This is a genomic window from Candidatus Liberibacter brunswickensis, assembly GCF_036858155.1.
Lineage (GTDB): Bacteria > Pseudomonadota > Alphaproteobacteria > Rhizobiales > Rhizobiaceae > Liberibacter > Liberibacter brunswickensis.
In genome coordinates, this window is sequence record NZ_JAAEJX010000009.1 from 1 (window position 1) to 57,671 (window position 57,671).

The following is a 57,671-nucleotide window of genomic DNA, read 5'->3' on the forward strand; positions in this document are numbered from 1 at the left end:
AACAGATAACATAATTTAAGTCAACTAAAATTACTCATAAAAAATTACTCAGTCACTATACATAACATAACCTAAAATATTTGACTCTTACAAAGAAAAATTATATCCCCTTACAAATTTAACTTGATACAACAATAGGAATTGATAAAAATTTAAAATAATATTTTAAACGGTATAAAAAACTTTCTTCTCAAGGTTATAAATGATGAGAATTCTTTCTAAAGCTTACATTCCTGAATTACCAAATTACTATTCTGGAAAAGTTCGAGAAAATTATTTCTTAAACGATGGAACTCGTATTACTATAGCAACAGACAGATTGAGCGCATTTGATAAAAATGTAGCATGTATTCCGTATAAGGGTGAAATATTAAACAAAATAACGCGATATTGGTTTCAACAAACATCAGATATATGTAGTAATCATATATTAGATTATCCAGATCCCAATGTTTTAGTTGGTCAACAATTGCAAATGTTTCCAATAGAATTAGTAGTACGTGGATATTTAGCAGGAAATACCAATACCTCTATCCTTACATTTTATAAAAATGGAAAACGAAATATATATGGACATTTGCTACCTGATAACATGTACGATAATCAGAAATTACCATATCCGATAATAACACCTACAACAAAATCATCAAAATTAGATTCAGATTGCGATAAACCAATCTCTTACAATGAAATTGTTAAAACAGGGATACTCACTAAAAACCAATGGGAAATAATTTCTTCTTATGCACTATCTCTATTTGAAAAAGGATGCAAGATTGCATTAAAAAGAGGATTGCTTCTCGTAGACAGTAAATATGAATTCGGAATAGACAAACAAGGGAATATAGTTCTAGCAGACGAGATTCATACGCCAGATTCTAGTCGTTACTGGGAAGTAGATAAATATGAGAAAGCCCTTAAAGAAGGATTATCTCCTATTGGATTAGATAAAGATTGCATTCGCAATTGGATATTAATGCACTGCAATCCTTATAAAGATAACATCCCTATTATTCCCGAAAATATTATACTTAAAACATCACAAACTTATATTTCATCATATGAAAAAATAACTGGATTAAAATTTGTTACTGAAAATTTAGAACTTGATATCCTAGAAAGAATTCGCAACAACCTGAACAAATACATAATAAGATAGCCATTAGTCATCGTAAAAGATTAATACACATCTAATATGATTTTAAAAACAATAATAAAAATCAAGATTTGACATAAATATTGATTTTCTTATGCATTAAATTATTGTAAAGAAAGAATCTTCAATGTATAAGGAGGAGATAAATGATGTTGTTATTTCTATTGATATCTTCATGTAATTCTTGTATTTCTATAAAATAAAAAATAATTTAAGTTTTAAGAATGAGTATTAGTTATTAATATATGATCGTTTTTTGTTAGCATTTTCCCTGGTAGCTCAGCGGTAGAGCATTCGACTGTTAATCGACAGGTCGCCGGTTCGAATCCGGCCCGGGGAGCCATGTATTTACAATTATGCTTTTTGAAGATTACTTGGCTGTTATATTTAAAAAACATCCCGCCACTTGCATTATAATTGAAATTTTTCCTTGAAAACCTAGAAAATAATATCTTCTCCATCATCTATTTTAAAAAAATTTATCCTTTTTGGGAGTAATAATTTTTTGCTGTGCTATTTTTTATATTGAAAATTGTAGTTTATTAAGAATTATAATTGCTATTCTATGTAATAAGATAACCTTATTGTAGCAAAAATTATTAAATAGGAGTTTTGAAAGATGATTGTTCTGTAATCTGTAATATTTGAATTATTTACCATAGAAATACTTAGATCTGCACTAGAAGAATACACATTTACTTTTATTTATAGTATAAAATTTTAAATTGCCCATCTTTTTTGTGTCGTAAAAGAAATTGTCAGCCATCTTTCTTCTCCAAATCCACCAATAACATTACCTATCTCATTTCTTATGATATCAAGAGATTCTATACTCTTAATAGGATAATTTTTGGGAACGATCAAATATACCTCTATAATGCGAGAACGACCTATCTTGGTAACATATGTATAAAAATCAAGAAAACCATGCCTAACCACAATCGGATAAAGAGCCTCCCTTATCTGAATATCAAGTTCAGGAGGAGTCATTTGAAAAATTTCAAATGTTGCAGACTTCATTGTATAAATTGATGTCGGCAGAATAAACAAACAAATGTACATTAAAACCATCGGATCAACATAAGGAAGAGTCCAACTGTATGAACTATTTCTTAAAAATATACCAAATAAAAAAGCAATCACAACAGAAAGTAAAATAAATCCCCCAACAATCCAAGACCTTGCATCTAATTCAACAAAATCAGATTTTATTTCCCGATTGCGCTTTTTTTCATATATACCCATAGTCAAACAAATACATGCGGTTATAAGAGAATAAATTACAGCATGTTCAAAATCAATACTATGGCCACCCGATATAACAGTTAAAAGGGACATCAGAAATTCGTAAAGAGTTGCGAATATCAAAATAACAGAATTAAAAGCCAAAACCATTGGCTCAAAATGCCAAAAACCAAACTGGAAATATCTCTTTCTTTCTCCGTAATCTTCTTCCAAAACATCTCTAGAAATTAACTTGACCACAATTAAAGAAAGAGTTGTCATGCCTGCATCTAAATATGAATAAAATCCCTCAAAAACAATAGAGGAAGATCCTGTCATCATACCAACAACTACATTTGTTGAGGCCATAAGCACCGTAACAAAGATAGATAATTTTAACAGGGATTCTTCTGAATTTGATCTTGATTTATAGTTCTTCATCTAGTAATTTTACAATGTATCTTGATAACAATCTACATAAAATTATCTTGGTTAAAAAAAATATACTTCTTAATGTGAATTAAACCTTACGAAATATTATTTAATGATATCCGAAATTTTGTATTCTTAGTAAAGTGGAGTGAAATGTATGGACTTTAAACTACCAAATTTGCCTTATAGTTGTGATGCACTTTCTCCATATATGTCACAAGTAACCCTTGAATACCACCATGGTGTACATCACAAGAATTATGCTGAAAATGCATTAAAACTAGCATCTGATGCCGAAATGCTTGACTTATCATTAGAAGAGATAATAATAAAGTCGCATGGATCCAATGCGGTTCTTTTCAACAATGCTTCCCAATATTATAATCACAATCTTTTTTGGCCATGTATGAAGAAAAATGGAGGAAAAGAAAAGATACCCCAAGTACTAACTGATGCTATCAATAAATGTTTTGGAAGTTACGAGAAGTTTAAGTCAGATTTTATCATAGCAGCATCTACGCAGTTTGGATCTGGATGGGGATGGCTATCTGTAAAAAACGGGAAGCTAGAAATATCAAAAACACAAAACGCCGAAAATCCCCTAATAAATGGAGCAATACCAATTCTTGGTATAGACGTATGGGAACATGCGTACTATCTAGACTTCCAGTATAAAAGAGGAGTTTACATAGAGTCCTTTATCTCAAACCTTGTGAATTGGGAATATGTTCATGAACGCTATGAAGCGGCTATAATCGCACAAAAATCATCTTAATAGTAGAACATTGATATCTTTTGCATAAAAGATGCTGTAAATAATTATAATATGAAATAATAGTGATATTGTAGTTCTGTTTATAACATGTAATTTTATACATAATTTATTATAAAAACAGTATGCTATCTTATTATTTCTTCATAAATATTACAGTAATTTGTTACGTTAAATAAATATCATTCTTATTTAATTATTATACAAAACATAATGCAGATATATATGCGAAAGGTTTTATTATACCTTATTGTTATTGTGCATATCGTCTATAATTCTTTGCTTCAGGACAGAAGATGCCCTAAATGTAATCACACGACGAGAATCAATTAAAACCTCTTCATTAGTCTGCAAATTGCGACCAACACGTGGACCTTTTTGTTTCACATTGAAAGTAGCAAAAGAAGAAATTTTTATTGTTTCTCCACGAACTGCAGAATCAGCAATTTCGTCAAACACTGTCTTAACGAAATTTGTAGAATCTTTTCTAGAAAGAGCAAATTTTTTTGAAATATAACTTGCTAAATCTGACCGGGTTATAGTTTTTTTCACGATACACCATCCACTTATTTAAATATCTACGCAAAAAATAATTTCAAGATGAAAAAATTTTTAATTTACCATCGTAATAATATAGCGCCTGAAGTAAATCCTCCTCCCATGGCTTCCAATAAAAGGCAATCGCCTTTTTTAACACGACCTTCCTTAACTGCTACATCCAAAGCAAGAGGAATAGAAGCGGCAGAAGTATTCCCATGTATATCAACGGTAACAATTACTTTTTCTAAAGGAATATTCATCTTCTCTGCTATACTATCAATAATACGCCGATTAGCCTGATGCGGAATAAACCAATCAATATTTTCAACTGTCAAATGAGATAAATCTAAAACTTTTTCTATTAATTCCACTGCTTTTGAAATAGCATACTTAAAAACAGCTCTTCCATCCATACGCACATGCCCTACTGTTCTAGAAGTAGAAGGACCACCATCCATATACAACTTATCAATGTATGAACCATCGGAGCATAAATAAGTCAAGAATACCCCTGAATCACTCTTATCAGACTTTTCAAATTCTACCGCCTCAAGAATTAAGGCTCCAGCACCATCACCAAACAAAACACAAGTAGAACGATCAGACCAATCAACAATACGAGAAAAAGTATCTGCCCCTATTATCATAACACGCCGCACCATTCCTGATCTTATATAAGAATCAGCAGTAGTCACAGCGTAAATAAATCCAGAACAAACAGCCTGAATATCAAAAGCAAAACCACGCTTCATACCCAAACGGTTCTGTATATTTACAGCGGTTGAAGGAAAAGTCTGATCTGGAGTCGATGTAGCCACAATTATGAGATCAATATCATCTACACTCATTTTTGCATTGCACAACGCATCACGTGCAGCAGCTTCCCCAAGAGAAGACGTTGTCTCACCATCTACAGCGATATGCCGCTGATTAATACCGACACGCCTTTTAATCCAGCCATCAGAGGTGTCAACTATAACCTCTAATTCACAATTATTAAGCACTCTTTTCGGGAGGGATGAACCAATTCCTCTTACAACAGAACGAACCACGTTTATTACTTTCTACTATCCGATACAACATTCTTTTCATATGAATCTAACAAACTATCTCGAACTATCTGCATATCATTCTTTACCATACTTATAAAACCATTACGAGACATATTCCGAGCAATACCTAAAACATTAATTATTGATCTAGCATCGCTGCTTCCATGTCCTTTTACAACAAGTCCATCAACTCCCAACAGGACTCCACCATTAAAGTTACGTGGATCAAAACCTTCTTTTAGCTCTCGTAAAGATTTTTTAATAAAAAAACAACCAATCCTAGACAATAGGGTACTCTTTAATGATTTTTGCAAAACTGCAGCTACATGAGAAACCGTCCCTTCTGCGGATTTAATCGCAATATTTCCAGAAAATCCTTCAGTTACAACTACATCTACCAAACCTTTAGCGATATCACTCGCCTCAATGAAACCCTTATATTCAAAATAATTACGACACTCTCCACGCAATAAACGAGATGAATCCTGCAGGACACCGTGCCCTTTTGTCTCCTCAGTTCCGACATTAAGCAATCCTATAGAAGGACGACTTATTCCTAATGCAGAATGAGCAAAAAAACTACCCAAAATTGAAAGCTGTACCATATGCGATACAGTAACAGATCCAACGGCAGCACCAACATCTAATATGACACACTTACCCTTATTAATAGTTGGCCAAAATGCTGCAAGCGATGGACGATCTACGCCACTAATCTTACTCAAACATAATCTGGCCATAGCAATTAAAGCACCAGTATTTCCAGCACTTACGACAGAAGCAGCCTTTTTTTTCTTTACTGCTTCTATAGCACACCACATACTGGATACATTTCTACCTCTACGCAATGCATCAGCTGGCCTCTCATGCATAGAAATCGATACATCACAATGATAAAAACAACTACGCTCTTTGAGATTTTTATAAGAATTTAATACTGGCAAACAAACTTTAGCATCCCCGTACATTAAAAAGCACAACTTAGGATTGGATTCAAGAAATTTGGACGCTCCTAGAATAAGATCTTTTGCTCCCAAATCACTTCCCATAAGATCAAAAGAAATTGTATCAACGCTATTATCTTGCGACGCGTCTATTTGATTCATTTATTACCCTCACAGACATTAAAATATTCCTAAAAATATACGATATTTGTTATTTTAACATTATTTGGCTTTATTTTTCACCACTATTTTCCTAAAAGATAAAAATATTTTAGTATTTATAATGATTGCCATCATATACATCAGAAAATATTACACCTTCCTTTTTAGGATATGGATTAATTGCCACTGCTGTAAAATCAGCTATTACTGCACCAATATCAATTATTCCATCGTCTGAAAAGGGTAGAATATCAAGTTCTCGAGCTTCCACCACGTTTTTTTTACCAGAAATATCACCATTAGGATAAAAGAACTTAGATGAAGAAGGAACAAAAATACAACTTACAGAATCTTCTACCTCAGATTGTACTGAATCCAATGTTATCACACAAGCTTGAATTATTTTCGCACACACTTTTCCTGACATACGAACCCCAACTTTCTTCCAAGCGGAAAGTTTAACATCAGCACTCCAATTTTCAACAGATATTACGCCCCACTGCTTTGCTAATTTTTCACAATCTAAAATATCAGCCTTTATCTTGAAATTAATCGGAGAAGAAAACACAGATCTGATGTCAACAGGATATGTATATAATTCATTTTTTTTTGTTTTTACTTTCATACGATTTCCATTGCATATTTCCATTGCATATTTCCATTGCATATTTCCATTGCATATTTCCAGTATATTTTCATTGCAGCGATCAACAAATCTTGTTATCATGCACTAATTTAAATTTAATTAGTTCTATAGTGTATCTTTGTTGTGGATATTTTTGTTATAAATACTAAAGAATCGTTTTAGCTAGCGCATAATATATAGGAGATACCTTTTTTAAATTAGTTAGTCTTGTGTTGTTTGTTTAAAGGAAGCGTTTTTTCGCATTTAGAGGAGAAATGTAATTTGTTCTTTGGGAATTCTTATTTGAAAAAAGTTTTTTTTTTCACTTCTTTAATGTTTGCAGTTTTCCATTCTTCTTACAAAGTAGCTAATGGACTTGATTTGGATTCTGCGTCTGTTTCTCTTGTATCTGTTAAATCCTCTCGCAAGCACGTTCTTCAATCTCTTGGGAGTCCTTCTTTTGCGATTATAGATAGTAATGGATTTCAGTCTTTTTATTATATTTCGCAAAACAAGAAAGTTCCTATCTTTGGATTTCTTTCTCCGAAGATTCTAGAGAGAACCATTCTGAAAATACATTTTAATAAAGAGGATTTGGTCTCTAGTCTCTCTATCAAAAAGCATCCAAATAAAAAATTTTTTCCTAACAAGAGACGTACACCCGCTCCAATTCAAAGAACAGATGGTTTTTTCAGTAGGTTGATTAATAGCGGGAGGAGAACGGCCTAATGAAAAATTATCCCGAAAAAGAAAATTTAAGTAATGAAAAATTGTTTCAATCGTCCTCTTGTTCATTTTCTGAAACGACCAAAGATGTACAAGTTATTAAACGCAATGGAAAAGTAGTATTATTTGATCCTTCAAAGATAAGCATAGCTATTATGAAAGCTTTCATAGCAGTTGAAGGAAAAGGGGCTTTACATTCAAAGCGTGTAGAGGATATTGTCAACAATCTAACAGATCAAACAATTACAAAACTATTGCGATATCATACCTCTTCTCTTGTAGTTCTTCACATTGAAGATATACAAGATCAAGTGGAATTATCTCTAATGCGTAGTGATCATTATAAAGTCGCAAAAGAATATATTCTATATCGTAAAAAAAGATCAAATAATCGTATCAAACAATCAAAAAGTGATTTGCCGATTGCTCCAAATTTAAAAATAAAAATGGATGACGGCACTGTTGTCTCTTTCAATTCTAAAAGAGTTGAAAAGGTTGTAGAAGAAGCTTGTTCAGGGTTAGAAGGTGTTTCACCAAAAGCAGTTCTAAGCGAGACTTATAAAAATATGTATGACGGTTTGAGCGAAAGTGATGTAGAAATATCCTTAATTTTTTCTTCTCGAGTGCTAATTGAAAAAGAACCAAACTATTCAAAAGTCAGCGCACATTTGCTTTTAGATAAACTTCGTCGTGAAGTCTTGACTACAATTTATAAAAAGCCTAAAAGTGCTACGCACCAAGAAATGCGCGATTTATACAGAGAGTATTTTCTTCTTTACGTTGAAGAAGGGATAAAAGCGAACTTATTAAATGATTCTCTCAAAAGCTTTGACCTTAAATATCTAGCAGATGCCTTGGAACCAGATCGTGATTTGGAATTTGAATATCTCGGATTACAAACACTTTATGATCGATATTTTCTTAATAATGATGGTAAACGCTTTGAAATGCCTCAAGCTTTCTTCATGCGTGTATCTATGGGGCTTGCTTTACAAGAGAGAGAAAAAGAAAAAAGAGCAATTGAATTTTACAGATTAATTTCTTCTTTTCATTTTATGTGTTCCACTCCCACTCTGTTTAATTCTGGAACACGTCGCCCACAACTTTCTTCTTGTTTTCTCACAACCGTTCCCGATAATTTAGATGGTATATTTGAATCATTGAAGGACAATGCTTTATTAGCTAAATATTCTGGAGGATTGGGTAATGATTGGACACCAGTTCGTGGTCTTGGATCTCATATTCATGGCACAAATGGGAAAAGTCAAGGAGTAATACCATTTCTCAAAGTCGCTAATGATACAGCTCTAGCTGTTAATCAAGGAGGAAAACGTAAAGGAGCCGTCTGTGCCTATTTGGAAACTTGGCATATTGATATAGAAGAGTTTTTAGACCTTAGAAAAAATACTGGTGATGATCGTAGACGTACCCATGATATGAATACTGCAAATTGGGTTCCAGATCTATTCATGAAAAGAGTTGAACAAAATGCAGAATGGACCTTGTTCTCTCCTGATGAAGTAAGCGATCTTCATGATTTATACGGAAAAGAATTTGAACAATCGTACGAACAGTATGAAGAAAAAGCAAAACAAGGAAAAATAAAAATATTCCGCAAGACATCAGCTGTCGGGTTATGGCGTAAAATGCTTACTATGCTTTATGAGACAGGTCATCCATGGATAACTTTTAAAGATCCTTGTAATATTCGTTCCCCTCAAAAGCACGTTGGTGTAGTCCATTCTTCTAATCTATGCACCGAAATTACTCTCAACACATCTCATGATGAAACTGCTGTCTGTAATCTAGGATCAATTAACCTTCTTGCACATTTCAAAGATACTAAACTAGATCATGATAAATTAATTAATACTATTCGCACAGCAGTGCGCATGCTTGATAATGTAATTGATACGAATTATCATACAATTGATAAAGCAAAAAGGTCTAATCACAGGCATCGTGCTATAGGTCTTGGCATTATGGGATTTCAGAGTGCTTTACATCACTTATCTATTCCTTATGCAAGCCTAGAAGCTATTGAATTTGCAGATGAAAGCATGGAATTTATTTCTTATCATGCTATAAATTCCTCTGTTGAACTAGCCGAAGAACGCGGAGTATATCCTAGTTTTGAAGGCTCACTATGGTCTAAAGGAATTCTTCCTATAGATTCTATAGAGATGCTATCCGAAGTTAGAGATGAATTAAAAATGGATAGAACATCACGGTTGCCGTGGAATGATTTAAGAGATCGTGTGAAATCTATAGGAATGAGAAATTCAAATTGTATGGCGATTGCTCCTACAGCAACAATTTCTAATATTTGCGGAGTATCTCAGTCTGTTGAGCCTTCCTATCAAAATCTTTTTGTTAAATCAAACATGTCTGGTGATTTTACTGTAGTAAATTCTTTTCTAGTTGCCGAATTAAAGAAAAGAGATCTATGGGATGAAACAATGATTTCAGATTTAAAATATTATGATGGAAGTATTGGAAAAATAGAGCGAATTCCTGATGATCTGAAGAACATTCATGCCACTGCTTTCGAAATTGATCCTTTATGGTTGATTAAAGCCGCATCGAAAAGACAAAAATGGATTGATCAAGCTCAATCATTAAATCTTTATCTTCCAAATCCAAGCGGAAAAAAACTTGATTTCATTTATCGGCAATCATGGCTAAGGGGTTTAAAAACCACTTACTATTTGAGATCTCTTGGTGCTACTCATGTTGAAAAGTCTACCATGAAAAAAGTAGATGGTAAATTAAATGCAGTTCCGGTAACAGTTACTAATTGCGAACAAGATACAGGGTGTGAAGTATGTCAATAATAAATCATTGGAGAATTTAATGAGTGATATCAATATGTTACACCCTGATAATATAAATAATCATTGTCATGAAGATCAGACAAATGACACTGTAGGTTTAGGCCCTATTCAAAAAGGCTCTATGCGTATTAATGTAGATGAAAAAAGAATGATTAATGCGCAATCTGATGTAAATCAACTATTACCTTTAAAATATAAATGGGCATGGGAAAAATATCTATCAGCATGCAATAATCATTGGATGCCAACAGAAGTATCCATGCAAGCAGATATTGCCCTTTGGAAGTCATCTGATGGATTAACGGATGATGCACGTCATATGATTAAACGAAATCTGGGTTTTTTTGCATCATCTGAAAGTCTTGTTGCTAATAATATTATACTAGCTATATATCGTCATCTTTCTAATCCAGAATGCCGACAGTACCTATTAAGACAAGCTTATGAAGAAGCGGTTCATACCCATACATTCCAATATATTGTAGAAAGTCTTGGACTGGATGAGGGAGAACTTTTTAATATGTATAGAGAAATCCCCTCTATTACAAATAAGGCAAGCTGGGCTTTACAATATACTAAAAATCTTACTTCTGCGTCATTTTCTACTGGAAATAATGAGAGCGATCAGGAATTTTTGCGTGATCTTATTGCTTTCTATGTAGTTTTTGAAGGGATGTGGTTTTATACTGGATTCGCACAAATATTATCATTAGGAAGATATAATAAAATGGTTGGTATTGCAGAGCAGTACCAATATATTATGCGTGATGAATCACTTCATCTTAACTTTGGTATTGATGTAATTAACCAGATAAAAATTGAAAATCCACATCTTTGGACTAAATCGTTTCAACAAGAAGTACGGCAAATGTTAAAAGAAGCTGCTATTCTTGAAGTTGATTATGGAAGAGATACCATGCCAAGAGGATTTCTTGGTATTAATGCTGATTTGTGCGAAAAATATATGTGTTTTATAACTAATCGTCGTTGTGCACAAATTGGATTAGAGCCTGTTTTTGAAAAAACTGAAAATCCTTTTCCATGGATGAGCGAAATTATAGATCTTAAAAAGGAAAAAAACTTTTTTGAGACACGTGTCAATGAATATCAGCATGGAAGCAGTTTAGACTGGAATTAATATTATTTTTCATAAAATTATTAGATAGGTATCATAATTAATAAGATATTAGTTAGTTATCGTTGCTGTTCAACTTATCTAATTTATATTGAAATATTAAGTATAAGAGATATTATTTATTGTTTTGAATGTTTATGTTACTACGCAACATTGAGATATGGTAAGTATAATAAGAATTATCTCATACAAAGTATCGAAATACATTTTATTAAGTGATTTCACAACATGAAAAAAAATGATCAATCTCCAAACGTACGAGGTGTAGAAAACTGGGAACAAGCAGCTCAATGGCTTAGAGAGCGACGTATTGAAGATGTAGAATGCATTACACCAGATCTGGCTGGTATCCCTCGTGGTAAGATGATGCCATCATCAAAATTCATTTCTAATATACCACTCACCGTCCCTTCTGCAATCTATAGACATACAATATCTGGGGAATCTATGAATTCTTCTTATTCATTGTTCCATGAAAAAGATGGAGATCTAAGATTATCTCCAGATCTTTCTACTTTAAGCGTTGTTCCATGGGAAATAGATCCAACAGCTCAAATAGTATGTGATGTTGTAGATTATGATTGTGAAGAGGTTACTTATACACCACGTAATGTATTAAAAAGAGTTTTAAATTTTTATTCTCAAAATGGATTAAAACCAATTATTGCACCAGAAATTGAATTTTACCTTATTGCTAAAAATGAAGATCCTGATTATCCGTTGCAGCCTCCAAAAGGTCGTTCTGGGCGCTCAATACTTGGGGGACAAAGCTATTCTATTATGGGAATAAATGAATTTGACGAAATTATTGATGATATATGGAAGTTTTCTGAAAAACAAGGACTTGAAATAGATACTCTGATACATGAGGAAGGACCTGCTCAATTCGAAATAAATATACGCCATGGTAATCCTTTAAAACTAGCAGATCAAGTTTTTTTATTCAAAAGAACTATCCGCGAGGCTGCTTTTAAGCATGATATTTATGCTACTTTTATGGCGAAACCAATGCAAAACTATCCTGGATCTGCCATGCATATTCATCAATCTGTATTAGATATCAATAGCAATAAAAATATATTCTCTAATCCTGATGGTTCTGAAACGGATTTGTTTAGATATTTTATAGGAGGTCTACAAAAATATATTCCTAATGCCTTAGTTATGTTAGCTCCTTATGGAAATTCTTATCGTAGGATGGTGCTTGATATGGGCTGTCCTGTCAATAACGCTTGGGGATATGATAATAGAACTACAGCATTTCGCATACCTTTTTCTGATGCGGATACTAAAAGAATAGAAAATCGTCTTCCATCATCAGATACTAATCCTTATCTAGTTATTGCTGCATCATTAGCATGTGGATTATTAGGTATTCTACAAAAAATAGATCCAACACCACCTACTATGAAATCCGCTAATCAAGAGGCAATTAACCTACCTCGTGGACTATTAGAAGCAGTAACACTTTTAGAAAATACATCTGATTTTAGAGATATTTTTGGATCAAAATTTATTGATATATATACAAATTTAAAAAGAAATGAATTTGAAACTTTTATGCAAGTAATTAGTCCTTGGGAAAGAGAATTTTTACTTCTTAATGTATAAATCATCATGTTATGTTATAAATTAAAAATTATGTCTAACATAATATGTAATCAGATATAAAAGTATCCATCTTTATGAGTAATATTTTCTAACATAACTTATAAGTAATATTTAAAATGCAAAATAAATCTACTCATATTAAAGATTTTGATTTTATTATATTCGGAGGTACAGGAGATCTAGCAAAACGCAAACTCTTTCCAGCTCTATATCACAACTATATTAAACAAAAAAATCAAATATCTAGTCGAATTATCGGTATCTGTAGAAATAAAATATCCGTAGAAGAATACCGTTCTTTTATTGGTAAAGAACTTAAAATATATCTTAAAAATAATGAATATAATTCATTAAAAGTTAAAAAATTTCTTTCTATTATTTTCTACGTTAATTTAGATTTAGAACAAAATTACGGATGGGATGTATTAACAGAAATATTAGAAAATGATAGGAATAAAATTAGAATTTTTTATCTATCAGTATCCTCTAGGTTTTTTGGAAAAATTTCTCAAAATATACAATCAAATGATCTAGTAACAGAACATACACATATAGTATTGGAAAAGCCTATTGGTAATAGTCTCAATTCTGCAAAAAAAATTAATGAAATAACCAGTAAAATATTTAAGGAAAATCAAATTTTTCGCATTGACCATTATCTTGGCAAAGAAGCAGTGCAAGGGCTATTGATATTTAGATTTGCTAATATATTTTACGAATCTATTTGGAATAATAAATATATTGATCATATTCAAATTACTAATGCAGAGACCATTGGTATAGAAAATCGAGTTGATTATTATGATCGAACAGGCGCACTACGTGATATGATCCAAAATCATCTTTTGCAGCTACTTTGTCTTGTTGCAATGGAAATGCCTATTTCTATGAAAGATAAGTCAATTAAAGATGAAAAAATAAAGTTATTACAATCACTTAAAATAATTAATCCTAAAAATGTACAAGAACTAACAGTACGAGGACAATATCAATCAGGGATTATCAATGGAACTCCTGTAAAAGGTTATCTTGAAACAGTTCCATTGGGTATATCGGATACTGAAACTTTCGTTGCAATAAAAGCAAGTATTGAAAACTCTAGATGGTATGGAACTCCCTTCTATCTTCGCACGGGGAAATATCTTGCTAAACATGCATCAGAAATTGTTATTTATTTTAAACCATCTCCTTTTAATATTTTTAATAATCAGATATCAAAAATAGAAGGGAATAAATTAGTTTTACGTTTACAAGATAGTGGGGAAATTGAACAATTTATTATTACTAAAGACCATGATACTAGTGGAATAAAATTAAAAAAAAATGTTCTACGAATATGTAGTAATTCTAAAAAAATACAACGTAATCAAGATGGATATGAAAGACTACTTATGGATATTATTAATTCTAATCAAACACTTTTCATGGGATATAGTGAAGTTGAAGAATCTTGGAAATGGATCGATTCTATACTACAAAGTTGGCAAACTATGAATCAAAAGGTTGATTATTATTCTGCAGGAACATGGGGACCTGAAAAATCAAATGTATTAATACAAAAAGATGGACGCAAGTGGCATGAAAATACTTAAGAAAATATTGTATGCCAAAATATAAATTACATGTTGTAGACAACAAAATACAACTAGCAGAAAAGTTAGCAAGTAAAGTGGCACAACAACTTTTGGCTGGGATAATGAAAAGAGGAACTGCAAGCCTTGCATTATCTGGTGGTTCAACACCGCTATTTTTTTTGGAATCACTATCCATTATAGATATTGATTGGCATAAAATAACAGTAACATTGGTTGATGAGCGTTTTGTATCACTTGAAAGTTCTTATTCAAATCAATTATTTTTATCAAAATTTTTTTTCAAGAACAAAGCTCAAAAAGCACATTTTATTTCTCTTTACTATCCACAAAAAAAAATAGAAGAATCAGCTATAATAGCAAATAAACAAATTTATCAATCAATCGATTTTCCATTTGATGTTGTTGTTTTAGGAATGGGCATAGATGGACATACAGCTTCTTTTTTTCCTAAAGGAGATACATTGTCTACAGCTCTTGATATTAATACACCTAGATCCGTAATTGCTATTCAAGATAGATCTGATAATAAAAAACGTCTAACAATGACTTTTTCTGCATTATATGACGCACGATTTCTAGCATTACATATTGAAGGAAAACAAAAAAAATCAGTTTTGGAAAAAGCTATTGCTGGACATGATATTATGGAAATGCCTATAAGATCTTTCTTATGGAATGCAAAATCAAATCTTGAAATATATTGGACTACTCAATCTTAACAATGATTATCATTCAATATTTTTTTATTTCTATTGATTTTGCGTCAAATTTTGGTGGTTTGATTCCAGAAAATCTATAAGCAGAAATAACTGTATTTGCCATAAGCATTGCTATAGTCATTGGACCTACTCCGCCTGGTACAGGAGTAATTGCTCCTGCAATTAATTTACATTCTTCTGCAACATCTCCAACTAATATATTTTTTCCTAGTTCAGAAGAATTTATTCTATTAATTCCCACATCTATAATCAAAGATCCTTCTTTAATCCAATCCGCCTGGACCATATGAGCTTGACCAACGGCAACGACAAGAATATCAGCAGATTTACAAATTCCTGGCAGGTTTTTAGTACGTGAATGAGCCATAGTAACTGTTGCATTTCTAGAAAGCAATAATTGTCCCATTGGTTTACCAAAAAGATTAGATCGACCTATTACTACAGCATGCTGGCCAGATAAATCACATCCCTTAAACTTATCAATTAGGAATATCGCGCCTGCTGGAGTACAAGATATCAGTCCTGTAGTCAAATCACCAGTCATCAATTTCCCTGCATTGACAACATTAAGGCCATCTACATCTTTCTCAGGAATAATACATTGAATAATAGACTTATTACACATATTATCAGGAAGTGGTAGTTGTACTAATATGCCGTGTATTGAATCATCATTATTTAATTCTTCAATAGTATTTTCCAAATCAACTTGAGAAACATCTCTAGAAAAATTATACTGCACTGAATGAAAACCACAGTTTTTTGCCATTCTTGATTTAGCTGATACATAAGAGCAACTAGCAGGATCATCCCCTACTAGAATAACAGCAATACCGACTTGTACACCTGTTTTCTTTTTTAAAGATATCACAGATTCAGAAATTTTTTCAATCAATTCAGCAGATATAAATTTTCCATCTATTAAAACACTCATATTGATCCATCTCCTTATGTTATCAACTAAAATAATGAATATTTTCCCTTTTAAAATAAGGAAATAATATACACGATTAAAATAAACTCCAACACAAGTTATTTGCATTAATTAATACTAAATTAACACTATAGATGAAATCTTTTTCATATAAAACGCATTAATATCATTCTATAATATAAAATCAGCATACAAATAGAGTAATAATATTTTAGAATGTAATAGTTTTAATATATAATTATTTTGATTTTTCTGTGTTTGGTTCAATTGAAGATCTTTTTTGTGTGATAAGATCTAATGCTTTACCGTCTAAATGAAAACAATTAAAACGTATATCTAAGATAGATAGATAATTCAATTTATCTATCAAAACATTTGATATTAATTTAAAACCTAATATCAAATTAAGATCTTCCTTTATTTTTAGACGAAGATTATCAAAACCAAAAGCTTTAACTTTTACCATATCATCCATTGTAGAATTTGAAAACAATGTATAAAGATAGTCAGTGGAAATTTCTTTTAAATAATGCTCATCTTTAGTCTCATTTATAATAAAAGATAGTTTGACGAAAAAATACGCCTGAAGCAAACCATGCGAAACTATAGGAATAGAAACTAATTCACCTTCAACAATATCATTTTTCTTTACAACAACAGATGTAACATTTTCTTTATTTATATCTACGGAACGTAAAAAAAACATATAAAATGATATCAATGTTACTATCGATATCCATATTCCAGAAAACAAAATTTTAAACATATATCAAAAAAATCTCGTATATCCAATAATTTATATCATGGAAATACCTTTTCAATAAACTATAGATATAACACAAATAAAATATGGATAAGTTTTAAACAAAAGAAAGTTAAATTTTTATAATAAACTAGTATTTATATATTGGTTTTGCATATATCTAAAGATCCGGAAAATTTATCATGATAAGTCCCATCAGCATCCATATCATGTAATTTTCTTTTAAATAAATCAGCAACTACACGAGCAGCATCTAAATAAGATTTTAAAAGAGAAGAATTTAATGCTAATTTTTCATGCAAAATACGTATCTTTTCCGAGTACTCATTTGATATATTTTTACAAGGCAGAATACAAGATGATAATTCATGCAAACAACGCCCCTTATAATCGTTAGAAGCACTAATATCAAATTGAATATTATTTTTTAAATTATTATTTTCATTATCTATTACTTCTATTACTCTGTTTAATACTTTTTGAATTCGATAATTACCCAAAGTAGACATAATATTATTTTCTCACTTTATCGTATGTAACCTATCTTACGGTTCTATAAGATTATAAAGAAAAACAATTTTATTTACTTTTCTCAGATAGATTAAGATTTATTTTTTGTTGTTTTACTATGAAATAGCTTATATTTTCTGCCAAAATATCTTGCCAAAAATCTCCATTAAACCCTCCTCCTAAAGATTTAGATGTTTCTTCTGGCAAAATAGACTTAATAAAATGTTGGAATAAAAAACCTTGTAACTTTTGCATTGTTTCTTGTGGACACTTAGATTTATCAGATTTTTCCTGTAAATCTTTTACTTGAAATAAAGATTTGAAAGAAGTATCCCCTTGAGGGATTTTTACAGAATTACTGTTTTCCATACTCTGCAATTGAGGTATACCATCACTAAAAGAAGAAACTTTCATTTAATATCAACCGCTATATTTTGATAAAAACTAAATTATAATACCTATTTATAAAGACATAAACTTGCGGGAAACTGCATCAAATAGTATGCGTTGCTCTATGTTTTCTTCATTATTTTTATCACTATATTTACGTTCTTCTAACATAGAGCTCATATTTTTAATCTTAGTTAATCTATCAACTTTTATATTTTCTATTGAAAGTATCTTTTCTTGAATTAACTGTAAACTAGCTATTTTTTTTTCATTTTTACTTAAAGAATGGTAGAAATTTGAATAATGTGAAGCAAGCAAAGGATTAGTTAATGCGATTGAATTTATTGAATCTATTAATTTTTCTCTTAAAATATTAATTTTTTTACGTTCAAATACAGTATAACAAACGTTTACTTCTGCAACGTTTTTAATACAACTCTGCAATTTAATAAGCTTATCTAATGTTTTAGAATCTAGAAATCTCATCAGATAATTCCAATACTACTGAATAAATCCATATAAAAAAGAATGCGAGAAATGATATATAATATCATCAATCAATAAATATAAAAACAAAGATCCTACACCAATCATATAAGGTGTAGAGATAAAATAAACAGGAATCTGAGGTACTAGTTTATTTAATAAACCAATAGAAATATTAAATACTATAAAAAAAAATAAAAAAGGACTAGACAACCTCAACATGATAATGAACGTAGTTTGAAATATGCTAACAAAAGAAGGAAAAATATCATTGATATCAAATCCTTCCCCAATAGAAACTGTCAAATAAGATTGCACAATAGCGTAAAAAATATGATGATGAAAATCCATTATAAATAACGCTAATAAACATATTGTTCCAATTAAAGAATTAAACGGCGTTTCTAAATTGGAATCAGATATACCCATACTTGGCTGTAAATTTAAACCGATTGTAGTGGATATAACACTTCCGACAAACTGCAAACCAAGTGTGTATATGTGCATACACAAGCCATACGTACAGCCTACAAATAATTCTACCATTACTAATTTCAAATAATATGACCTATCTTCAAACTTTTGAATATCAATTATATCCCAAATAAATGGAAGCAGTATTATAGAAAATGCAACAGCAAAATAAAACCTTACTTGCATCGGAATATATACCATTGAAATTCCTGGTAAAAACATAATACAACCACCGATACGGCAAATAATCAAAAATAGATACATGATGATAATTTCTCCCGAAATTATCATGGAATTATGCCTAAAATATTTATTTTTAATCCTTTGGATATTTCCATGTGAGAAAGAACCGCTATAGATGGAAATGTTCTCTCAAGTATCATGCGTATATAAAAACGAATTTCTGGTATAGTAACGATAGTAAATACTATGCCTTGATCTATGTATTGACGAATTGCATTAGTAGCACTGTCTGAAAACATTTCAACATCACTTGGATCCACATTAAAATCTACACAATCTCCTTTAGAATCTCTTTGTATAGCCTGATAAAAAACAGCGTCCCAACTACTCCCTAGTTTGAGAATATTCAAGATGCCTGTAGGTGCTAAATCACCACAAATCTGTTGTGCTATTCGAATACGAACTTGTTCAACTATATGTGAAGTCTTACGAAAATGTGGAGCTACTTCAGCGATTGATTCTAATATCAATGGCAAATTTCTAATAGATACATGCTCTGCTAATAATAATTTCAAAACCGCTTGTATTCCAGAATAAGATATATGAGAAGCACATATTTCATCTGCAAGTTTCTGATATTCAGAATCCAACCTACTAATAAGGTTTTTCACATCTTTATAGGAAAGAAGTTGAGATAAGTTATTACGAATAACTTCAGTTAAATGAGTTAGAACAACAGAAAGGTTATCAATAGGATGAAATCCTTGACGCCTTAAATCATCTGAAAAACTTTCCATTATAGAAATAGCTTGCATACCAAAAGCAGGCTCTTTTACCTCATCTCCTGGGAAAGTAGGTTTATCACCAGATCCTAAAATAACTAAAACTTCTCCAATACGAAGTTCGCTTATAGCAACTGTTGTTCCATATACTTTAATTGTATATCCTTTTTCAGGAACAGATATATCAGTTGTAATTTTTATTTCTGGAACTATAAATCCATATTGTATAGCAAACTTTCTACGTATTTTAGCAGTACGTGCAAAAACATCACCTTGAGAAGAAAGTATACGACTAGAAACCAAGCTTCCCAGTACTAATTCAATGCCTGCAGTAGTAAAATTCAACTTTTCTGATTCTTGGTTTTGTTTAGCGGATTCTTGAATATAAGCGATTTGTGCAAGACGTTTTAATTCATCTTTATAAGGAATATAGCATCCTGCAAAAGCAAAAAAAGAACCTAATATTATAAAAGGTAAAGCTGGTAAATTAGGCGTGATAGATAAAATCATCATAAAAAATGATGAAATAAATAATGCACGGGGATATTTAGATAATTGATCAACTATAGCAGTATTTGTTGATCCAACTGAAGTTGTACGAGATACTAAAAGAGCTGCTGAAAAAGAAACAATAAGTGCTGGTACTTGTGATACTAATCCATCTCCTATTGACAATCTAACAAATACATCAGCAGAATTACTAACTGACATATTATGTCGAAAACATCCAATAACAATACCACCTAAAATATTAATTGCTGTAATAATAATACTTGCTATTGCATCTCCACGTACAAATTTTGATGCTCCATCCATTGCACCAAAAAAAGCACTTTCTTTTTCTAGTTCTTTACGACGACTTTTAGCTTCTTCTTCGTCAATAAGACCAGAAGATAAATCAGCATCAATAGCCATTTGTTTTCCAGGAATAGCATCTAATGTAAAACGAGCTCCAACCTCTGCGATACGCGTTGCGCCTTTAGTAATAACAATAAAATTAATTGTAATTAAAATTATAAATACAATCAATCCGATTACAAAATCTCCTGACATAACTAAAGATGAAAATCCAGAGATAACCCTTCCTGCAGCGCCATGTCCAGCATGACCGAATGAAAGAATAGCACGCGTAGTAGCAATATTTAACGATAAACGAATAATTGTAACAATGAGAAGAATCGTAGGAAAAGAAGAAAAATCCAAAGGTTTATCAATCCATAACGCTACCATCAATATCAATATTGATAGTGCGATAGAAGAAGCTAATCCCACATCAAGCAGAATCGTAGGTATAGGCAAAAAAAGGATGCATATAATAATGACAATACAAAAAGACAATGCAAAATCGTGTAAATGATTCCGACTATTTAAATCAGATATGCCCGTTAATGATCGCGTCATACTTTAATCTTATAATCTCAATCTAAAAATAAATGGATTTCGATATATTTAATGCATAAAAATTGTGTGAAAATGAATACAATTTAAGTAGATTGAATACGCGAAAGTACTAAAGTAAAAAAAGAGGATATTTGTCCACCAATAAACGGTGCTGAAATAATAAGAGCAATAAAAACAGCAATAATTTTAGGTACAAAAGTCAAAGTTACTTCTTGTATTTGAGTCAAAGCTTGTAAAAAAGCTATTACAGTACCTAAAAACATCGCTGCAAAAATCACAGGAGCACTTGCTGATAGAATAGTCCACATTGCTGCTCTAGCAATTTCTAAAACATCTGCTTCATTCATATTGACCTCTTTTTACTAAGTGAAGTCGTAATTTACAAAAATATTAACTAGATACTCTAATACCTGTTGTAATTGGAATTTCCTTATCATCTGCAGTAATTGCAGTTAAGCCTGTTGATGATACTTCAACACTATTAACAAGACCACTTATAGATCCATCAGAGTTTGTAATATTCTTACCAATATAACTAGAAGCCTGTGATAAATTATTACTTTTCAATAATTCTTGTAAATTAGAATTAATTTGTACAGATTGCTCCATCTGAGAAAATACAGCTAATTGAGCAACTTGTTCACTGGCTTTCATTGGCTCTGTTGGATCTTGATGTTTAATTTGAGTAATTAAAAGCTTTAAAAATGCATCTTGACCCATTGTCTTATTAGGTTTTGTTTTTAAAATTTCTTTCTGTATAGAATTTACTTCTGTGTTAATTTCCATGATTTAATATCTCCTGGCACATATATTGGAAAATTGATGAAAAAACTTCATTGCCATTGACATCTATATTATCTCTTAAATAGAGATTCCGAATTTCTTTTAAAGCTTCAAAAAATCGACCAGAATCTAATAAAAATTCAATATTTTTCAGTGCTAAAATCATCTGTTGATTATTAATAAAACCAAAAATAACACCTATATACCGTTGGCAAAGATTTATTAAATAATCTTTTTTAGTAGGGAGAAGAAAAATCATCTGCACTATAAGATATAACTGATGAAATGGTGTTAAGGCTTCTTCTTCTCTTATTACGTGATGCTCTAGTATAAATGTAATATCATTTAAAATCTCAAGAATAACTTTGTTATTAACTCGTATGAGAGCGCCATTTAAAAATATTCTATCACCAGCTTTAAGGGAAATTCGCAAAGGGCTACTCACTTTAATCCATCCCTCACGATAGCAATAATATCAATGATCTCCTGATAATTATTTGATTTATTATTCCTAATAAGCTCGCATTTTTTTAAAATCCACAAACCAATTGAAATAAGATTTAACTTTACTTCTTGAGGTAATTGGTTGTTTTCAGAAATCAAATCTTGTATAAACAAAACCCACACTCGACTAGTGTAGAATAGTGCTTCAACAACTTTCTTACCATTTGAAGAAGACTGTTGTGCGCTTAATAATAAAGAAATAGACTTATCAAGAACCAATTGTTCTCGTTTTTTACATTCTACTGGAGATTCCTGTATAGTCTCTTGGTAGTTATGATACATGTATATAACTCTCCTCTGGTATTAGATACGGTTAAATATCAAAGGTAATTCAATAAGCTTAATTTCTGTAGTTTAGAAGTGATCATATAGGACATATCAATTTTACTCATTAATTCTGATAATTGAGTACTTACTTTGTATCCATCTATGCCTACTGATTTTGAAAATAAAACCTCAATAATATTGCTTTTTCCTTGGAGAAATACATTCTCTTTATCAATTCTTTTTTCAGATATACCTAAAGAAGCACGCTGATGATTAATATCTAACAATCCTTTTCCTATAGTAGAAATCATCTTTTGATTAACAACTTTTCTAGCTGATTCTGTCATATTTTTATTTAAAAATTCAGTTCCAATTACTGAAAAAAGCATAAAATCTCTTATCCCTTTCGTATTAACATTAACAGAAACATCAATATTTTCTACATCCTGTAAACGATAATTAATATTTTGATTAGATGAGTTTGACCAATTCTTTAACCAATATTCGTCATCTGAAAATTTATCTTCTAATTGTTTTAAAAAATCATTCATATGCTGACTGGTCATAGAAGAAACTTCTAATTTCTGTCCTGATAACTTTGAATTATCTTCAAGAAATTTTTTTAACATTTGATCAAAAGATTTTTTTGCTAGAGAATCCTTTGAAAAATAATCATTCAAAGGTTTTTTTGATATATTAATACCAGAAAACAAATACCGTCCTTCATCTTTCATATTAGCGAATGACATAAAAGATTTGAATGAAACTTGGACTTCATTATAAACTTGATCAATAATAATTTCTTCACTATTATCTTGAATAAACATAATCTTCTGAAGCAGATCTTCAACAATATCTCCCATACTGCCAAGATTTATTTGTGATGCAGACAAACGTTTTTTAACGAGGGCATTATCATTTAGCATAGCTGCAATATGGCTTTTTTCTTGTTCTATCTCCAAAATACCAGTCACTCTTGATCCTAATTTCAAACCATAATCTGAAGATTGTCCTGTAATAGATTCTGTTTGTAACTTAATAATGTCGCTATTAAACCCTTTAGTTAAGATATTAAGGCGATCAAATATAGAAGATGTTGGAATACCACTTAACTTCATAATTTATTTAACTCCTTCTAATAAAGTTTGTAACATCCTGTTAATGGACATTATAAGCTTGTTGGAAATATTATAAGACTGCTCTACTTTTATTAGAAAACTTAGTTCCTCTTGGAGGTTGACACCTGTAGTATTCGAATAAGATTCAGAAATATGATTCAAAACAACCTTATTTTTCATATTAAAATCATGACTATCTGATCTATTTTTTTCTAGCCACCCAATAGAATTGCGTGCATATTCTAATAAACTAACGTTTGTACTTATTCCTGCTTCAGAATTAAAAGAAAAAATTTTATTAAAAGAATCACAATAATGATTAATAAGATCGGAATATCCTTCTGAGCCTTTGACATTCCACAAAAAATTGTTGGAAGTAGATCCACCATCCCTCAAAAATAATGGATTAGAACGATACTTAGGATTAATGCTAATAGTTGTGGAAATACCAATATGTATTTTGTTACTATCATCTAATGTTTTGATCCCATCAGCAATGAACAAACCAGGAATATCTTTAGAACGACCTGCTACTTGATCTTTCTCAGAGAAACAACTAATAAGACTCCTTGCCATTTCATCAAGCTGATTTTGAAACATTGGAACTACACTATCACGTATTTGCAAAAGTGATTTAATCTTACCTTGTTGAGCAAATGATTCCTTATCAGGAGAAATAACTACGCCATCAACAAAAACAGGATTGCTTTTACTTGTAGCAGTATAAACATCCATCTTCTCAAAATTGATATCACGAGGAACTGTTTCAAATAACGTAGCACCATCCGAAGTATAGATAACCATATCATTTTTATTGCGTACAATAGTAGATATACCAATTATTTCAGAAATTTTTTGCAATAATGCATCACGCTTATCTAAAAAATCATTAGCATCATTATTAACAGCAGTTTTTAACTTTATATTATCATTGATAAATTTGAATTCAGACAACAATACTTTTAAGTTAGAAATCTCTAAATCAATTTCCTTATCAGCATCTGCGCGTATTTTCTGTATTTCTTTAGCAGAATGATTTAAATTATGAACTACCAATTCTGAATCATCAATAACTTGTTTTCCCCAAATATTTTTCGGAAGATTTTTAGAATATGAAGATAGAGAATCTCTAAGCTTAGAAATATGATACGTAGGAGAATTGTTATATTGATTATCAGCACCCATTATTCCTTTTAACGCTTCAAAGCTTTCTAAAATTCTTTGCTGTCCCGCAACAGAAGAATGTGCATCCAATAATTTATCAAACATATTCTTGTTTTCAGAACGCTGAATAACAACTTTTACTCCTTCAGGGTTTATAGAAGTCATCGCATCTCGACATACATAATTTTTATTATCTGAACTCTCTATATTTCCAACAATAGTTGCAAATTGTTTACTAGCATTACTAAAAATATTCTGTGCTTTATTAAATACAGCTGAAAGAGACATTATGATAACTCCTATTAATAAAATTATCTTTTAAGACTAATCAAAATATCCATAAAATCAGAACCTGTTTGGAATACTTTTGAATTAACAGCGTAATTGCGTTGTGCTTCTATAAGTTCTGTTAACTCATTAGCAATATCAACATTTGCAGTTTCTAGAGCTCCAGAAAAAATTTCTCCATATTGATGACTACCCGGTAGACCAATACTTATTTCACCCGAATCACCTGTTGGAAGATACGTATTACCATCAAAAATTTTTAAATTATCCTGACTAGGAACAGTTGCAAGAGCTAAACGATAAACTGGAACCCGTGTACCATCATCGTAAATAACATCTACATACCCATCCTTGCTGACATTAAAATCTTTTGGCTTGCCTGCAGCATAACCATCAATAGTATATCTTTGCGGAATAAAACCACCTGCTAATTGGGTAGTTTTAGATATATCTATAGTTATATCCTGATCTACTCCTGAAGTATTATCAGTAAAGTATATTTTTTTTGGAGAAAGATTATCTAAACGACCATTTGTAGGATCAAATGATATATCTACAGCCTCCAAAGAACCATTCTTATATGGGAAAGAATTATTAGTTGATTGATCTTGACGAAAAACAGATACCTCCCATTTTTTATCTCCAATCTTTGTATAATACAAATCATAGATAACAGGGGATCCTAACATATCATATGCTGAGAAAGAACTTTTATGAGTATATTCAGAATCTTTATTATTGTGTTTTGGACTTTTATTAGAATCTACTATATCTGCATCTTTATCAAGATTATTAGAAATCAATCCTGAAGTAGTAGGATTTGCATTAATTTCAAAGTTTTTTACATTAATTTTTTCTAATCCTTCAAAACTATTTACTACCACAGGAGGATTATCATCATCCTCCAAGGAATAACCTAACAAAATTCCTCCTGCTGTATTTTCTAAAAAACCTTCATTATTAATATGAAAATCACCAGATCTTGTGAGACAATTAGTATTATCTCTTCCTTTTACGATAAAAAATCCTTGACCTTGAATAGCTAAATCCGTGTTAGATGCTGTATTTATAAGAGATCCTTGTGCGGATATCATATCATTTTCATGAACCTCTATTCCCCCAGAAACATGAGAGTTTGATGTAGATGGAAAAACCAGTGTTGAAAACGAAACAGCAGTACGCTTATACCCAATTGTATTTACATTTGCTATATTATCACTAACAGCTGATACCCGATTAGATTGTGCATCCATACCAGAAATAGCAGTCTTCATAGATCCTAAAATGGTCATCGAATTTTCCTCACATGTTATACAACTTATCAGAGAATAAGTTGCACTCCTTGCGTGAGACTGGTGATAATAAACATTTTATTAACTTAATTCCAATCAATTGAATAACCAAGAAATCTTTTAGAATCAACTGGATCAAATCCTAATTTTTTACGTAATTTCTTGCGTAATTTGCTAATATGACTCTCGACTACATTTTCTTCTACTTCGTCATCAAACAAACCATAGATAGCACTAAAAATCTGTGTTTTAGCTACTCTTTTACCCCTATTAGCCATCAGATATTCTAGAATACGACGCTCTCTCCGTGGCAAAGGAAATACTTCACCTTGTACTTCTGGATCACGTCCATCTGAGAATACACGAATAGGACCTATCTCCACACGACTATTAGAAACTTTAAAGCGTCTGTGAATAGCGGCTACCCTTGCTAATATTTCACGATGGTGGATAGGCTTATTAACAACATCATCTACTCCAGAATCAAAAAAATCTAAGGTTGTTTGCAAAGATGGATAATCACTAATACCGATTAATGGAACCTGCGATTGAGATCTTATAATACGTGGTAATTCCACTACTTTTTCGCCTTTTCCTATCAGAAAAGCTTCAATTGCAGATATATCTTCTTGTGCTAAAGACTGAAACCATTCTTCAAAATCAAGTGAATGAAACCCTTCTAATGAAACCCCATCATCACTGAAAAGAGAAATATAACCATCTTTTACTAAAGCACGATCATCAATCAAAACGAACATCTTTTTTCTCCCGAATCAAATATTATTTAATATTAATCGGTACGAATCAAAGAAATTACTATCAATTACAGAAAGTAACTGAGACAATTTACTAATTGCATTAACTTCAAATATTAATTTATTTGTTGATAGTTATGTTGATCATGATCATTTAATTAAGATAATAAGGAAAGCATAAAATACTGATTTGATTATTTAGTAATAAGTACTAAAAATAAAATAATACTATTTATAAAATGAAATATATTTATTCTCATAATAAGGAACATTTACGATATGCGAAAATAATACATCAATCAACTTATTCTTAATTTATAATATAAATTATTAGATGAATTTAAAAAATATTTACTTTGAATCATAAATTATTTTTAAGAAAGTAAAAATATTTCTAATGGCTAAATTTCTTTACATCAAAAAATACTTATAGAAAGCAAGCATGTTCTAAAAATAAAAATCATAAATTTTATACATAAATATAATTAGAATAAATTCCTATAATATCACCATTACTATAAATAGGATTACTTATTTTTTCTTTCCATAACATTTTTTTTCCCACACGTTCTTTTATGAAAGAATCAGATTTCTTCCTATCAAAATTATTTGATTGCATAGAACCCTGTTGTTGTGAAAAATAATTCATTGAATCCTGAGAAATTTCAGAGGAATCTTTCCTCGTAAAATCCACATCGAAACAATCAATCTTATATCCTGAAAAATTCAATGAATCTAAAATATCTTGGCGTCCAGTTTGAATTTTTTTATAGATATGATCAGAATCTACTTGTAACTTTACAGATAAATTGTCTCCAGACAAACATAACGTAGCAATAACGCTATCAGGACTATTAGGTTTTATATGTATTTTTAAAGTCTTAATAGAACCTCTATCTGTATAAGTAATAGATTCTGGAATCATTGGAAAACGCATAAAAGATGTTTTATTTATAATATTTTCTAAATATTTAAAGGAATCAAACCTATCACCATAATAGTATTTATTTTGACCAAGAAAACATTCTAGATTTATCATTTTTTCATCAGATGATAATACGTCAAATGGATTTTCTGTTAAAAAATCTACCTCTGTAAATAGCTCCTTTCCTGATAAATTTTCTTGTTCATTCCCTACATAATTATTATTTTCACTTGTATTAGATTTTAATTGTGAAAGATCAAATTTCATAGTCATTGGTGTATTGAGGGATGATTTATATTTTTTTTTATCTGATAAAATAGAAAATTTCTGAGGGAGAACACTTAAAATTTGTTCAATATCTTGTGTACTATTTGAATAAGACTCAATAGAAGAAATATCCTTATTATCAACAATAGTATCTCGTAAAATTAAGTACTGTGATACAATAGAACACAATGACTTTTCGACAGAAGTATTTGTCAAATAATTATCAATTAATACTCCTTCTTTTCCATCAATATGACTTTCTGTATTTGGAATAGTTAATAAAACTTGTTTAAATAAAGATTGATTTTGAAAATCAAAATCTTGTTTGTCAGAATTTTTATCTATATTTTTTATATTATTATTTTTCTTTTTTCCTTGAGTATAATCCAAATGATTATTCTTATTATCAAAAGTATTTTTATAAGGAATATTATTAACTTCCTTCATGATTTATCTCTCTTCTTTAAGTAAAGATTCTATTCCTTCTACTTTTTGGCGATTTTTTTTAATAAATGAATCTAAATTTAAATTCATGTTTTCATGTTCTTTTTTATATAAAGGAAAATCTTTGTTGATATAATTAAAATCGATATTAATCAAAGATTGTGCCATTTCAGACATAATAAACTCGGCAGATTTTTTTAAATTTATGTCTTTTATATCAAGAAAGTAATAAGGAATATTATAGGTACTAAGTTGTAATGAAATGATATCTACAAATGGAATATTCAAAATATTCTCATAAAGTTGTATTGTGTTCAAATCTTTATAATCAAGTCTACTACTAATTTTTTTTAATTGACTAACTGCTAAAAATCCTATTTTCCCTTTTCCAAGGATTACAGCTTTTTGAGCTATTTTAAAATAAATTACACGTTGATCTTCTAAAGATAAAAACGACATTATAAATAAAATTTCTTCATTGTTTAATTTACATTTATTATGAAATAAAAAATGCAATAAAAAATTTATAAAACGATCTTTATAAATAGAATAATAAAATTTGGTAATATAACTGCGAATATAACCAAATACACACTCATCTAAATATACATCTTTATTTAATTTAATTTCCAATAAATAACGTAAAGCAATTTCTTCTAAAAAAGTACCAGGAGATGTAAGGCGAACATTATCGAAAAACTTCACAGCTTTTTGTGAAGAAAATGACATCATAGCATTACCCATAATAATATGAAGGTATGGTGTAATCTCTGTATTATCCTTGTATTTATCTTTTATTTTACTTAATGCTTCAATAGATTCTTTAAATTCACCAGAAACGTATTTTTGTAAAGCACTAACTATATCAATATTAAAATATCCTTTTTTATCTTTTGAAATCAAATAATCTAAAATAGAAATATTTTTAGAAATAATAGTATATATCAAAACTGCATCAACATTACGATGATCTGCAAATTCATCAATATCAGTTTCACGTAGTTGTAATCCCACTTTTTTTACTATATAAGGAATTTTTTTCTGAACTAAAACATCTCCTCTAACTGAATCATTAAATGCATTTTGCAATAATCTTACTTTTTTATATGGAACGACAGAACTAACCAAATCTTTATCCATTGCGAAACTTAAAAATACATTCATATTTATAATCATTATACAAATTAGACATTTCTGATACATAGAAGCACTATCCCTGTACATCTTTTACTAAAATATCTATTCGTCTATTTGCTGCATTCATTGGATCTGATACAATTTTAAGACTATGATGTGCAAAACCGGAAATATTTAATATACGATCTTCAGAAATTCCTGATTTCATCAGAATTTTATAAGCACTATATGCACGATCTAGTGATAACTTCCAATTATCTCTTTTAAAATCATGAAATAAACTAGCATCGGTATGACCTCTAATAGAAATTTTTTCATTGCTATTAGAAAGAACTTCTCCAATTTTTTGAATAATCAAAACAGTCTCTGGCAACGGTATATGTGAACTCTTATCAAACATAGGATTATTATGTTGATCAATAATTGAAATCAATGTTCCATTATTCGTAGTATCGAAAATTACTCCTTTTTTAACATTATCTGATACTAATCCTAATAGTTTTGAACTTACTCTTTTTTTTAATTCTTGAGATCGTTTTTTTCTTTTCATCTCAAGAATCATTTTTTTATCAAGAGGAGGAAGAAAATAATTTTCTTCTATCTTTATTGCTTTTTCTTGACTTTTATTATTAGAAACAACTTTTCTCTGCTCTAAATATGGTACAAAAAGATCTTGATTTGAGTCACTTTTTTGTGGATTACTCAAATAAAAAATATTATCATCAAAATTATCTTTAGTACCTAAATTTATTGATAAATCATTATTAATTTGAGGAAAATTTTTAATGGATTCTTCTTCGTTAAAAATTCCTTTAGGAGCAATCTGTAAATTTTTACCAAAAGGATTAAAATACTCTTCTATTTCTCTTTTTGTATTATCATCAGTAGCATTAATAATCCACATTAATAAAAAAAAAGACATTAATACTGTCATGAAATCTGCATAAACAATTTTCCAAGAGCCGAGAGAATGCTTTGAATCATTTTTGTCTACTTTTTTCTTTATGAAAATAAATTGTTCATTTTTATTATTAAGATTTTCATTATAATTCATTTAAAAGCCTTCTGAATTTCTATTTTTCTTTTAACATCAGAAGACCAAGATTCAAGTTGAGTAGTTATCAAACTATCAGAAATTTTAGTATAAAATTCCACTGTATTTGAATCTTCATAACAAACCATTGGAGAATAATCTCCCAACAATTCCTCAATAAGCGAATGAAAATTTTTGGGACAATGAATTACTATTTTACCGCAATGGCCTTTTTTTAAAGAATCAATAATAATTCTTGAAAATTCAATTGCAGCCTTATTAGAAAATCCTATATCTAAAATAGATTTTAAAATACGTATTGCTTCAGATTCCAAAGAGTTTGAAAAACATTTAAAACAATCTCTAACAGCAACTGAAATAGCTTTGCTTGTACAGGATTCCAATAATTCACGCAAATCAGCAATCTCGTTCTCATAAGATTGCTTTATGGAATTATTCTTAGATTTCCAATGTAATTCTAGATCATTAACAGCCTTGTTATAACCTTCTTGATATGCTTTATCTCTCTCTTTTTGATAATTAATACAAGGAGAAGAAATTAAATCTACATTGGTGGTATCCGAAAAGCCAACTTTCTCAGACAATGAACTTACTATACTAAAATCTTCAAGACGAGATAAAATAGCATCCATCATTTTTCACCATACAATAAAATTATAAAAAATACTTTTTTACAAAATCGAAAATAAAACAGTTATTGAAGAACCACTTTACAATAAAAGTGGTTCTTCAAATTCCATAATATTAAGGATAAATACTAACGGAAAAGAGATAAAATTCTTGATGTAGAACCGTTAATAATAGATAAAGCTTGAATTGCTAATTGTTGCTGTGTTTGCAATGCAGCAAGCCTACTTGACTCAACTGACATATCAGCATCAACCAAGCGACCTATACCTTTTTGAATAGAATCACCCATAAATTTTATAAAATCTTCTTGCAAATGAATACGTGAACTAATAGACCCTATTTTACCTGCTGCAGAAGTAACAGATTGTAATTTGCTATCAACAAATGAAAGCATTTCTTGTATAGCGTTAGTTTCATTATGTACATCATCATTTGCACTCTTAGTAATATCCAATGTTACTATAGAATAATTCGTACTTATTTCTTCAGGTACTGATCTTGAATCGATAACAGTTGATTGTGTATCAACATAGTATTGTTTATTATTTAATTTTCTTGCAACAATACCTTTATATTTTACACCATCAATATCAATATTATCATCAGTAGTAGCAAGTACCCATTTATTAGTATTTTCTAAGCGAAGATATACTTTTTGTGTGCTAGAATCAGGTGTTGCTGTCCCTCCAGTTCCATTTCCAGAAGAGGTTCCTGTATTAGGGTTATCTGCTAAAACTGCAATACCAGCTTCTTGGTTAAAAACAGCACCTGCAGCTTTTAACCAATACGCATCAGTATTTACAATTTTAACTTTTTTATTAACTAATTTACCGTTTAAATTATGTATCTTTAAAGATACATCTTCTAATTGTGGTTTATTAATCTTGATCTTATTATTACTATCAAGAAGACCATGATGTTCTTCATTATTTGAAGAATCAAATAATATAGTATTCTTATCAAGAGAATAATCTATAGTTGTCACATTAACTGTACCATCATCATGACGAATAAAGGAACTAATAACACTTTTAGAAATAGAAGAAGACTCAGATTCTAATGACGATCTCAACCAATTCTCACCATTAAAAGAAGCTCCTTTTGCAATATCTTTCAATTGTTCCTGTAACTGCTCAATATCAGATTGCAAAGAACTTGAATCTGTACCACGCTCAATCGCTGCAACTAATTTTTCTTTTATACTAGAAATAACTTTAATAGCTTCATTAATCCCAGCCTTAGCAATATCTACTTTGGAAGATCCAAGTCCTATAGCATCAGATACTGCAGAAAGAGCTGCATTATCTGATTTCATTATTTGTGCAATCGACCAATAAGCTGCATTATGAGAAGCATCAGCAACACGCATTCCTGAAGAAACGCGATCTTGTGTTACTTCCAAATTATAATTAACATCCCGCAATTTTTGTGAGGCAGACATTGCAGGAAGATTAGTTAGAATAGTCATTATTTACTTGTCCTTAAAAAATTAAAATGACACTAAAAAATAAAACATACCGGGCTACCGGCGGTAACGGTCTGGCATCATGCCAACACATATTTTATGTTCCGTTGTGCATACTTCTTCTTAAAGTAGTAATATAAGCTTGCCTCATCCTTACTTTTTTATTTTAAGATAAAATATTTTAAATATAAAAATATAGTCGTTAAAATTAAAAATTAAGTCATCAAATAATAATAATTATTTAATATATCTAATATAAAGAATGCGATTTATATAAAAGCATAATTCATTTTATGATTATTGGCACAAAGTCAATTATAACTGTATATACTTGTGATTAATGATATCTATACTGATAAATTACAAATAACGAATAAAAAAATATCAAAATATTTATGAAGTAATGAGCAACATAACATATTCTGAAATAAATACATAAATCATTTATATGAATAGGATTACAGTAATTCTCAACATGGCGTACAGAAAGTTACTAATCACAATATTTTTTATTAAAAAATACCAAAATGGTGGGCCCGGAGGGATTCGAACCCCCAACCGAACGGTTATGAGCCGTTAGCTCTAACCCTTGAGCTACGGGCCCAAGAATAATATTCTTGCATTTATTATTAGATCAATACTTTTTTAGTAACTTGTTTCTCATTCAAGAGCAATACCTGAATCATATTTTTCTATAATATTTTTAATACTTAATTTTGATAAAAAATATTCTATAACGTTATACTTTTACAATCCAACTAAATCAATATTAGCAATATCAATAATTTTAAATACCACGCATTATTAATTAATATAAATATATTTTATCTACAACAATTAATTTAACTATTTATTCATTTTGAATATTACACAATTGTTTAATAAGATATTAAAAAACTTAATAAAAATAAAAAAACAATAGTATAATCAAGAATAAAATTTTGTATATGGGGAAATTTCCATAGAAATTAAATCTTTTAAAGATATGCAAGAATAATTAATTCTTAGAACATAAAGATAGTTTACGCCACTTCTGTACATGAATATTATGATCTTTAAAATTTGTAGAAAAAGTATGCTTACCTTTACCACTACTGACAAAATAGAAATCTTCAGTATGTAGTGGCTTGGCAACTGCTTCTAAAGATAATCGACTCGGGTTAGAAATAGCCGTTGGAGGCAATCCATTCATAAGATAACTATTGTAAAGTGTTTTTTTAGAGAAATTAGACTGAATATTTTTTTTATCTATCAAATCATAATCACCTTCTACAATACCATAAATAACTGTTGCATCAGATTGAAGTCTAATAGATTTTGAGAGACGATTTATAAAAACAGAAGCAACATGAGCACGTTCATCATCATTAGATGTCTCTTTTTCAACAATAGAAGCAAGAATAACAAAATCTTCTTTACTTTTTATTGGGTGATTTTCATCTCTAATATTCCATGCATAATCCACTATTTTTTTTTGTTCTGTCGTAGCTTGGTCTAAAATTTCAGATCGACTTGTACCCAAAGGAAACTTATAAGTATTTGGACTTAACGTACCCTCAAGAGGCAATTCTGATGGTAATTCACCTACAAGAAAAGCATCATTTCTTAACTTTTTAAAAATTTGTTTTACTGTAAATCCTTCTGGGAAAGAAATTGAATGCATCAAAACTTTCCCATACATAACCTTTTCAGCAATTTTAAGCATAGAAGAACCTTTTTCTATCTCATATTCTCCTGCTTTAATTCCTTGAGATCCAAAATATAACTGAGTTAAATAACGAAATATATATGGTTCAACTATTGCTCCAGAATTGAATAATTTTTTTGAAAACTCTTTTAATGACGTACCGCTGGGTATCAAAAGGACTATATTCTCTTTAAGAGGACCGTGTGCATTATAAATTCTTTTTAGATAAACATAATAAGTTCCAATGATAAACATCAAAAAGACTAGAAAAGGAACGATCAATTTTAACAAAAATGCTCTATTAAATCTAATCACTTTCAAGGGGATAAACTTTCTCAAACACCAATATATTAATATAACAAATTGAGTGCTATAAACATATTTATATAGAAAAACAAGTGATCAAATATCACTATCCTGAAATTTTTTAAACACTATAGAAACATTTGTTCCTCCAAAACCAAACGAATTAGACATAGCAATATTAATATTCTTTTTGATTGCCCTATGAGGGACTAAATCTATGAAAGTTTTTTTGGAAGGATTATCTAAATTAAGAGTTGCAGGAACAATACTATCACGAATCGCAAGATTACAAATAGCAGCCTCCACTGCACCTGAGGCTCCAAGCAAGTGACCCATAGCAGATTTAGTAGAAGACATAGAAACGTGACAACAGCTATCGCCCATCAATTTTTCGACAGCATTAAGTTCTATGACATCTGCCATAGTAGAAGTTCCATGAGCATTAATATAATCTATTTCACTAGGAAATAATTTAGCTCGAGAAATTGCAGATGACATGCAACGATATGCTCCATTACCATCCTCTGGTGGCATAGTAATATGAAAAGCATCTCCAGAAAGACCATATCCAACTAATTCAGAATATATTTTAGCACCACGAGCCTTGGCATGCTCAAGATCTTCTAGAACCAAAGCTCCTGCCCCTTCTCCCATAACAAAACCATCTCTATCTCTATCAAATGGCCTGGAAGCCTTTTTAGGATCATCATTAAATTTAGTAGATAAAGCTCTACATGCAGCAAAACTAGCAATACCTAAACGACAAATAGAAGCTTCTGATCCGCCAGCAACCATAACATCCGCATCACCAAAAGCAATAAAACGAGACGCATCACCAATTGCATGAGCTCCACTAGAACAAGCAGTAGTCACAGCATGGTTTGGGCCTCTTAAATTATGACGAATAGAAATATTACCAGATAGAAGACTAATAATACTTCCAGGAACAGTAAAAGGAGAAATCCTACGAGGACCACTATCGCGAAGAACATTACTGCTTTCTACGATTCTATTAATACCTCCCATACCAGAACCAAAAACTATTCCAGTAGAATTACGATCTTTATCTGTTTTAGGAGACCATCCAGAATCGGCTAGTGCCATATCTGATGCAACCATTCCATATAGAATGAACTTATCAATTTTACGAAGATCTGCAGGAGAAATCCAGTCTTCGTAATTAAAGGTTCCATTAGAACCATCTCCAGTTGGAATCAAACCCGCAATCTTAGAAGACAATCCATCTAAATCAAAATTTTTATCTAGATGTCGAATGCCTGTCTCACCCGCGACAAGACGAGACCAACTAACATCAACCCCACATCCAAGTGGGGTAATCATTCCAAGTCCAGTTACGACTACACGCCTCATAAATCTATATTTTCCTTTTTAAAATATTGCTATCATAATCAGAAACATATAGAGGAACAATCTAGAATCGGCGAGTGCCACATCTTATGTAAACTTCCATATAAAATTAACTGATTAATTTTGCAAAGATCTGCAGGAGAAGATCCGCTTTTCATATCCAAAGATCCCATTAGAAACGTTTCCATCTAAAATAAAAACTATGATATTAGAAGATAATCCATCCAAATCAAACTTTTAATTTACATATAAAATAATTACTTTATCCGTACGTAATAACAAAGATAGAAAGTAATATTAGCCCTATATTTAAATCTATTTAACCATATACCTCATAGCTATATTTTATTTTTCAAAACACTACTTTCTTAGTTAAGAGAATTATATAAAAAACGAGACAAACCAACCAGCGATACTAGACTGAGACAATTAATCTTAGTACAAAAGTCAATACTTAATTGTTTTTCTTTGAATTTTTTATAAAATCAATGGCACTACCAACAGTTAAAATATTCTTAGCACTATCTTCTGGAATCTCAATTGAAAATTTTTCTTCAAAACTCATTACGAGCTCAACAGTATCCAAAGAATCTGCACCTAGATCTTCAATAAAACGAGCACTTTCTTTTACTTGTTCCATTTCAACTCCGAGATGAGATACAATAATCTCTTTTACAGCATTAGAAATATCTTCATTAGTATTTGACATGATTAAATTATTCCTTATTTTTTTATTTAATAAATTTTACATGTAAAAACCCTATCGGGCAATTATCATTCTTATATCCCAATACTACATACTAATGTCAACTAAAACGATGTTTTCATACAAGACAAAATCTTAGTAACATATAAGTAATAAGAACTAGTTTTATAAGTTTAAAGCACTTCAGATATTGTATATGCAATAATCATTATTTTTTATCATGAAATACTTTTATTTCTTAAACCATTGCCATACCACCATTTACATGAATAGTCTGACCAGTAACATACGATGACTCTATAGAAGAAAGATAAAGAACGGCAGAAGCAACATCATCAACATTTCCCATACGTTTCATAGGAATGGAAGATATTATCTTCTCCTGTTGATCTTCTGTTAAGTTAGCGGTCATATTACTTCCTATAAATCCAGGAGCAACACAATTAACCGTTACATTACGCCTACCAGTTTCTTGTGCAAGCGCCTTAGTGAAACCTGTTAATCCAGATTTAGTAGTACAGTAATTCACTTGCCCAGCATTTCCTATAAATCCTACAACAGATGTAATATTAATTATGCGACCAAAACGATTTTTAATCATAGCAGGAATTAATTGACGTGTTAAAATAAATGCTGACGTTAAGTTAACAGATAAAACGTCATCCCAATCCTTATAACTTGCACGCATAAATAGAGAATCTCTTACAATTCCCGCATTATTCACAAGAATATCAACATCCCCCATATCCTCGTTGACTTTTTTGGATAAATTTTCAACAGATGAACGATCTGAAAAATTAGCTGGGAAAAGGAAAAAACGATTAGTATCATCAAAATTATTAGCTACTTTCTCTAATTTTTCCAAAGACGTACCATGCAATCCAATAGAAGCCCCTTGCTGATATAAAATCTTAGCAACTGCAAGACCAATACTACCACTAGCACCTGTAACTAATGCTTTCTTACCAGTTAAATCAAACATCTAAACAACACCCTAACCAATTATGGATCTAATAGCCGAATCTATATCCTCAACCTTACACACAGAAATAGCTGATATAGATTTATCAATACGCTTAGCAAGACCTGTTAATACTTTTCCAGAACCAACCTCATAAATATTCTTTGCACCATGTTTTACAAGAGACTGTACAGTTTCTCTCCAACGTACTCTACCTGATACTTGTTCTACCAATAATCTAGAAATCTCATTAATATCAGAAACTGGACTCGCACATACATTTGGCAAGACAGGAACTATTGGATCTTGTTTTTTTATACCATCCAACATCCATTTCATAACTTTAGAAACGGGACGCATTAAAGATGAATGAAAAGGAGCAGATACAGGCAAAACAACTGCACGCCTTGCGCCTTTATCAATACAAGCATCAACAGCCCATTTAATAGCATCTTTTATCCCAGAAATAACTATTTGACCCCCACCATTATCATTCGCTACTTCGCATACACCAATCTCAGAAGCCTTAGCACAAATAGAATCTACAACACAATAATCCAAACCGATTATCGCTGCCATCCCTCCTAATCCTGGAGGAACAGTTTCCTGCATAGATTTTCCACGAGCTCTAACCAATCTAATAGTATCAGATAAAGAGAATGATCTTGCTGCACAAAGAGCCGTATACTCTCCTAAAGAATGCCCAGCAACATAACTTATATCTCTCTCAATAGACAATCCATTTTTTTCCATTACCCTAATAAAAGCCATAGAAACTGCTGTTAAAGCAGGTTGAGCATTACAAGTAGCAGTTAATTCTTCCTGAGGACCATACCACATCAAACTAGAAAGATTTTGACTTAAAGTACAATCAACCTCTTCAAATACGAGACGAGATTCTGGGAAAGCTTCATAAAGATCGCGCCCCATTCCTATTACCTGACTACCTTGTCCTGGAAAAGTCAATACCGTAGACATATGAGAATTATATCACTCCTATATTTTTTGATGTTAAGTCCTATATTTTAAATAGAAAGTCAAGAAAAACGAATTATGCTTGCACGATTAGTACCGAACTATCCGATAATCTAACCTATCAATAAATACTTTAAATTATGCTCTCCACAATATTTTTTTATTATCATCATTCTGGATTACAATTTATACGAAATAACATGATGGCTTTATTAAGTGCAAAATATGATACTATAAACACTATTTAAAATCATAATTTTCTCAGTTTATTTATTTGTAAATGATACCTGATTACCTATATATATGATATATTCATATAAGATAATAAAACAAATAAATCAATAAATTACCTATTTTAGATTGTATTTTATTGCGTCATGATTTGAAATGTTCAAATATTTATTTAGCAATCAAGAGAATAGCTTGCATTATAAGTAACACTCTAAATTGCTTGACCATTCATATAAAACAATGTTAATCGTCAATCATGAGTATAAAAGTTGTGTTTTAATTAGGGTTATATATATATGATATTACGTTATTTTTTATGTTTTTTTGTATTATCCCTCGCGATAATTCCTGTGCCATCTTCTGCAGCACCAAGAAAAAAGGTAGTACTATCAAGTTTTTCTGTCATCGGTGATATTACAAAGAATATTGCCAAAGATTTACTGCAATTAAATATTTTAGTTAAAGCTGGGAATGATTCCCATAGTTATCAAGTGACTCCTTCAGATGCAATTAAAATACAAAATGCAGATCTTATATTATTTAATGGTTTGCATCTTGAAGAGACTTTTATGAAATATTTTACTAATTTGAAAGAGGGTTCTAAAATCGTTACGGTTACTGATGGAGTAGAACCTATTAATATATCAGAGGATCCAAATGCAGGTTATGGTGAACCAAATCCACATGCTTGGATGTCTCTAACAAACGCTATGATATATATTGAAAATATTAGGAAAGCATTGACAGAACTAGATCCTGATCATGCTAAAGAATATAAGCGTAACGCTACGGAATATGCAAATAAGTTAGAAAGAGAAATATTGCCTTTAAAATCTAAAATTGATAAAATTGATCCAGAAAAGCGTTGGTTTGTTACTAGCGAAGGATGTCTAGTGTATTTAGCAAAAGATTTTGGCTTTAAATCGCTATACCTATGGCCAATTAACTCTGATTCTGAAAGAAGTCCCTTGAAAATTCGCGATGTAATAAACAAGATGCGTCTTTATAAAATCAAGTATATATTCTCAGAAAGCACAAACTCTGATCAGCCTGCTAAACAAGTAGCTAATGATACAAATGCTTCTTATGGTGGAGTTCTATATGTAGACAGCCTTAGTAAGCCAAATGGTCCAGCACCTACTTATTTAGATTTACTTAAACTATCTCTTACAAAAATAACGGATACCCTCTCCAAATGAAAATAGATTTTAATACCACTTCCATAGAATGTGGAATAAATTTAAAAAACATATCAGTAACATATCGTAATGGATATTGCGCTTTAAAAGATGTCAGTCTTTTTATACCTGACAATACAATAACTGCTTTAATTGGAATAAACGGAGCTGGTAAGTCTACTTTGTTTAAGTCTATCATGGGATTTGTCCCACTAGATAAGGGGTCTATATCGATATTTAACAAAACAGTAGAAAATGCATTAAAAGCAGATCTTATTTCCTATATACCTCAAATGGAATCTATAGATTGGACTTTTCCTATTCTAGTAGAAGATGTTGTTATGATGGGTCGCTATAAACATATGAACTGGCTTCGAATTCCTTCAAATAATGACTATAATATAGTAACAGAAGCATTAGATAACGTAGGAATGTCCTTTATGCGAAACAGGCAAATTGGTGAACTATCTATAGGGCAACAAAAACGAGTTTTTCTTGCTCGTGCGCTCGCTAAAAAAAGTAAGGTTATCATATTAGATGAACCTTTTGCAGCGATTGATTTTAAAACAGAAAGAGAACTTATTTCTCTCTTAAAATCATTACGCAATGAGGATAGAATGATATTGATTTCTACGCATAATATTAATTCTATCCCTTCTTTTTGTGATAGAACTGTTTTTCTCAAAAATACGGTAATCTCATCTGGATTAACCTCAGATATCTTTAATGAGGATAATATTGGAAAAACCTTTGGAACTGAATCGTATCATCAACAAGCATATTCTACTGTTTGCATATGAGGATAGATAATTAAAATGACAATAGCTCCATTAATGAATTATATTCTAGAACCTTTTACGTATAGCTACATGAGTTCAGCTATATGGACGAGTACACTTATAGGATGTGTTTGTGGATTGCTATCTTCATATCTCATCTTACAAGGATGGTCTTCAATTGGCAACGGTATTTCTCATGCAATTTTCCCCGGAATAGTTGCTTGTTATAGATTAAATATTCCTTTGTCAATTGGAGCTACTCTTTCAGGAATGTTTGCTACTGGAATGATGGTAAGAATACGAGAAAAAACAAAGCTACGCGAAGATGCTGCTATTGCAGTGGTTTATATATCCTTTTATTCTTTTGCTATGTTTATGTTATCTCTCTCGCCATCTTCTGTTTATATAGAGAGTATTTTTCTAGGGAATATTCTTTCTATGAGTCAATTTGATAAGATTCAAGTCTTGATTATAAGTCTTAGTGTCATGTCAGTTATATTTATGAGATGGAAAGACTTTATACTTTTATTTTTTGATGAAGGACACGCTCATTCAATAGGGATAAATGTAAAATTTTTAAAAGTATTATTTTTTAGCTTGTTAACTATAACTATAGTTATTGGTTTCCAAACAGTGGGAATATTACTTGTAACTGCAACAGTTATCACACCTGGAGCTACTGCTAAGTTAATTACAAAATCATTTGGAAAATATCTTATTTATAGCGCTTTTTTTGGAGCTACTAGTAGCTTTTTAGGATCATATATAAGCTATTTTCTAGACTGTAGTCCTGGAGGAATCATTGTAATAATAGAAACCAGCTTATTTTTACTGTTTCTATTATTGTTTTCTAAAAAATATAAAACTATATGAACAATTTTTTCTATAAATAATCTAAAAAAGAGAATTTTTATGAGTGATATTCTTTACTATACTATGTTGCCTTTACGATTTGCTGCAATTCAAAATAGTTTTATTATTGCTACTATAGTAGTAATTCCTATGGCAATTTTGTCTTGTTTTCTAATTTTAAAAAATCAATCTTTCGCAGGAGAAGCTATTTCACATTCGGTTCTTCCTGGAATTGTGTTATCCCATATAGTTGGGATACCGTTAGAAATAGGAGCTTTTATCGCAGGAGTTATTTGTACATTATCTGCTGGATACCTTAAAGAAAAGAGCTTTTTTAAAGAAGATATCTTACTAAGTATAGTGTTCTCTACCATGTTCGCTATTGGGATAATTATAATGTTGAAGGTTCACAGCTCTCTTCATTTTAGCCACATATTATTAGGAGATATGTTAGGAGTATCTAAGTCAGATATTATAGAAACTGCTTTTTTCGCACTTATTTCATCATTATTCTTAATAATAAAAAAGAATGATATTCTTCTCATGATATTCGATCCTATACATGCTCGTTCTATTCAAATTCCTGTAAAATTATTACATTACACTTTTCTAATTTTACTATCTCTTGTTATTGTTATTTCGTTAAAATCGATCGGACTTATTCTTCCTCCAGCAGTGTTAGTTATTCCTGGATCAACTGCATTTCTATTATCTAAACATCATACAACAATGATATTAATTTCGATTATTATTTCCGTAATATGTACTATTTTAGGGATATATTGTAGCTTTTTTATAAATAGTGCAGCCGCACCTACGATTGTCGTTCTAATGGCGTCTTTTTTCTTAATGGTAAGCTCTTATAAAATAATATGGAAAAACACTTAAACTATTGCCGTAAAAGAAGAAATAAAAACACGTGTTTGCATTGTACTAAAATATAAATAAAATGTTTAATTTAAATTTATATTGACAAAATTTAAGGACCATTATGACATTTTTTATTTATACCAGAATGGTTTTATATCAATTTTTACTATTTATTGAATTAGTGTTATCATCCATTTTTTGGGATGGAGTTCCATTTTTAGAATTATTGTCAACCTTGTCTAAACTATGATTAGAATCATCCTGTGAATTATTCGAATTAAGATATATAGGAGACTTTTCAACTGATTTTGAATTACTGTCATTTGTAATGATAGGATCTTTGCAACGTATTAACCAAACATCATATATAGAATGATCAATAGCATTCATTGCTGGACTATCAGCAAACATCCAACCAGAAAAAATTGAACGTACTGTATGATCTGCAAGAGATTCATTAATTGACACAAAAGCATCAACTCGTTGAGAGTCGTTATCATCTCTTGAGTAACAAACCATCGGCTTAATTGTTAAATAACCGAATTGAACGCTTTTATTAACTTCAACGTCAAATGTTAAAATACGACCAGTGATCTTATCCATACCAGCAAATTCAGCTATTTTATTTGCAAATCTAGCAGAGTTTGCAATATTAGCATTACTGGATATAAATAATATAGTTAATAGAAAAGCTATGTATTTCAAAAATAAATAATCCTAAATGATATTGTTACTAAGTAAACTAATAAATTTAAAATTAACAATCAGGAGACCAAGCTTTATATTTAATTTTACTATTAGGATTATTATTTTTATTAAATCTCGGACAATAAGAATTTAATGATCCTGTAAAATTAACTCTATGTGGTTTCTGCCAATTAAACACATATTCTTTTTCCTGCGTAGGAACATCTACTCTACGATAATGAATCCAACCATGCCACATAGGTGGAATAGAAGAAGGATCTGCATATCCCTTATATATAACCCAGCGTTTTGGAAATCCATAAATATCTTTACGACCTTCATAATATGTATTACCGAATTCATCTTTTCCAATAATACGACCATAACGCCAAGTGAAAAACCTTGTACCTAAAGTTTGACCATTCCACCAAGTGAAAATTTGTAATAAAAGGTTTTTCATATAAATTCCCTTTTCTGTAATTGCAATACAAATTTCAAAATAATAAAAATTATAAATCTAAGTTATATAATAAAAAACACAAAATAATACTATAAACAAGTCTAAATTAAATTAGTAAGATAATAGAAACATCATTTTAGAAATCAAAACAACAAATAACAATAACAAAATAGTTCCATTAATTAACCATTGGAATTAAACCAGCTAAATCATCGACAATACGCTTAATCTTAGAAAAATTATCTCCTTCAGCCATAATACGAATTATAGATTCTGTACCTGAAGCTCTAACAATTAACCTACCCATTCCAGATAGCTCAGATTCTGCGTCAGCAATAGCCTCCATAATCAATGAACTATTTAAAACAGAAGTATCTTTAACTGGAATACTGCGCAAAAACTGAGGATATTCTTCAAAACAATGACACATCATACTCACAGGTTTATCATACTTCTTTATATATCGTAAAACCTGCAAAGATGCGACAAGTCCATCTCCTGTGGAACCATAGTCAGATAAAATAATATGACCAGATTGTTCACCACCAACATTAAATCCGTTATTTTTCATATATTCCATAACATGGCGATCACCAACTTTAGTACGCTCTAATGACAAGCCAAGACTAGCAATAAATCTCTCAAGACCAATATTAGACATTACCGTAGTTACAATACCGTTACCTCTTAACAAGGAATGACTCATCCACTCCTTTGCGATAAGAGCCATAATCTGATCTCCATTAACTACAGCACCTTTCTCATCCACTATGATAACCCGATCACCATCTCCATCTAAGGAGATACCGATATCAGCACGTACTTCGTGTACTTTTCTCTGTAGAGACGAAACATTCGTAGAACCGCAATCAAGATTTATATTTATGCCATTAGGTTTATCTCCAATAACGACGACATCTGCCCCTAACTCTCCAAATATCTCTGGAGCGACTTTATAAGATGCCCCGTTAGCACAATCTACAACAATCCGCAAACCTTGCAAATTAACATCAGGTGGCAAAGTACGTTTCACATGTTCAATATAACGATCATGTACACCATTCACACGCTTTGCATGTCCAATACTATCATAACAAGATAAATACGGTGTTAAATCCTCTTCAAGGAGGTTTTCAATACGAAATTCAATATCGGTAGAAATTTTATAACCATCTGGATCAAAAAGTTTTATACCATTATCTTCATAAGGATTATGAGAAGCAGAAATCATTATACCAACATCAGCAAGAAGAGATCTCGTTAGCATCGCAACAGCAGGAGAAGGAATAGGGCCAAGAATAAAAGCATCCATTCCTGCCGCAGTAAAACCTGCTACTAATGCATTTTCAAGCATATAACCAGATAGACGAGTATCCTTTCCAATGACAACTCTGCGTCTACGGTGATTTTTTTTCCCTCTAAATAAATAACCTACAGCAATACCAACACGCATCATAAAATCAGGGGTAATTGGGAAAGTATTAGACTTACCACGAATCCCATCAGTACCGAAATACCGTCTCTTCATATCTACTCCTCTAAGGATTGATATTAAATAAAAAATAAAAATATTTTATCAAAATTACAACATAAGAACTATAAAATACATTTTACAACATAGAATATTAATTCTAAAAAATAGTAACTCATTATACTTCACGATTCCTGAATATTATTAGAATTTTCTTTCTAATCACAATTGGACACATCAGTAGTTTTTACATTTTCTTCAGGACAATCAATATTTTCTTTTTGAATACCTGATTGAGGAACTGATATACATTTTGAAGATTCATTTCCTTCTAAAGATCTACTTATTTTTTCACCTCTAATTAAAGACGCAATTTCCTTTCCAGATAACGTTTCATATTCTAATAATCCCTCAGCAATAGCAATAAAATTATCATTCTTATCTTGTATAATTGATTTAGCTTTTTGATATGCTTCTTCTATAAGACGGAACACTTCTTTATCTATTTTCTGAGATGTATCATCCGAAACACTTCTAGAACGAGACACAACATGTCCTGGAAGTACTTCTTGCTGACTTTCTCCATAAAAAACTTTTCCTAATACATCAGAAAAACCAAATTGAGTTACCATAACACGTGCTAATTTAGTTGCATATTCAATATCTGACATAGCACCTGAAGTAACATTATCTTTTCCAAAAATAATTTCTTCAGCAACTCTACCTCCCATTAGAATAGCTAAACGGGATATCATCCATAGATAACTTGTTGAATGACGATCTGCCTCAGGTAATTGCATTACCATACCCAATGCTCTTCCACGTGGAATTATAGTAGCTTTATGAAGAGGATCTGCTTTTGGAACATGACAAGCAACAACTGCATGTCCAGCCTCATGATAAGCAGTTATCTTTTTTTCTTCTTCTGTCATTGCTGTAGAACGACGTTCTGCCCCCATAAGGATTTTATCTTTTGCATCTTCAAATTCTTGCATTGTAACCAAACGCCTGTTACGACGGGCCGCCATCAATGCTGCTTCATTTACCAGATTTCTCAAATCTGCACCAGAGAAGCCAGGAGTCCCTCTAGCAATAGTTTTTAAAAAAACATTAGAAGCAAGTGGAACATTACGACTGTGAACTATAAGTATTTGCTCTCTACCAACAACATCAGGATTAGGAACCGTTATCTGGCGATCAAAACGACCTGGTCGTAACAAAGCAGAATCCAAAACATCAGGACGATTAGTAGCAGCTATAAGAATTACACCTTCACTAGATTCAAATCCATCCATTTCTACCAATAATTGATTTAGAGTTTGCTCACGCTCATCATTACCACTCCCTAAACCTGCACCACGATGGCGACCAACAGCATCAATCTCATCAACGAATATAATACATGGTGAATTATTTTTAGCTTGTTCAAACATATCACGAACACGAGAAGCACCAACTCCAACAAATAATTCTACAAAATCAGAACCAGATATAGTAAAGAATGGAACGTTAGCTTCGCCCGCTATAGCACGAGCTAATAATGTTTTACCAGTCCCAGGAGGCCCTACAAGAAGAACTCCATGAGGAATACGACCACCTAAACGCTTAAATTTTTGAGGATCACAAAGAAAATCTACTATTTCTTGTAAATCTTCTTTTGCCTCATCAACACCAGCTACATCTTCGAATGTTACACGAGCAGAATTTCCTGAAAGCAACTTAGCTTTGGACTTTCCAAAACCCATAGCACCACGTGCTCCCCCTCCTTGTATTTGTCTCATAAAAAACATCCATACAAGAAATATGAATATTAACGGAAACCAACTACTAAAATAGCTTATTAAGCTTGTAGAACCATCATTTACTGGCTTTGAAGCAACTTCTACATCCTTCGAAATCAATTTAGATAAAAGATCATCGCTGATACCTGATGGAGAGTAGGTTTGAAAAGGAGCATTACCTCTAACATAAACTCCAGATATATTACGCCCTACAATAGATACCTTGTGAACGGATCCATTATCTACATCTTTCATAAATTGAGAATAAGAGATCTCTTGCATACCATCTTGCACAGAAGAAGGCGCTTGAAATATAGAAAAAGACGCTATTAAACACAATGCTATCATAATCCATAAAACGAAATTCCTAACGTTAGAACCCATTTAAATACACCTCAGAATTAAAATTAACTATCGACTAACTAAAAGTACGAATAATCTAAATAGAACCATGATGATAATAACAATAATTCAATAAAATCAATCAAAATATATATTGTTTTTCTCAAAAAATGGCAATCTTGGAACAGATACTCCCCCAAATAATATAGAAAACTCGTGAAAAACAGGTAAATCAAATCTCGTCATAAAACGAGAAAAAGGTGCCATAAAAGGTTTCCCTCCTTTTTTAGACGGCATACTAGAAATAGCACGCTGTGCAACTATAGAAGGAATGCCAGAAGGGACATCACTCTTTTTATATGACCTAGGACCAATCTGAACAAGTGTATCAGATAAGTTTTCAAATTTATATCTTCCATCCCAGATAGCGGTTTCCTTAGGAGGAATACTAAGAGTAGGAAGATTTCGCACTGCACGTGTTATCCACAAAAAATTAGCACGTCTATCTATTACAACTCTTCCAATACTAATACATCCCATTTTACCATATTTGATAAATGACATTAGTCTTTTCATGGAACTATATCCTGGAAAAAAAAATTGTCCACCACAAACCGCGATAGAAACCTTTAACAAATATGAGACAAGGGATGAATCCATATATAATACATCATTTGATACAGATATAATTGATCGCAAATGAACTGTCAAATATTTGGGAATCAACATAGATATAGAATTATTAATTGTCATTCGCAAATTTTTAAATTTTTCTATCTTGTCATGTAAAGAATAAAGATCAATATCACTAATAATACGCCTCACACGAGCACGTTCAAATCTATCATCATTATTACTAGGATCTTCACACCAACCAATATTGCGTTGCATTAAGAAAGAACGTATATCCTCTCGACGACATCTTAAAAATGGACGAACAATCCATAAATGAAGATCATATAAAATAGTATCACATATACCAGAAAGACCCATACCTTTTTCGGCGCAATCACGCTGAGAACGCATATAAACTGTTTCTAATTGATCATCGAAGGTATGTGCTGTAACAACTAACGTAGCACCAATTATCTTAGCATGTTTAGAAATCAACGCATATCGCACTTCTCGAGCAGCAGCCATTAATCCTGTTTTAGGCTTTGGATTTTTCCACGAAACTACTGAATGAGGAATTCCTAATTTAAAACATATATTTGAGACATATTTAATTTCATCTTTAGCCTCCATCCTCAGATCATGATCTACAGAAATAGCAGAAAATTTAATATTTCTAAAAGAACTCTCTGAAAGGATAGAATGTAAAGCGACAAGTAATCCCATAGAATCTGACCCACCAGAAACAGCTACAAGAATATGTGCAGGATTTGCAATACTGCACACAAAAAATCTTATACTTTCTATAGGAGATAAAAACACAAGAAAATCTTTATAAATTGGTTACTAAAATAAATGTAGCCATACAATTCATGATTTACTAATTTTAAAAACAAAAAAATTACATGAGCGTAAAATAGCAAAACATGATTTGATTAATATAATCAACCCTTAAATAATTCTTAACAACTATTTATACATCTAAAAGGTACAATAAGTTCAAATATTACATTAAATTCAAAAAATTAATATTTACATTAAGTAATAGATCTATCTACATTCTTTTAAAACAATTACCACACGACGATTTTTTGCATAAGCATTCTCGTCACGACCAAGCATAGAAGGAACTTCTTTTCCATAGGAAGTAACTTTCATGCGAGATTGATTAATACCTCCAGCCAAAAAATAATTAAAAACCGAATAAGCACGGTGAAACCCTAATGCAATACTACTATTTCTAGAACCATGTTCATCTGTATGACCCTCGATAAGAAAGTCACAATCATTTTTCTCAAGAAAAGATGCTAAATTAGACAATAACTGAATTTCTGATGGACGAATGTAATATGAATTTACATCGAAAAAAATACTATTACCAGTTTCAGCAAGTTGGCTTTTCAAATAATCATAAGACGATGTTTCAGTATCAGCATTATCATTTACGTCATAACCTACCATGGAAATTGCCGATAAAATACCTAAAATAGCAATATATTGCTGCATAAAAAACCCTTTCGTACTAGTTCTCTGCACAAACTAACAGTTATTTTTTTTGAACAATAGATATAAGTTTTTGCAAAAAGAAAAACATATAGTAAATGCACTTAATCAGCAGATGCTACCCAATGTGGATCTAAAGCATATGAAGGCGTCTTGATTAATTGTTCATTACGACCATTTAAATCAATTGAATATAGTTTTGATCTTAAATTATCATTTTTACGAGAAAACATCAAAGCGCGACCACTAGGAGACCATGTAGGAGTTTGCAAGTTAGAATCCTCTACTAATATGCGCTCTTCTGAACCATCTGCTTTCATCACTCCAATAGCAAACTTTCCTTCATACAATCTACTAAAAGATATAAAATCACCTCGCGGAGACCACGAAGGATCAAAATACGACGCATCGTCATTTTGTGAAATACGTTTTTGACTTGATCCATCTGATTCCATTATATAAATTTGTCGCATTCCTCCCCTATCACTTTCAAAAACTATTTTTGAAGAATCCGGAGAAGGAGAAGCAGAGATATTAGTAAACAAGGTGTTTGTTAAACGGTTAAAAGAGTTCGAATACAAATCAACACTATAAATATCCATTGCTTCTTCTTTTTGAACACTCATAATTATTCTATTACCATTGGAAGAAAAATGAGGAGAAAATACCATGCCTCTAAAATTACCAACCCTCTTGGGAGCTCTGTTTATTCTAACATCAATCAAATAAACCTTGAGAAGGTTATAATCATCATAAGTAGTGTATGCAACCTTCTGCTGGTTATTAGAAAAGTGTGGTGAAAAAAGTATTTGATCTTTATTAGGAGTCAAATAACGTACATTAGCACCATCTTGGTCCATGACACATAAACTATTTTTTAACATACCATCAGAAACGTTTTCAGAAACGAACAAAACACGCGTATTAAAATCACTATTTTCACCAGTAATATTTTTATATATTTCATCAGAAATAATATGAGCAATTTTTCTCCAATTACCCGGAGAAGAAAAAAATTTCTTTCCTATTATCTGTTTGCGATCTTTAACATCCCATAATCGGAATTCTGTACGCAAGCGATCTTTACCTTCTTTAATCACCCGACCAGTTACAAGAACTTGAGCACCTATACTATGCCAATCTTGAAAACGTGGGATACTATCTGGATTAGTTATTTTTTGTTTGAAAGAACTTTGTAGTATAAGATTAAATACATCTGATCCTTGGAAATCTTTTGTTATAACCTCTGATAAGTTATTTCCTAATTCATCGATAGACACAAATTTAGTAACAGCAATAGATACTGGCGAATATTCAGGACTATTGATATCAACCTTTACCAAAGCATATGTTGGTGATAAAAAACCACAGATAAATACCAGCAATAAAAAAAGATTTAGCTTCATACTAAGTTCCTTAAATTACAAAATCTCAAAACAAATTCCTTTTTAATTTCAAAACAATGGCATATACATAGACAAGGAAGAACACTACATCTTTGACGGTATAAAAAGAAGATTTATATTACGCAAACTATTGTAAGAATCTGAAGGAATCTTAAAAGGTTGTGATTTTATAACAGCTTTTCTTGCATTTTCCTTTAATATTCGACGAATTAATTCTGTTCCACCTACTGCCTCAACCTTAATATTTCCTAAAACCAAACCATTTTGTTTCAACTGAAAACGAATTCTAATCCGTAATTTCTTAAATTTCTTGAAATCAGGAGGAATATTCCAATTATCTATGATTTTTTTTCTTACAACACCTATCGCATTTTGAAAAAGAATTTTTTGACTATTAACCTTACCAAGTCTTGGTAATATTACTTTATATTTCCTATTAGGTCTTAAGATACTATCCTTATCTATAGAAGGAGGAGATAATCCTTGCGATTTATTATTCTTGTTTGTTGTTTTGACATCCAGCTTCTTGTCAAGTACATCATCATGTACCTCTGATGAAAATATCTCTTTCGACGTTTGCCTTACTTTATTAGAAGAAAACTTAGCCTCATCTTCTGTATTGCTCATATTCATCTGATCAATAGACGTATCACTATCAGGAAAATCATGAACAATATTCTCCCTAATTGTATCTTTTAAATGGGAAACTTGCTCTTTTTCCCTCTTGTTGGGACTAATACCGTGTTTACTAAAATAGTAACCTTCATTATAAATATTATCTACAGATAACATCTCATGACGAGATTTCGGAATGAACAACTGAATACTAAAATTGAAATACAGAATTAATAAGAATATAACGTGCAATATCATAGATATAGCAAGACCATTCTCTCCACGCACAGCTTTATCATCCTTTTATCTTCGGACAACGAAACTAACGTTTCTATGCCCACTGTCCCGGACATTCAACAAAATACTCATTATGATACCATAAGGTGAATGACTTTCACCTCTAATCAATATGTATTTGTTGAACTTACCACTCTGTAACAATTCTATATTTTTGGTTATTTCATTCAATGAAACCTTTTTTCCTTTCATACGAATCTCTCCATTCGCATCGACATCTATTATAATAGGATATATATTGATATCAAGATATGGAGAACAATCCGATTTTGGATTAATACTCATAAAGCTTCCAATCAAGACCATGATTAAAATAAGAATTGAAACTATTAAAGCAATAGATTGTAATTGGCTATTTGTCGTTCCATAAATTATTATAGGATTACGGCTTCCTCTTCTCTTATTGCGTATTTTCATAACGCCAACCTGTTTTTGTGTATTTATCATCAAATAACTTTGTTAAAAACAGAAAAGAATATTTCTAAGACATATTACATTCAGTTTGTCGAGAAAGTATTGCTGAAAACTCATCAGCAAATCCTTCCATTTGCACTGAAAACTTTTTTGAATCTGCCATAAACTTACTATAAGCTATAGAAGATGGAATTGATACACAAAGACCTAAAAAAATGCTAATCAAAGCTTCTATTATTCCAGGCATTGAAACGACCATATTAGAATGATGTTCAGCAATACTTTGAACAAAACTCATCATGCCTAAAACAGAACCTAAAATACCTATAAGCAAACCTACAGAAGATATATTTTCAAGAAAACTCAATCGTCCTATTATATATTCTAATTCACGAGCGATAGCTACATCCATCATACGATCTATACGATCTTGCATTCCAATGGGAGAACGAGCTCCTTTTTCGCAGCTTTTCTTCCACTCACTCATAGCAGACATAAATATAGTAGCTAAACCAACGTTATGATTATCTTTTAATAATTTACACAATGCGTCTAAAGACTGCCCCGACCAGAAAAGTTTTTCAAACTCTCTAAAATGACGACGCATTATAATAAAACTTACACTTTTTTGAATGATAATGCTCCAACTATAAATGGAACAAATAAATAGCAAAATGATGATACACTTGACCGCTAATCCCATCTGCATAAAAAAAGAAAAAATACTTACATCCATGATAATAAATCCAAAATTATTCACATATTTTTCCTATAAGGATTGAAATACAATTTATAAAATAATATCAAATATCAACTCTAAAGACCTGCTTATCATAAAAACCATCTCCTACCAATGTTCCCCTCTATGCATTCAATCAAATTTTAAAATGTGATATAACCAAATAACGAAATTTACTTTTTATCAATATAAGGATAGTTTTTAACTGCATTAGGAACGTCAATACCAAGATGTTTCCAAGCAATGGGCATCAAAATCCTTCCACGAGGTGTGCGTTGAATAAATCCCTGTTGTATCATATAAGGCTCTATCAAATCCTCTATAGCATCTCTAGGCTCTGAAAGGCCAGCAGAAATAGTATCTATACCAACTGGACCACCCTTAAAATTACGAGCAATCATTGTCAAATAACGCAAATCAAGTTGATCAAAGCCCATTTTATCTACTGATAGACGAATCAAAGCTGTATCTGCTATTTCCTTAGTAATAGTATTAGCATTTGCAACCTCAGCAAAATCTCGTATACGCCGTAACAATCTTCCTGCAATACGAGGAGTTCCTCTAGAGCGCATAGCAATTTCATATGCCGCATCATCTGTAATATCTAATCCTGTTAACTTCGCACCTCTATGCACTATGATTTTTAAATCTTCTATTTTATAGAAATTTAATCTAATCGGAATACCAAAGCGATCTTGTAGTGGACTGGTAAGCAAACCAACTCTTGTCGTTGCCGCAATTAGAGTAAAACGTGATAAGTTAATTTTTACAGAACGAGCTGAAGGACCTTCCCCAACCATTAGATCTAGTTGAAAATCTTCCATGGCCGGATAAAGAATCTCTTCTACAACCGCGCTAAGCCTATGTATTTCATCAATAAATAAAACATCATGATCATCTAAATTAGTAAGCAAAGCTGCAAGATCTCCTGCTTTTGTAATGACAGGCCCTGAAGTCGAACGAAAATTTACTCCCAATTCTCTTGCAATGATATTCGCTAAAGTAGTCTTACCCAATCCAGGAGGGCCTACAAATAATACATGATCTAACGATTCAGAACGTGACTTAGCAGCTTCTATAAAAACTTTTAGATTAGAACAAGCTTCTACTTGACCTGTAAATTCCCCTAAAGTTCTCGGACGCAACAAAGAAATATCTGAGTCCTCTTTAGAAGAATGCCCTGACAATAATCCTTCACGATCTACCATTTTACTATCATTTTCATGAATTGAATGTATAAAAATAAGATAATTAACATTACATTTCTTTCAAAGCCAATCGAATGATCTGACTATCATCAATAATATTTTGTTCTTTTTTAATAACTGAAACAACAGCAACTGTTGCTTGATCTTGACTATACCCTAAGTTAACCAGGGCAGATATAGCATCAATAGCAACTTCAGGTATAGAGTTTACATGTAATTGTTCTCTATTATTTAAAAAAGACATCTCTTTCTTATTATCAGAAGACAGCGAAGCCGCCTTTCCCTTTAGCTCTACCATAATACGATTAGCTACTTTTGTGCCAATACCTGGAATCTGACCTAGAACTTTACTATTTTGCAATATTATTGACTCTATCAAATCTGTTATTGTAATACGAGACAACACACCCATAGCAACCCTTGCACCCACGCCTTGTACACTTTGTAACAATACAAACCATTGACGCTCTAGGTTAGATATAAAACCAAAAAGTCGAATTTGATCCTGTCGCATATGCGTCTCGATAAACAAAGTACAAAAATCACCTATTTTCCCAAGACAAGATAATGTACGAATTGGACAGTAGATCATGTAACAAACACCATGTACATCAATCAATACATAATCTTCATACAATCCCTCAATATTGCCTTTGATTTTTCCTATCATAATTTTACTACTTTCTAATTTCACCTATAAGTTAAATTCAATACAACTCAATCATGTAATGCAATTTTATAATCAGCAGAATTCGCATGGTGTGCATGACACACAGCAATTGCCAATGCATCAGCTGCATCTTTTCCCTTAAAAACACTCTCTGGTATTAACATTTTTAACATCATATGGATTTGTTTTTTATCTCCATGTCCAATGCCTATTACTGCTTTTTTAATGGTATTAGGAGCGTATTCGGAGACATGGATTCCAACAAGAGCAGGAGATAAAATAGCTATTGCACGAGCTTGACCAAGCTTAAGTGTAGCCACTGCATCTTTGTTCACAAAAACTTGCTCCACAGCTGCTTCTTCAGGACTCCAATTCTTGATGACATCATTTAATCCCTCATGTAACTGACACAAGCGATATGCAAGTGATCTTTGAGTACATGCAACAACTGTTCCAGAAGAAACAAATTTTAGATTATCTCCTACAGCATCAATAATTCCCCACCCAGTTCTTCTAAGACCAGGATCTATTCCTATAATCCGAATTGATTTGCGCATTATCTTAAAAATTCCCTCAACAAATTGAAAATAATAAGACAATTGATGTTTTAATAAAGACAAGAATACTTTTTATATTTACATAATCGACATTTAACAATGCAAAAAAAATGAAAAAAGTATTTAAAACAATGAACTATAATAACCATTATTGAAAACATTAAATTTATTTTGTATAACAAAAGATAAAGATTCCGTAGCTCAGCAGGATAGAGCACCAGATTCCTAATCTGGTTGTCGCGCGTTCGAATCGCGCCGGGATCACCAGATAAATTATAACATATTTATTTTACTTCTCTTTTTAAATAAATTTTCTAACTTATTATAAGGTAAGAAATTAGAATGATTCATATGCAATTTGATGTACAATTGCATATTCTTATTGATATTAACCGACGTATAAAGGAATAATAATTAGCAATATTATTTTAGATAAGAAACGATCTTACGTTGATGAAGAGCTCCAAACTTGGAAGAAATGTTCATTTTTTGACGGTATTTATCATAGATTAAAGTATTTCGGAAATTCTTGATCTAATCAACGAAAATGATCAGAATACATATTATTTAGTAGAAGTTATTTTTCATAAAAAACAAGATATTCCATGATCTTATTATATAAAAGAAATTAATAAAAAACACAATAAAATACCTAATCAAGATGAACGTATCAGAATGATATCAATAGATCAATTTTATAAAAAAATAATTTCTATCATTCTTGTATCAATTCGCTTTTAAATATTACGAAGGATGATAAACCAATTAATAGTTGATGCTATTTACTTCTTGACATAAATACATCTCATTCGTACATAAAAAAATTAAATATCTATTAATATCTTAACTCAAATACTACAAAATAGATTGCATATATTTAAAGATACAAGCAAAACAAGATGTGGATATAAAAAGCAATACCGATCAACTTTATTATAATAAGTTTTATAACTTTGATAACTGCTTGGACTTGTACCTCTTACGTATCTCAATGCAAGGTAAGTGCGATATCTGAATATGATAACTATAGTTTTGGATTATTAATCATGATTCCTTTATTACTAATCAATGCTATAGATAATCTGGTTAAACAATACATTCAAGAATATAGTCATAGAAATATGCCTATATTCTTATTTCTTTTAATTATTCTTATGTATATTACCATATATGTAAAGTAACATACTATTTCTTATATAAAGAAAGACTCTATATATATTAGAGCGGACTAAGCATATGATAAATAGATTAAATTAATATTTATTTTTTTAGAAGTTATGTTTTTATATTCTTTATATGCATAAATATATGAACTATTTTGAAACATTTAATATCATTTACTTCTTGACTTAAACACATCTTATCTATAGATTCATGGGCTGAATATTTATTCATTAATTCAAATGCATTTTAAAAATTAAATTAAATATATTTAAAATTATAAGCATCAAAG

At 30.9% G+C, this 57,671-nt stretch carries 56 protein-coding genes and 3 tRNA genes; 14 read left to right on the forward strand and 45 right to left on the reverse strand.

The window, feature by feature from the left end; translation table 11 throughout:
- Positions 1-205 precede the first annotated feature (205 nt).
- The gene (locus GY664_RS03240; RefSeq protein WP_333948036.1) at positions 206-1,159 is read left to right on the forward strand and encodes a phosphoribosylaminoimidazolesuccinocarboxamide synthase; all 954 of its coding nucleotides are present in this window, start codon (positions 206-208) and stop codon (positions 1,157-1,159) included.
- Positions 1,160-1,424: 265 nt separating this feature from the next.
- A tRNA-Asn gene (locus GY664_RS03245) sits at positions 1,425-1,499 on the forward strand.
- Between the two features lie 377 nt (positions 1,500-1,876).
- On the opposite strand, the gene GY664_RS03250 is transcribed toward GY664_RS03245, so the two are convergent.
- Entirely contained in the window at positions 1,877-2,821 is a 945-nt protein-coding gene (locus GY664_RS03250) for a cation diffusion facilitator family transporter (protein ID WP_333948037.1), read from the reverse strand.
- A 148-nt stretch (positions 2,822-2,969) separates the two neighbouring features.
- Between GY664_RS03250 and GY664_RS03255 the strand changes: the two genes are divergently transcribed.
- Entirely contained in the window at positions 2,970-3,587 is a 618-nt protein-coding gene (locus tag GY664_RS03255) for a superoxide dismutase (RefSeq protein WP_333948038.1), read from the forward strand.
- Between the two features lie 237 nt (positions 3,588-3,824).
- On the opposite strand, the gene GY664_RS03260 is transcribed toward GY664_RS03255, so the two are convergent.
- From GY664_RS03260 to GY664_RS03275, 4 genes are all read right to left on the reverse strand, one after another.
- Positions 3,825-4,136: an integration host factor subunit alpha gene (locus GY664_RS03260; protein ID WP_333948039.1), complete on the reverse strand. Its 312-nt coding sequence runs from the start codon at positions 4,134-4,136 to the stop codon at positions 3,825-3,827.
- Positions 4,137-4,201: 65 nt separating this feature from the next.
- Positions 4,202-5,176 carry a beta-ketoacyl-ACP synthase III gene (locus GY664_RS03265; protein WP_333948040.1) on the reverse strand — a complete coding sequence of 325 codons (975 nt, stop codon included), beginning with the start codon at positions 5,174-5,176 and terminating at the stop codon, positions 4,202-4,204.
- A gap of 5 nt (positions 5,177-5,181) precedes the next feature.
- Positions 5,182-6,282: a phosphate acyltransferase PlsX gene (gene plsX, locus GY664_RS03270; RefSeq protein WP_333948041.1), complete on the reverse strand. Its 1,101-nt coding sequence runs from the start codon at positions 6,280-6,282 to the stop codon at positions 5,182-5,184.
- Between the two features lie 109 nt (positions 6,283-6,391).
- Positions 6,392-6,949 (reverse strand): DUF177 domain-containing protein, encoded by a 558-nt coding sequence (locus GY664_RS03275; RefSeq protein ID WP_333948042.1) that lies wholly within the window; start codon positions 6,947-6,949, stop codon positions 6,392-6,394.
- A gap of 261 nt (positions 6,950-7,210) precedes the next feature.
- On the opposite strand from GY664_RS03275, the gene bamE reads away from it, so the two are divergent.
- The 6 genes from bamE to pgl all read left to right on the forward strand — a co-directional run bounded on the left by bamE (position 7,211) and on the right by pgl (position 15,527).
- Entirely contained in the window at positions 7,211-7,636 is a 426-nt protein-coding gene (gene bamE, locus GY664_RS03280) for an outer membrane protein assembly factor BamE domain-containing protein (RefSeq protein WP_333948043.1), read from the forward strand.
- Positions 7,636-10,467, forward strand: coding sequence for a ribonucleoside-diphosphate reductase subunit alpha (locus GY664_RS03285; RefSeq protein WP_333948044.1), 2,832 nt, complete (start codon positions 7,636-7,638; stop codon positions 10,465-10,467). Before bamE ends, GY664_RS03285 begins: the two co-directional genes overlap by 1 nt.
- Positions 10,468-10,501: 34 nt before the next feature.
- Positions 10,502-11,605, forward strand: coding sequence for a ribonucleotide-diphosphate reductase subunit beta (locus tag GY664_RS03290; RefSeq protein ID WP_333948104.1), 1,104 nt, complete (start codon positions 10,502-10,504; stop codon positions 11,603-11,605).
- Positions 11,606-11,830: 225 nt separating this feature from the next.
- Positions 11,831-13,213 (forward strand): glutamine synthetase family protein, encoded by a 1,383-nt coding sequence (locus GY664_RS03295; RefSeq protein WP_333948045.1) that lies wholly within the window; start codon positions 11,831-11,833, stop codon positions 13,211-13,213.
- Between the two features lie 116 nt (positions 13,214-13,329).
- Complete coding sequence (gene zwf / locus GY664_RS03300; protein ID WP_333948046.1) at positions 13,330-14,805, forward strand: glucose-6-phosphate dehydrogenase; 1,476 nt, start codon at positions 13,330-13,332, stop codon at positions 14,803-14,805.
- Between the two features lie 11 nt (positions 14,806-14,816).
- The gene (gene pgl / locus GY664_RS03305) at positions 14,817-15,527 is read left to right on the forward strand and encodes a 6-phosphogluconolactonase (protein ID WP_333948048.1); all 711 of its coding nucleotides are present in this window, start codon (positions 14,817-14,819) and stop codon (positions 15,525-15,527) included.
- A 13-nt stretch (positions 15,528-15,540) separates the two neighbouring features.
- On the opposite strand, the gene folD is transcribed toward pgl, so the two are convergent.
- From folD to fabD, 27 genes are all read right to left on the reverse strand, one after another.
- Positions 15,541-16,461: a bifunctional methylenetetrahydrofolate dehydrogenase/methenyltetrahydrofolate cyclohydrolase FolD gene (gene folD, locus GY664_RS03310; protein WP_333948049.1), complete on the reverse strand. Its 921-nt coding sequence runs from the start codon at positions 16,459-16,461 to the stop codon at positions 15,541-15,543.
- A 238-nt stretch (positions 16,462-16,699) separates the two neighbouring features.
- Positions 16,700-17,227, reverse strand: coding sequence for a hypothetical protein (locus GY664_RS03315; protein ID WP_333948050.1), 528 nt, complete (start codon positions 17,225-17,227; stop codon positions 16,700-16,702).
- Between the two features lie 134 nt (positions 17,228-17,361).
- Positions 17,362-17,733, reverse strand: coding sequence for a hypothetical protein (locus GY664_RS03320; protein ID WP_333948051.1), 372 nt, complete (start codon positions 17,731-17,733; stop codon positions 17,362-17,364).
- Positions 17,734-17,803: 70 nt separating this feature from the next.
- On the reverse strand, positions 17,804-18,148 hold the full coding sequence (locus tag GY664_RS03325) for a hypothetical protein (protein ID WP_333948052.1): 345 nt from the start codon (positions 18,146-18,148) through the stop codon (positions 17,804-17,806).
- A 48-nt stretch (positions 18,149-18,196) separates the two neighbouring features.
- Positions 18,197-18,610 (reverse strand): hypothetical protein, encoded by a 414-nt coding sequence (locus GY664_RS03330; protein ID WP_333948053.1) that lies wholly within the window; start codon positions 18,608-18,610, stop codon positions 18,197-18,199.
- A 15-nt stretch (positions 18,611-18,625) separates the two neighbouring features.
- A complete protein-coding gene (locus GY664_RS03335; protein WP_333948054.1) occupies positions 18,626-19,348 on the reverse strand; it encodes a flagellar biosynthetic protein FliR in 723 nt (240 codons plus the stop codon).
- A gap of 23 nt (positions 19,349-19,371) precedes the next feature.
- Positions 19,372-21,450 carry a flagellar biosynthesis protein FlhA gene (gene flhA / locus GY664_RS03340; RefSeq protein ID WP_333948055.1) on the reverse strand — a complete coding sequence of 693 codons (2,079 nt, stop codon included), beginning with the start codon at positions 21,448-21,450 and terminating at the stop codon, positions 19,372-19,374.
- A gap of 83 nt (positions 21,451-21,533) precedes the next feature.
- Entirely contained in the window at positions 21,534-21,797 is a 264-nt protein-coding gene (gene fliQ, locus GY664_RS03345) for a flagellar biosynthesis protein FliQ (RefSeq protein WP_333948056.1), read from the reverse strand.
- A gap of 43 nt (positions 21,798-21,840) precedes the next feature.
- On the reverse strand, positions 21,841-22,236 hold the full coding sequence (flgD, locus tag GY664_RS03350) for a flagellar hook assembly protein FlgD (RefSeq protein WP_333948057.1): 396 nt from the start codon (positions 22,234-22,236) through the stop codon (positions 21,841-21,843).
- A complete protein-coding gene (locus GY664_RS03355; RefSeq protein WP_333948058.1) occupies positions 22,226-22,678 on the reverse strand; it encodes a flagellar biosynthesis repressor FlbT in 453 nt (150 codons plus the stop codon). Before GY664_RS03355 ends, flgD begins: the two co-directional genes overlap by 11 nt.
- Positions 22,675-23,019: a flagellar biosynthesis regulator FlaF gene (gene flaF / locus GY664_RS03360; protein ID WP_333948059.1), complete on the reverse strand. Its 345-nt coding sequence runs from the start codon at positions 23,017-23,019 to the stop codon at positions 22,675-22,677. The genes GY664_RS03355 and flaF overlap by 4 nt, the downstream gene beginning before the upstream one ends.
- 38 nt (positions 23,020-23,057) lie before the next feature.
- On the reverse strand, positions 23,058-24,122 hold the full coding sequence (locus GY664_RS03365; RefSeq protein WP_333948060.1) for a flagellar hook-associated family protein: 1,065 nt from the start codon (positions 24,120-24,122) through the stop codon (positions 23,058-23,060).
- A 3-nt stretch (positions 24,123-24,125) separates the two neighbouring features.
- The gene (gene flgK, locus GY664_RS03370) at positions 24,126-25,574 is read right to left on the reverse strand and encodes a flagellar hook-associated protein FlgK (protein WP_333948061.1); all 1,449 of its coding nucleotides are present in this window, start codon (positions 25,572-25,574) and stop codon (positions 24,126-24,128) included.
- A 23-nt stretch (positions 25,575-25,597) separates the two neighbouring features.
- Positions 25,598-26,866: a flagellar hook protein FlgE gene (locus tag GY664_RS03375; protein ID WP_333948062.1), complete on the reverse strand. Its 1,269-nt coding sequence runs from the start codon at positions 26,864-26,866 to the stop codon at positions 25,598-25,600.
- A gap of 86 nt (positions 26,867-26,952) precedes the next feature.
- Positions 26,953-27,624, reverse strand: a complete 672-nt coding sequence (locus GY664_RS03380; protein WP_333948063.1) for a response regulator transcription factor — start codon at positions 27,622-27,624, stop codon at positions 26,953-26,955.
- Between the two features lie 466 nt (positions 27,625-28,090).
- On the reverse strand, positions 28,091-29,260 hold the full coding sequence (fliK, locus tag GY664_RS03385) for a flagellar hook-length control protein FliK (RefSeq protein WP_333948064.1): 1,170 nt from the start codon (positions 29,258-29,260) through the stop codon (positions 28,091-28,093).
- A gap of 3 nt (positions 29,261-29,263) precedes the next feature.
- Positions 29,264-30,397 carry a chemotaxis protein gene (locus GY664_RS03390; RefSeq protein ID WP_333948065.1) on the reverse strand — a complete coding sequence of 378 codons (1,134 nt, stop codon included), beginning with the start codon at positions 30,395-30,397 and terminating at the stop codon, positions 29,264-29,266.
- A gap of 70 nt (positions 30,398-30,467) precedes the next feature.
- Positions 30,468-31,448: a flagellar motor protein MotB gene (locus GY664_RS03395; protein WP_333948067.1), complete on the reverse strand. Its 981-nt coding sequence runs from the start codon at positions 31,446-31,448 to the stop codon at positions 30,468-30,470.
- Positions 31,445-32,080, reverse strand: coding sequence for a hypothetical protein (locus tag GY664_RS03400; RefSeq protein ID WP_333948068.1), 636 nt, complete (start codon positions 32,078-32,080; stop codon positions 31,445-31,447). The genes GY664_RS03395 and GY664_RS03400 overlap by 4 nt, the downstream gene beginning before the upstream one ends.
- A gap of 125 nt (positions 32,081-32,205) precedes the next feature.
- The gene (locus GY664_RS03405; RefSeq protein ID WP_333948069.1) at positions 32,206-33,546 is read right to left on the reverse strand and encodes a flagellin N-terminal helical domain-containing protein; all 1,341 of its coding nucleotides are present in this window, start codon (positions 33,544-33,546) and stop codon (positions 32,206-32,208) included.
- A 525-nt stretch (positions 33,547-34,071) separates the two neighbouring features.
- Positions 34,072-34,147: transfer RNA gene (locus GY664_RS03410), tRNA-Ile, on the reverse strand.
- A 393-nt stretch (positions 34,148-34,540) separates the two neighbouring features.
- Complete coding sequence (gene mltG / locus GY664_RS03415; RefSeq protein ID WP_333948070.1) at positions 34,541-35,521, reverse strand: endolytic transglycosylase MltG; 981 nt, start codon at positions 35,519-35,521, stop codon at positions 34,541-34,543.
- Positions 35,522-35,632: 111 nt separating this feature from the next.
- On the reverse strand, positions 35,633-36,907 hold the full coding sequence (fabF, locus tag GY664_RS03420) for a beta-ketoacyl-ACP synthase II (protein ID WP_333948071.1): 1,275 nt from the start codon (positions 36,905-36,907) through the stop codon (positions 35,633-35,635).
- A gap of 38 nt (positions 36,908-36,945) precedes the next feature.
- Positions 36,946-37,077, reverse strand: coding sequence for a hypothetical protein (locus tag GY664_RS03425; RefSeq protein ID WP_333948072.1), 132 nt, complete (start codon positions 37,075-37,077; stop codon positions 36,946-36,948).
- Between the two features lie 281 nt (positions 37,078-37,358).
- A complete protein-coding gene (locus GY664_RS03430) occupies positions 37,359-37,613 on the reverse strand; it encodes an acyl carrier protein (RefSeq protein ID WP_333948073.1) in 255 nt (84 codons plus the stop codon).
- A gap of 235 nt (positions 37,614-37,848) precedes the next feature.
- Positions 37,849-38,592 (reverse strand): 3-oxoacyl-[acyl-carrier-protein] reductase, encoded by a 744-nt coding sequence (fabG, locus tag GY664_RS03435; protein WP_333948074.1) that lies wholly within the window; start codon positions 38,590-38,592, stop codon positions 37,849-37,851.
- Positions 38,593-38,604: 12 nt separating this feature from the next.
- Positions 38,605-39,549 carry an ACP S-malonyltransferase gene (fabD, locus tag GY664_RS03440; RefSeq protein WP_333948075.1) on the reverse strand — a complete coding sequence of 315 codons (945 nt, stop codon included), beginning with the start codon at positions 39,547-39,549 and terminating at the stop codon, positions 38,605-38,607.
- Positions 39,550-40,073: 524 nt separating this feature from the next.
- Between fabD and GY664_RS03445 the strand changes: the two genes are divergently transcribed.
- The 4 genes from GY664_RS03445 to GY664_RS03460 are packed head-to-tail and all read left to right on the forward strand — an operon-like array spanning position 40,074 to position 43,474.
- Entirely contained in the window at positions 40,074-40,976 is a 903-nt protein-coding gene (locus tag GY664_RS03445; protein ID WP_333948077.1) for a metal ABC transporter solute-binding protein, Zn/Mn family, read from the forward strand.
- A complete protein-coding gene (locus tag GY664_RS03450; RefSeq protein ID WP_333948078.1) occupies positions 40,973-41,755 on the forward strand; it encodes a metal ABC transporter ATP-binding protein in 783 nt (260 codons plus the stop codon). The genes GY664_RS03445 and GY664_RS03450 overlap by 4 nt, the downstream gene beginning before the upstream one ends.
- 15 nt (positions 41,756-41,770) lie before the next feature.
- On the forward strand, positions 41,771-42,607 hold the full coding sequence (locus GY664_RS03455; RefSeq protein ID WP_333948079.1) for a metal ABC transporter permease: 837 nt from the start codon (positions 41,771-41,773) through the stop codon (positions 42,605-42,607).
- A gap of 39 nt (positions 42,608-42,646) precedes the next feature.
- On the forward strand, positions 42,647-43,474 hold the full coding sequence (locus GY664_RS03460; RefSeq protein ID WP_333948080.1) for a metal ABC transporter permease: 828 nt from the start codon (positions 42,647-42,649) through the stop codon (positions 43,472-43,474).
- 138 nt (positions 43,475-43,612) lie between these two features.
- Here the strand turns inward: GY664_RS03460 and GY664_RS03465 are convergent, their stop codons facing one another.
- The 13 genes from GY664_RS03465 to ruvC all read right to left on the reverse strand — a co-directional run bounded on the left by GY664_RS03465 (position 43,613) and on the right by ruvC (position 56,218).
- Entirely contained in the window at positions 43,613-44,161 is a 549-nt protein-coding gene (locus GY664_RS03465; protein WP_333948081.1) for a DUF2155 domain-containing protein, read from the reverse strand.
- A 52-nt stretch (positions 44,162-44,213) separates the two neighbouring features.
- The gene (locus GY664_RS03470; RefSeq protein WP_333948082.1) at positions 44,214-44,603 is read right to left on the reverse strand and encodes an NADH:ubiquinone oxidoreductase subunit NDUFA12; all 390 of its coding nucleotides are present in this window, start codon (positions 44,601-44,603) and stop codon (positions 44,214-44,216) included.
- 178 nt (positions 44,604-44,781) lie between these two features.
- The gene (glmM, locus tag GY664_RS03475; protein ID WP_333948083.1) at positions 44,782-46,131 is read right to left on the reverse strand and encodes a phosphoglucosamine mutase; all 1,350 of its coding nucleotides are present in this window, start codon (positions 46,129-46,131) and stop codon (positions 44,782-44,784) included.
- A 161-nt stretch (positions 46,132-46,292) separates the two neighbouring features.
- The gene (gene ftsH, locus GY664_RS03480) at positions 46,293-48,239 is read right to left on the reverse strand and encodes an ATP-dependent zinc metalloprotease FtsH (protein ID WP_333948084.1); all 1,947 of its coding nucleotides are present in this window, start codon (positions 48,237-48,239) and stop codon (positions 46,293-46,295) included.
- A gap of 96 nt (positions 48,240-48,335) precedes the next feature.
- Positions 48,336-49,631 carry a tRNA lysidine(34) synthetase TilS gene (gene tilS / locus GY664_RS03485; protein WP_333948085.1) on the reverse strand — a complete coding sequence of 432 codons (1,296 nt, stop codon included), beginning with the start codon at positions 49,629-49,631 and terminating at the stop codon, positions 48,336-48,338.
- A gap of 228 nt (positions 49,632-49,859) precedes the next feature.
- Entirely contained in the window at positions 49,860-50,315 is a 456-nt protein-coding gene (locus GY664_RS03490) for an OmpA family protein (protein WP_333948086.1), read from the reverse strand.
- Between the two features lie 101 nt (positions 50,316-50,416).
- Positions 50,417-51,718, reverse strand: coding sequence for a Tol-Pal system beta propeller repeat protein TolB (gene tolB, locus GY664_RS03495; protein WP_333948087.1), 1,302 nt, complete (start codon positions 51,716-51,718; stop codon positions 50,417-50,419).
- A gap of 84 nt (positions 51,719-51,802) precedes the next feature.
- On the reverse strand, positions 51,803-52,621 hold the full coding sequence (locus tag GY664_RS03500) for a cell envelope integrity protein TolA (protein WP_333948089.1): 819 nt from the start codon (positions 52,619-52,621) through the stop codon (positions 51,803-51,805).
- Positions 52,622-52,636: 15 nt separating this feature from the next.
- Complete coding sequence (locus tag GY664_RS03505) at positions 52,637-53,047, reverse strand: ExbD/TolR family protein (RefSeq protein WP_333948090.1); 411 nt, start codon at positions 53,045-53,047, stop codon at positions 52,637-52,639.
- Between the two features lie 64 nt (positions 53,048-53,111).
- Positions 53,112-53,780: a MotA/TolQ/ExbB proton channel family protein gene (locus GY664_RS03510; RefSeq protein WP_333948105.1), complete on the reverse strand. Its 669-nt coding sequence runs from the start codon at positions 53,778-53,780 to the stop codon at positions 53,112-53,114.
- A gap of 176 nt (positions 53,781-53,956) precedes the next feature.
- Positions 53,957-54,991 (reverse strand): Holliday junction branch migration DNA helicase RuvB, encoded by a 1,035-nt coding sequence (gene ruvB / locus GY664_RS03515; protein ID WP_333948091.1) that lies wholly within the window; start codon positions 54,989-54,991, stop codon positions 53,957-53,959.
- A 49-nt stretch (positions 54,992-55,040) separates the two neighbouring features.
- The gene (gene ruvA / locus GY664_RS03520; protein ID WP_333948092.1) at positions 55,041-55,661 is read right to left on the reverse strand and encodes a Holliday junction branch migration protein RuvA; all 621 of its coding nucleotides are present in this window, start codon (positions 55,659-55,661) and stop codon (positions 55,041-55,043) included.
- A gap of 47 nt (positions 55,662-55,708) precedes the next feature.
- Positions 55,709-56,218 (reverse strand): crossover junction endodeoxyribonuclease RuvC, encoded by a 510-nt coding sequence (ruvC, locus tag GY664_RS03525; protein ID WP_333948093.1) that lies wholly within the window; start codon positions 56,216-56,218, stop codon positions 55,709-55,711.
- Between the two features lie 190 nt (positions 56,219-56,408).
- On the opposite strand from ruvC, the gene GY664_RS03530 reads away from it, so the two are divergent.
- Positions 56,409-56,485, forward strand: a tRNA-Arg gene (locus GY664_RS03530).
- The last annotated feature ends 1,186 nt before the right edge of the window (positions 56,486-57,671 follow it).

Coding starts and splice junctions, on each gene's coding strand:
- fliK (WP_333948064.1), bottom strand. CDS start 29,260: ATGAAGGAAGTTAATAATATTCCTTATAAAAATACTTTTGATAATAAG.
- ruvA (WP_333948092.1), bottom strand. CDS start 55,661: ATGATAGGAAAAATCAAAGGCAATATTGAGGGATTGTATGAAGATTAT.
- tolB (WP_333948087.1), bottom strand. CDS start 51,718: ATGAAGCTAAATCTTTTTTTATTGCTGGTATTTATCTGTGGTTTTTTA.
- GY664_RS03240 (WP_333948036.1), top strand. CDS start 206: ATGAGAATTCTTTCTAAAGCTTACATTCCTGAATTACCAAATTACTAT.
- GY664_RS03250 (WP_333948037.1), bottom strand. CDS start 2,821: ATGAAGAACTATAAATCAAGATCAAATTCAGAAGAATCCCTGTTAAAA.
- GY664_RS03285 (WP_333948044.1), top strand. CDS start 7,636: ATGAAAAATTATCCCGAAAAAGAAAATTTAAGTAATGAAAAATTGTTT.
- GY664_RS03320 (WP_333948051.1), bottom strand. CDS start 17,733: ATGTCTACTTTGGGTAATTATCGAATTCAAAAAGTATTAAACAGAGTA.
- flhA (WP_333948055.1), bottom strand. CDS start 21,450: ATGACGCGATCATTAACGGGCATATCTGATTTAAATAGTCGGAATCAT.
- GY664_RS03430 (WP_333948073.1), bottom strand. CDS start 37,613: ATGTCAAATACTAATGAAGATATTTCTAATGCTGTAAAAGAGATTATT.
- GY664_RS03390 (WP_333948065.1), bottom strand. CDS start 30,397: ATGGATAAAGATTTGGTTAGTTCTGTCGTTCCATATAAAAAAGTAAGA.
- GY664_RS03255 (WP_333948038.1), top strand. CDS start 2,970: ATGGACTTTAAACTACCAAATTTGCCTTATAGTTGTGATGCACTTTCT.
- GY664_RS03450 (WP_333948078.1), top strand. CDS start 40,973: ATGAAAATAGATTTTAATACCACTTCCATAGAATGTGGAATAAATTTA.
- GY664_RS03295 (WP_333948045.1), top strand. CDS start 11,831: ATGAAAAAAAATGATCAATCTCCAAACGTACGAGGTGTAGAAAACTGG.
- GY664_RS03490 (WP_333948086.1), bottom strand. CDS start 50,315: ATGCAGCAATATATTGCTATTTTAGGTATTTTATCGGCAATTTCCATG.
- GY664_RS03425 (WP_333948072.1), bottom strand. CDS start 37,077: ATGGGATCTTTGGATATGAAAAGCGGATCTTCTCCTGCAGATCTTTGC.
- GY664_RS03335 (WP_333948054.1), bottom strand. CDS start 19,348: ATGTATCTATTTTTGATTATTTGCCGTATCGGTGGTTGTATTATGTTT.
- GY664_RS03395 (WP_333948067.1), bottom strand. CDS start 31,448: ATGAATTATAATGAAAATCTTAATAATAAAAATGAACAATTTATTTTC.
- GY664_RS03510 (WP_333948105.1), bottom strand. CDS start 53,780: ATGGATGTAAGTATTTTTTCTTTTTTTATGCAGATGGGATTAGCGGTC.
- flgK (WP_333948061.1), bottom strand. CDS start 25,574: ATGTCTCTTTCAGCTGTATTTAATAAAGCACAGAATATTTTTAGTAAT.
- GY664_RS03315 (WP_333948050.1), bottom strand. CDS start 17,227: ATGTTTAAAATTTTGTTTTCTGGAATATGGATATCGATAGTAACATTG.
- pgl (WP_333948048.1), top strand. CDS start 14,817: ATGCCAAAATATAAATTACATGTTGTAGACAACAAAATACAACTAGCA.
- GY664_RS03400 (WP_333948068.1), bottom strand. CDS start 32,080: ATGGATGCTATTTTATCTCGTCTTGAAGATTTTAGTATAGTAAGTTCA.
- GY664_RS03460 (WP_333948080.1), top strand. CDS start 42,647: ATGAGTGATATTCTTTACTATACTATGTTGCCTTTACGATTTGCTGCA.
- GY664_RS03275 (WP_333948042.1), bottom strand. CDS start 6,949: ATGCAATGGAAATATGCAATGGAAATATGCAATGGAAATCGTATGAAA.
- GY664_RS03445 (WP_333948077.1), top strand. CDS start 40,074: ATGATATTACGTTATTTTTTATGTTTTTTTGTATTATCCCTCGCGATA.
- GY664_RS03470 (WP_333948082.1), bottom strand. CDS start 44,603: ATGAAAAACCTTTTATTACAAATTTTCACTTGGTGGAATGGTCAAACT.
- glmM (WP_333948083.1), bottom strand. CDS start 46,131: ATGAAGAGACGGTATTTCGGTACTGATGGGATTCGTGGTAAGTCTAAT.
- GY664_RS03330 (WP_333948053.1), bottom strand. CDS start 18,610: ATGAGATTTCTAGATTCTAAAACATTAGATAAGCTTATTAAATTGCAG.
- GY664_RS03290 (WP_333948104.1), top strand. CDS start 10,502: ATGTTACACCCTGATAATATAAATAATCATTGTCATGAAGATCAGACA.
- zwf (WP_333948046.1), top strand. CDS start 13,330: ATGCAAAATAAATCTACTCATATTAAAGATTTTGATTTTATTATATTC.
- flaF (WP_333948059.1), bottom strand. CDS start 23,019: ATGTATCATAACTACCAAGAGACTATACAGGAATCTCCAGTAGAATGT.
- GY664_RS03405 (WP_333948069.1), bottom strand. CDS start 33,546: ATGACTATTCTAACTAATCTTCCTGCAATGTCTGCCTCACAAAAATTG.
- GY664_RS03325 (WP_333948052.1), bottom strand. CDS start 18,148: ATGAAAGTTTCTTCTTTTAGTGATGGTATACCTCAATTGCAGAGTATG.
- GY664_RS03380 (WP_333948063.1), bottom strand. CDS start 27,624: ATGTTCGTTTTGATTGATGATCGTGCTTTAGTAAAAGATGGTTATATT.
- folD (WP_333948049.1), bottom strand. CDS start 16,461: ATGAGTGTTTTAATAGATGGAAAATTTATATCTGCTGAATTGATTGAA.
- fabG (WP_333948074.1), bottom strand. CDS start 38,592: ATGTTTGATTTAACTGGTAAGAAAGCATTAGTTACAGGTGCTAGTGGT.
- GY664_RS03365 (WP_333948060.1), bottom strand. CDS start 24,122: ATGAAGTTAAGTGGTATTCCAACATCTTCTATATTTGATCGCCTTAAT.
- ftsH (WP_333948084.1), bottom strand. CDS start 48,239: ATGGGTTCTAACGTTAGGAATTTCGTTTTATGGATTATGATAGCATTG.
- fliQ (WP_333948056.1), bottom strand. CDS start 21,797: ATGAATGAAGCAGATGTTTTAGAAATTGCTAGAGCAGCAATGTGGACT.
- GY664_RS03455 (WP_333948079.1), top strand. CDS start 41,771: ATGACAATAGCTCCATTAATGAATTATATTCTAGAACCTTTTACGTAT.
- GY664_RS03505 (WP_333948090.1), bottom strand. CDS start 53,047: ATGAAAATACGCAATAAGAGAAGAGGAAGCCGTAATCCTATAATAATT.
- flgD (WP_333948057.1), bottom strand. CDS start 22,236: ATGGAAATTAACACAGAAGTAAATTCTATACAGAAAGAAATTTTAAAA.
- GY664_RS03375 (WP_333948062.1), bottom strand. CDS start 26,866: ATGACCATTTTAGGATCTATGAAGACTGCTATTTCTGGTATGGATGCA.
- ruvC (WP_333948093.1), bottom strand. CDS start 56,218: ATGCGCAAATCAATTCGGATTATAGGAATAGATCCTGGTCTTAGAAGA.
- fabD (WP_333948075.1), bottom strand. CDS start 39,549: ATGTCTACGGTATTGACTTTTCCAGGACAAGGTAGTCAGGTAATAGGA.
- plsX (WP_333948041.1), bottom strand. CDS start 6,282: ATGAATCAAATAGACGCGTCGCAAGATAATAGCGTTGATACAATTTCT.
- fabF (WP_333948071.1), bottom strand. CDS start 36,907: ATGAGGCGTGTAGTCGTAACTGGACTTGGAATGATTACCCCACTTGGA.
- ruvB (WP_333948091.1), bottom strand. CDS start 54,991: ATGGTAGATCGTGAAGGATTATTGTCAGGGCATTCTTCTAAAGAGGAC.